54 protein-coding genes, 1 tRNA gene and 2 pseudogenes (2 of these 57 running past the window's edge) are annotated in these 57,671 nt (G+C 43.3%); 20 read left to right on the top strand and 37 right to left on the bottom strand.

Annotated elements, in window-relative coordinates; translation table 11 throughout:
- Positions 1-172, bottom strand: the beginning of a protein-coding gene (locus CYLST_RS21435; protein WP_015209838.1) for an RNA polymerase sigma factor. The gene continues 476 nt to the left of window position 1, outside the view; the window shows 172 of its 648 coding nt (coding positions 1-172); its start codon is at positions 170-172; its stop codon lies off the left edge, out of view.
- 961 nt (positions 173-1,133) lie between these two features.
- Complete coding sequence (locus tag CYLST_RS34755; RefSeq protein WP_015209837.1) at positions 1,134-1,283, bottom strand: hypothetical protein; 150 nt, start codon at positions 1,281-1,283, stop codon at positions 1,134-1,136.
- Between the two features lie 283 nt (positions 1,284-1,566).
- Between CYLST_RS34755 and CYLST_RS21430 the strand changes: the two genes are divergently transcribed.
- Positions 1,567-1,830 carry a DUF3146 family protein gene (locus CYLST_RS21430; RefSeq protein WP_015209836.1) on the top strand — a complete coding sequence of 88 codons (264 nt, stop codon included), beginning with the start codon at positions 1,567-1,569 and terminating at the stop codon, positions 1,828-1,830.
- A 144-nt stretch (positions 1,831-1,974) separates the two neighbouring features.
- Here the strand turns inward: CYLST_RS21430 and ruvX are convergent, their stop codons facing one another.
- From ruvX to ntcA, 3 genes are all read right to left on the bottom strand, one after another.
- Complete coding sequence (ruvX, locus tag CYLST_RS21425) at positions 1,975-2,421, bottom strand: Holliday junction resolvase RuvX (RefSeq protein ID WP_015209834.1); 447 nt, start codon at positions 2,419-2,421, stop codon at positions 1,975-1,977.
- Positions 2,422-2,460: 39 nt separating this feature from the next.
- Complete coding sequence (locus CYLST_RS21420; RefSeq protein WP_015209833.1) at positions 2,461-3,951, bottom strand: DUF3084 domain-containing protein; 1,491 nt, start codon at positions 3,949-3,951, stop codon at positions 2,461-2,463.
- A gap of 340 nt (positions 3,952-4,291) precedes the next feature.
- Positions 4,292-4,963: a global nitrogen regulator NtcA gene (gene ntcA, locus CYLST_RS21415; RefSeq protein ID WP_010998529.1), complete on the bottom strand. Its 672-nt coding sequence runs from the start codon at positions 4,961-4,963 to the stop codon at positions 4,292-4,294.
- A gap of 381 nt (positions 4,964-5,344) precedes the next feature.
- On the opposite strand from ntcA, the gene fabI reads away from it, so the two are divergent.
- The 3 genes from fabI (at position 5,345) to CYLST_RS21400 (ending at position 7,931) form a co-directional block, all read left to right on the top strand.
- Positions 5,345-6,121: an enoyl-ACP reductase FabI gene (fabI, locus tag CYLST_RS21410; protein ID WP_015209832.1), complete on the top strand. Its 777-nt coding sequence runs from the start codon at positions 5,345-5,347 to the stop codon at positions 6,119-6,121.
- A gap of 176 nt (positions 6,122-6,297) precedes the next feature.
- A complete protein-coding gene (gene hisB / locus CYLST_RS21405) occupies positions 6,298-6,879 on the top strand; it encodes an imidazoleglycerol-phosphate dehydratase HisB (protein ID WP_085960790.1) in 582 nt (193 codons plus the stop codon).
- Between the two features lie 71 nt (positions 6,880-6,950).
- Positions 6,951-7,931: an ABC transporter ATP-binding protein gene (locus CYLST_RS21400; protein ID WP_041233807.1), complete on the top strand. Its 981-nt coding sequence runs from the start codon at positions 6,951-6,953 to the stop codon at positions 7,929-7,931.
- Between the two features lie 246 nt (positions 7,932-8,177).
- On the opposite strand, the gene CYLST_RS21395 is transcribed toward CYLST_RS21400, so the two are convergent.
- A complete protein-coding gene (locus CYLST_RS21395; protein WP_015209829.1) occupies positions 8,178-8,417 on the bottom strand; it encodes a hypothetical protein in 240 nt (79 codons plus the stop codon).
- 199 nt (positions 8,418-8,616) lie between these two features.
- On the opposite strand from CYLST_RS21395, the gene CYLST_RS21390 reads away from it, so the two are divergent.
- Positions 8,617-10,089 carry a polysaccharide biosynthesis/export family protein gene (locus CYLST_RS21390; protein ID WP_015209828.1) on the top strand — a complete coding sequence of 491 codons (1,473 nt, stop codon included), beginning with the start codon at positions 8,617-8,619 and terminating at the stop codon, positions 10,087-10,089.
- A gap of 6 nt (positions 10,090-10,095) precedes the next feature.
- Here the strand turns inward: CYLST_RS21390 and CYLST_RS21385 are convergent, their stop codons facing one another.
- Together CYLST_RS21385 and CYLST_RS36390 are read right to left on the bottom strand one after the other, a co-directional pair.
- Positions 10,096-10,371 carry a hypothetical protein gene (locus CYLST_RS21385; protein WP_157162621.1) on the bottom strand — a complete coding sequence of 92 codons (276 nt, stop codon included), beginning with the start codon at positions 10,369-10,371 and terminating at the stop codon, positions 10,096-10,098.
- A 250-nt stretch (positions 10,372-10,621) separates the two neighbouring features.
- On the bottom strand, positions 10,622-10,750 hold the full coding sequence (locus tag CYLST_RS36390; RefSeq protein ID WP_281172790.1) for a hypothetical protein: 129 nt from the start codon (positions 10,748-10,750) through the stop codon (positions 10,622-10,624).
- 119 nt (positions 10,751-10,869) lie between these two features.
- Here CYLST_RS36390 and CYLST_RS21380 point away from each other — a divergent pair, with 119 nt between their 5' ends.
- On the top strand, positions 10,870-11,712 hold the full coding sequence (locus tag CYLST_RS21380; protein ID WP_015209827.1) for an SPFH domain-containing protein: 843 nt from the start codon (positions 10,870-10,872) through the stop codon (positions 11,710-11,712).
- On the opposite strand, the gene folP is transcribed toward CYLST_RS21380, so the two are convergent.
- Positions 11,709-12,569: a dihydropteroate synthase gene (gene folP, locus CYLST_RS21375; RefSeq protein WP_015209826.1), complete on the bottom strand. Its 861-nt coding sequence runs from the start codon at positions 12,567-12,569 to the stop codon at positions 11,709-11,711. The two genes, CYLST_RS21380 and folP, sit on opposite strands and share 4 nt — an antisense overlap.
- Positions 12,570-12,677: 108 nt before the next feature.
- Positions 12,678-13,403: a triose-phosphate isomerase gene (tpiA, locus tag CYLST_RS21370; protein WP_041233203.1), complete on the bottom strand. Its 726-nt coding sequence runs from the start codon at positions 13,401-13,403 to the stop codon at positions 12,678-12,680.
- 31 nt (positions 13,404-13,434) lie between these two features.
- On the opposite strand from tpiA, the gene CYLST_RS34750 reads away from it, so the two are divergent.
- A complete protein-coding gene (locus CYLST_RS34750; protein WP_157162620.1) occupies positions 13,435-13,602 on the top strand; it encodes a hypothetical protein in 168 nt (55 codons plus the stop codon).
- 128 nt (positions 13,603-13,730) lie between these two features.
- Entirely contained in the window at positions 13,731-16,256 is a 2,526-nt protein-coding gene (locus tag CYLST_RS21365) for a BsuBI/PstI family type II restriction endonuclease (protein WP_015209824.1), read from the top strand.
- Positions 16,257-16,318: 62 nt separating this feature from the next.
- Here CYLST_RS21365 and CYLST_RS21360 read toward each other — a convergent pair whose 3' ends face one another.
- Genes CYLST_RS21360 through CYLST_RS21355 form a run of 3 tightly spaced genes read right to left on the bottom strand, consistent with a single transcriptional unit; the run spans position 16,319 to position 17,654 of the window.
- Positions 16,319-17,140 (bottom strand): class I SAM-dependent methyltransferase, encoded by an 822-nt coding sequence (locus CYLST_RS21360; protein WP_015209823.1) that lies wholly within the window; start codon positions 17,138-17,140, stop codon positions 16,319-16,321.
- Positions 17,141-17,157: 17 nt separating this feature from the next.
- Complete coding sequence (locus tag CYLST_RS34745) at positions 17,158-17,355, bottom strand: hypothetical protein (RefSeq protein WP_157162619.1); 198 nt, start codon at positions 17,353-17,355, stop codon at positions 17,158-17,160.
- Between the two features lie 35 nt (positions 17,356-17,390).
- Positions 17,391-17,654 (bottom strand): hypothetical protein, encoded by a 264-nt coding sequence (locus tag CYLST_RS21355; RefSeq protein WP_015209822.1) that lies wholly within the window; start codon positions 17,652-17,654, stop codon positions 17,391-17,393.
- 315 nt (positions 17,655-17,969) lie between these two features.
- Between CYLST_RS21355 and CYLST_RS21350 the strand changes: the two genes are divergently transcribed.
- Positions 17,970-19,445 carry a GTP-binding protein gene (locus CYLST_RS21350; RefSeq protein WP_015209821.1) on the top strand — a complete coding sequence of 492 codons (1,476 nt, stop codon included), beginning with the start codon at positions 17,970-17,972 and terminating at the stop codon, positions 19,443-19,445.
- Between the two features lie 21 nt (positions 19,446-19,466).
- On the opposite strand, the gene CYLST_RS21345 is transcribed toward CYLST_RS21350, so the two are convergent.
- Together CYLST_RS21345 and CYLST_RS21340 are read right to left on the bottom strand one after the other, a co-directional pair.
- A complete protein-coding gene (locus CYLST_RS21345; protein ID WP_015209820.1) occupies positions 19,467-19,796 on the bottom strand; it encodes a 5-fold beta-flower protein in 330 nt (109 codons plus the stop codon).
- A 279-nt stretch (positions 19,797-20,075) separates the two neighbouring features.
- Positions 20,076-21,728 (bottom strand): mechanosensitive ion channel, encoded by a 1,653-nt coding sequence (locus CYLST_RS21340; protein ID WP_015209819.1) that lies wholly within the window; start codon positions 21,726-21,728, stop codon positions 20,076-20,078.
- Positions 21,729-22,050: 322 nt separating this feature from the next.
- On the opposite strand from CYLST_RS21340, the gene CYLST_RS21335 reads away from it, so the two are divergent.
- Entirely contained in the window at positions 22,051-22,503 is a 453-nt protein-coding gene (locus tag CYLST_RS21335) for an SRPBCC family protein (RefSeq protein ID WP_015209818.1), read from the top strand.
- Between the two features lie 85 nt (positions 22,504-22,588).
- On the opposite strand, the gene CYLST_RS21330 is transcribed toward CYLST_RS21335, so the two are convergent.
- Positions 22,589-23,413 carry a SirB1 family protein gene (locus tag CYLST_RS21330; RefSeq protein ID WP_015209817.1) on the bottom strand — a complete coding sequence of 275 codons (825 nt, stop codon included), beginning with the start codon at positions 23,411-23,413 and terminating at the stop codon, positions 22,589-22,591.
- A gap of 165 nt (positions 23,414-23,578) precedes the next feature.
- Between CYLST_RS21330 and atpD the strand changes: the two genes are divergently transcribed.
- Positions 23,579-25,027, top strand: a complete 1,449-nt coding sequence (gene atpD, locus CYLST_RS21325) for a F0F1 ATP synthase subunit beta (protein ID WP_015209816.1) — start codon at positions 23,579-23,581, stop codon at positions 25,025-25,027.
- Positions 25,028-25,116: 89 nt separating this feature from the next.
- Positions 25,117-25,530, top strand: coding sequence for an ATP synthase F1 subunit epsilon (atpC, locus tag CYLST_RS21320; RefSeq protein WP_015209815.1), 414 nt, complete (start codon positions 25,117-25,119; stop codon positions 25,528-25,530).
- 127 nt (positions 25,531-25,657) lie between these two features.
- Here atpC and CYLST_RS32790 read toward each other — a convergent pair whose 3' ends face one another.
- The 12 genes from CYLST_RS32790 to CYLST_RS21265 form a co-directional block, all read right to left on the bottom strand.
- Positions 25,658-27,499 (bottom strand): type III secretion system chaperone family protein, encoded by a 1,842-nt coding sequence (locus tag CYLST_RS32790; protein ID WP_015209814.1) that lies wholly within the window; start codon positions 27,497-27,499, stop codon positions 25,658-25,660.
- Positions 27,500-27,795: 296 nt separating this feature from the next.
- Positions 27,796-28,779, bottom strand: coding sequence for a hypothetical protein (locus tag CYLST_RS21310; protein WP_015209813.1), 984 nt, complete (start codon positions 28,777-28,779; stop codon positions 27,796-27,798).
- A gap of 9 nt (positions 28,780-28,788) precedes the next feature.
- Complete coding sequence (locus CYLST_RS21305; RefSeq protein WP_015209812.1) at positions 28,789-29,091, bottom strand: hypothetical protein; 303 nt, start codon at positions 29,089-29,091, stop codon at positions 28,789-28,791.
- A gap of 216 nt (positions 29,092-29,307) precedes the next feature.
- Complete coding sequence (locus CYLST_RS34740) at positions 29,308-29,535, bottom strand: hypothetical protein (protein ID WP_015209811.1); 228 nt, start codon at positions 29,533-29,535, stop codon at positions 29,308-29,310.
- Positions 29,536-29,634: 99 nt separating this feature from the next.
- Complete coding sequence (locus tag CYLST_RS21300) at positions 29,635-30,615, bottom strand: hypothetical protein (RefSeq protein ID WP_015209810.1); 981 nt, start codon at positions 30,613-30,615, stop codon at positions 29,635-29,637.
- 256 nt (positions 30,616-30,871) lie between these two features.
- The gene (locus CYLST_RS21295) at positions 30,872-31,261 is read right to left on the bottom strand and encodes a hypothetical protein (protein WP_015209809.1); all 390 of its coding nucleotides are present in this window, start codon (positions 31,259-31,261) and stop codon (positions 30,872-30,874) included.
- Positions 31,262-31,288: 27 nt separating this feature from the next.
- The gene (locus CYLST_RS32445; RefSeq protein WP_015209808.1) at positions 31,289-35,863 is read right to left on the bottom strand and encodes an eCIS core domain-containing protein; all 4,575 of its coding nucleotides are present in this window, start codon (positions 35,861-35,863) and stop codon (positions 31,289-31,291) included.
- 36 nt (positions 35,864-35,899) lie between these two features.
- A complete protein-coding gene (locus CYLST_RS21285) occupies positions 35,900-36,103 on the bottom strand; it encodes a hypothetical protein (protein ID WP_015209805.1) in 204 nt (67 codons plus the stop codon).
- A 465-nt stretch (positions 36,104-36,568) separates the two neighbouring features.
- Complete coding sequence (locus CYLST_RS36065; protein ID WP_245587415.1) at positions 36,569-36,793, bottom strand: hypothetical protein; 225 nt, start codon at positions 36,791-36,793, stop codon at positions 36,569-36,571.
- A gap of 363 nt (positions 36,794-37,156) precedes the next feature.
- The gene (locus CYLST_RS21275; RefSeq protein ID WP_015209807.1) at positions 37,157-37,456 is read right to left on the bottom strand and encodes a MafI2 family immunity protein; all 300 of its coding nucleotides are present in this window, start codon (positions 37,454-37,456) and stop codon (positions 37,157-37,159) included.
- Between the two features lie 2 nt (positions 37,457-37,458).
- Positions 37,459-38,751, bottom strand: coding sequence for a polymorphic toxin type 50 domain-containing protein (locus tag CYLST_RS32440; protein ID WP_015209806.1), 1,293 nt, complete (start codon positions 38,749-38,751; stop codon positions 37,459-37,461).
- A 36-nt stretch (positions 38,752-38,787) separates the two neighbouring features.
- A complete protein-coding gene (locus tag CYLST_RS21265; RefSeq protein WP_015209805.1) occupies positions 38,788-38,991 on the bottom strand; it encodes a hypothetical protein in 204 nt (67 codons plus the stop codon).
- Positions 38,992-39,603: 612 nt separating this feature from the next.
- On the opposite strand from CYLST_RS21265, the gene CYLST_RS21260 reads away from it, so the two are divergent.
- Positions 39,604-41,739 (top strand): SPFH domain-containing protein, encoded by a 2,136-nt coding sequence (locus CYLST_RS21260; protein ID WP_015209804.1) that lies wholly within the window; start codon positions 39,604-39,606, stop codon positions 41,737-41,739.
- 6 nt (positions 41,740-41,745) lie between these two features.
- Positions 41,746-42,201, top strand: a pseudogene (locus tag CYLST_RS33605) (WD40 repeat domain-containing protein); the annotation flags it as partial.
- 11 nt (positions 42,202-42,212) lie between these two features.
- On the opposite strand, the gene CYLST_RS21255 reads toward CYLST_RS33605, so the two are convergent.
- On the bottom strand, positions 42,213-42,512 hold the full coding sequence (locus CYLST_RS21255) for a 30S ribosomal protein PSRP-3 (protein WP_015209803.1): 300 nt from the start codon (positions 42,510-42,512) through the stop codon (positions 42,213-42,215).
- A gap of 235 nt (positions 42,513-42,747) precedes the next feature.
- On the opposite strand from CYLST_RS21255, the gene CYLST_RS21250 reads away from it, so the two are divergent.
- The gene (locus tag CYLST_RS21250; RefSeq protein WP_015209802.1) at positions 42,748-43,536 is read left to right on the top strand and encodes a TIGR01548 family HAD-type hydrolase; all 789 of its coding nucleotides are present in this window, start codon (positions 42,748-42,750) and stop codon (positions 43,534-43,536) included.
- A 211-nt stretch (positions 43,537-43,747) separates the two neighbouring features.
- Here CYLST_RS21250 and CYLST_RS21245 read toward each other — a convergent pair whose 3' ends face one another.
- Together CYLST_RS21245 and ruvB are read right to left on the bottom strand one after the other, a co-directional pair.
- Entirely contained in the window at positions 43,748-44,554 is an 807-nt protein-coding gene (locus CYLST_RS21245) for a tetratricopeptide repeat protein (RefSeq protein WP_015209801.1), read from the bottom strand.
- 131 nt (positions 44,555-44,685) lie between these two features.
- Positions 44,686-45,789 carry a Holliday junction branch migration DNA helicase RuvB gene (gene ruvB, locus CYLST_RS21240; RefSeq protein ID WP_015209800.1) on the bottom strand — a complete coding sequence of 368 codons (1,104 nt, stop codon included), beginning with the start codon at positions 45,787-45,789 and terminating at the stop codon, positions 44,686-44,688.
- 216 nt (positions 45,790-46,005) lie between these two features.
- On the opposite strand from ruvB, the gene hisF reads away from it, so the two are divergent.
- The 4 genes from hisF to CYLST_RS21220 all read left to right on the top strand — a co-directional run bounded on the left by hisF (position 46,006) and on the right by CYLST_RS21220 (position 48,073).
- On the top strand, positions 46,006-46,779 hold the full coding sequence (gene hisF, locus CYLST_RS21235; RefSeq protein WP_015209799.1) for an imidazole glycerol phosphate synthase subunit HisF: 774 nt from the start codon (positions 46,006-46,008) through the stop codon (positions 46,777-46,779).
- Between the two features lie 99 nt (positions 46,780-46,878).
- A complete protein-coding gene (locus tag CYLST_RS21230; RefSeq protein ID WP_015209798.1) occupies positions 46,879-47,070 on the top strand; it encodes a hypothetical protein in 192 nt (63 codons plus the stop codon).
- A gap of 109 nt (positions 47,071-47,179) precedes the next feature.
- Positions 47,180-47,252 (top strand) — tRNA-Ala (locus CYLST_RS21225).
- A 257-nt stretch (positions 47,253-47,509) separates the two neighbouring features.
- Positions 47,510-48,073: a Uma2 family endonuclease gene (locus CYLST_RS21220; RefSeq protein ID WP_015209797.1), complete on the top strand. Its 564-nt coding sequence runs from the start codon at positions 47,510-47,512 to the stop codon at positions 48,071-48,073.
- Positions 48,074-48,237: 164 nt separating this feature from the next.
- On the opposite strand, the gene CYLST_RS21215 is transcribed toward CYLST_RS21220, so the two are convergent.
- From CYLST_RS21215 to CYLST_RS36845, 3 genes and pseudogenes are all read right to left on the bottom strand, one after another.
- Positions 48,238-48,855 carry a PEP-CTERM sorting domain-containing protein gene (locus tag CYLST_RS21215; RefSeq protein ID WP_015209796.1) on the bottom strand — a complete coding sequence of 206 codons (618 nt, stop codon included), beginning with the start codon at positions 48,853-48,855 and terminating at the stop codon, positions 48,238-48,240.
- Positions 48,856-48,969: 114 nt separating this feature from the next.
- Positions 48,970-50,037 carry an FG-GAP-like repeat-containing protein gene (locus tag CYLST_RS35280; protein ID WP_051056141.1) on the bottom strand — a complete coding sequence of 356 codons (1,068 nt, stop codon included), beginning with the start codon at positions 50,035-50,037 and terminating at the stop codon, positions 48,970-48,972.
- Between the two features lie 26 nt (positions 50,038-50,063).
- Positions 50,064-50,303 (bottom strand): annotated as a pseudogene (locus CYLST_RS36845) (FG-GAP repeat domain-containing protein); the annotation flags it as partial.
- A gap of 572 nt (positions 50,304-50,875) precedes the next feature.
- Here CYLST_RS36845 and CYLST_RS32785 point away from each other — a divergent pair.
- A complete protein-coding gene (locus CYLST_RS32785) occupies positions 50,876-54,127 on the top strand; it encodes a TIGR03032 family protein (RefSeq protein ID WP_015209795.1) in 3,252 nt (1,083 codons plus the stop codon).
- Positions 54,128-54,387: 260 nt separating this feature from the next.
- Here the strand turns inward: CYLST_RS32785 and CYLST_RS32430 are convergent, their stop codons facing one another.
- From CYLST_RS32430 to CYLST_RS21185, 3 genes are all read right to left on the bottom strand, one after another.
- A complete protein-coding gene (locus CYLST_RS32430) occupies positions 54,388-56,508 on the bottom strand; it encodes a beta strand repeat-containing protein (protein ID WP_015209794.1) in 2,121 nt (706 codons plus the stop codon).
- Positions 56,509-56,684: 176 nt separating this feature from the next.
- Positions 56,685-57,233 (bottom strand): adenylyl-sulfate kinase, encoded by a 549-nt coding sequence (gene cysC, locus CYLST_RS21190; RefSeq protein WP_085960661.1) that lies wholly within the window; start codon positions 57,231-57,233, stop codon positions 56,685-56,687.
- Between the two features lie 279 nt (positions 57,234-57,512).
- Positions 57,513-57,671 carry the 3' portion of a hypothetical protein gene (locus CYLST_RS21185; RefSeq protein WP_015209792.1) on the bottom strand. The gene runs 57 nt beyond the window's last position, so the window shows 159 of its 216 coding nt (coding positions 58-216); its start codon lies beyond the right edge, outside the window — the gene reads right to left on this strand; it ends in the stop codon at positions 57,513-57,515.

Below are 57,671 nucleotides of genomic sequence, written 5' to 3'. Positions count from 1 at the left end.
TTCCAGCTTGAATAGTCTGGAAAAGTTTTAAATGAACTGCCTGAACAGCATCTTCCCAAGATAAGCTTGTGCCCCTAGTGTATTTACGAGCAATCTGCTCTAGTTTGTGGCAATAGTACGAGTCGCGGAGAATTTCCTGGTAATAACACGCTGATAGCTGTCTTGATATCATCTGACACGTCCTTCTAGCTTGGACATTGTGGGTCTTGGTGTAGTTTTTGCTTAAACCGCTGTGAAGTCAAACCCAATTATGTACCAATGGCAGCATGTCTAAAATTTGTTCTAATCCTTTGATCTTTCTGGTACAAGGGTTTGCTTGCTACCAGTAGACACTACAAACCTTACCGGAAGAACTGTGAAGTACTTTATGATAATTGGTGCTAACCTGCGTTCTAGGGCTAACTATAATGTAGGGAGGTTCGGGTTTAACCAAGCAGTTAAAAGTGCTTTAAATCCTTGAACTAGATGCTGACTATGCTTGCAGTCTTAGAACTACAACCAGTAGTATTCGATTACTTTCTTTGTTAGAATTACCCCTTGTTGAGATTTTTATAACAGCGATACTACACCTTTTTATAAAAAACAATTATCAGGATTTAGATGGAGGTAGTGCAGATAAAACATCATTCCAAAGTGATGATATTTTACTTCTTTAGGTACATGAGAATCAGACAAACATAACTGCTGAGTAAGCAATGTTCAGATGTTAAGATACCTTAGCTTACATTCTGTAGATTTGTAAAAGAACACTTATATTTATTGAGATTACCACCCTGTTATCCATTGGAAGCGGAGGCTACTATCTTCATTAACTGAGCCAAAATCAACGCCAAATTTAATACCCCTCATATCATGTCCAATTGAGTAGTTATAATCAAAATGGAATAGTTGCAGAGTATCTAATCTAGGTCTCTGATGGGAATACTTCAGACAAATGACTTTCAGTCTTCGGGTGACTCGACTGGAACATTGGGAAGCCGATCTGATTGAACAAAAAGACTGAAAAAAAACTCAATTTCAGGCTAATTAATTTGAATTTTATCTGTTTGTTTTTATCATTATAGCCTGCGAAAGCATGCTTTGTTCTAGTAGCTGCGACTTCAGTTGTTTGGCTTCCGAGTTAATATTTTGAATCAGGAATAAAGTTTAGCCTCCAACTTTTTCAAAATCTGCTTAGGAGCGTTCTTATTTCCTTTGATAAACTTCCAAGCAGCAAAACCTGCACCAAATGCAACAACAGCCGCCCCTCCAGTCATCACACCAACGCCAGCAAGAGCAGCCATAAGCGCTAGATGAACCTGCTTTTATTCTTTAGTGTTTACACTTATAAGCCTTCTCCCGTCAGGCTTGGTTTTGGTAGCCAAGCCACTGTGTTGGGGAGGCAGCACTCGACTAGGGTTAAGAGGTATAAAGCGACTGCCGTCGGCGGAGCCGACTTGAAGCAAGTGGTGCGTGAGTTCACTCGTCCACCTCTTCTTTGTCAGTTTGTCAATTTAAGATATCTTTGTTAAATAAAATAAGTAGCCTACATAGTTGGCTTTTATCCCATACTTGACATAAAGCATCGTGAGTGCCAAGCGTCTGCCAGAAACCATTGCCCATGTCAGAATTACTCGCCAATCTTGGCAACACGGCTTTCTTGAAGGTGAAGTGAGCGCGGGTAGCTTTGAGTGGCATTTCCAGTGGCATTTTCGTCGGGGAGAACTTTCTGTGAAGCCTTCCCAAGGTCGTGCATTAATTAAAGAACCCCTCGGCCGCTTTTTGGAACAACAAGATTACCAGCTAGAGCCGGGAGGAGATTATGCTTTTACTATTCGGGCTGAGTTATAAGTTGAAAATGTTGGGTTTCGTTCCTCAACCCAACCTACAGGAAGCCTTGTATGTAATTACGCCTGCCTAATTCACTGATTCAGTGAATGTTGGGTTTCGTTCCTCAACCCAACCTACAGGAAGCTATTCGGGCTGAATTATGAGTTAGTTGTTAACTGATTCGGTGAGGCGATTTAAGTATCTTTCGATCAAAAGGATAGCGACAATGTCATCTATCGGCCTTGGTGGCTGCCGCAAACCCTTTGGTAATAGCTTTGTTAGTCCTTGCGGTGGGTACATCTGCCAATAGCGATCGCGTGCTTCTAAGGTGCTATAGCGTTCATCCACTAAAATAATATTCAGCGGCTCTGCTAATTGCTGTTGCAGTTGCTGTTTCCACTGCTTGGCTGTAGTTTGGTTACCCATCACCAACAAGGAAATGGGATATTTTTGGCGTAGTGTCTCAATATTGGCGATCGCATCTGATGCCATCACCACCTCATGATAATATAGCTGCCGATCCAGTCCCATCACCGCAATACCACACTTATCTTTACCTGGATCAAAGCCTAAAATAACTGGTTGTGTTGGTGAAAATTCACGGTAAGTCATAAAAAATTCAAAATTCAAAATTCAAAATTCAAAATTTAATTAGGTGCTAAAAATAATTTGTCCGTTGATGATTGCGATTAGTCTCACTCTTAGTGGCCCGGCGGTAAAGGTGTCCTCTGCGGCGATCGCTTTGATCTCCAATGGCTGACCATACAACCTCAGTTGGGAAACAAAGCGCAGGAAAGTACCTTCTATTTGCACATTTTCGACAATGCCGGCATTTCGGGCGCGAAATTGCGAAGCGGAAATTAGCAGATCCAGTCGCTGCCGCAGCTGATAAGATGTCATCGTTTTCGGATCGGCGGTGGTTGTGGCTAGTAATTCACCTGCTGAAAAGACCCGTTGATTTCTTGCTGTATCGGCAAAAAATTCGATTTGTTTTTCTCCCCTGACATAATTGCCTGCGGAGAAAATTCGCACGACGTATTCTCGACCATCATCAATTTGCTTGATCAGTTGCTCAATTCTATCTTGGGTAACGTAGAGGATCTCTACATTTGAGGGATTTGTCCCCGGTTCAGTTAATTCGAGATTGGCATTTCGGTCGGCTTCCTGTAAAAGTTTGATCACCGCTTGACGGGCAGCGGGGGCTTTGTCAACGCGAACAACAGCAGCAGCTAGAACTTGACCGCGAATTATCGCCAACTTGCCCAGACGCAGGTCGCGGTAAGACTGGTAATATTTTTCCAGCCTTGCCACTTCCTGTTCTAGAGATTCCTGTTGTTTTTCCAGTTCTTTGAGGCGAGATTCCCGTTTGGCAATCACTTGCTCTCGTTCTGTAATTTCTAGATTGCGATTTTGAATTAGTTGATCTAGTTGAGCAATTTTGCGATCGCGTTGTTGAATGGTTTCTTGACGGTTAGCAAGTTCGCGATCGCGTTTGGCGATCGCTGTTTTAGCTTCGTCAATCGCTTTTTTTGCTTCGGCGTACAGTCGTTGGCGTTCTGTCTTTAGTTGTTCAACTGCCGCCTGTAGTGCCTTTCGCTGATCGTAAACGCTTTGCAGTTCGGCGATCGCTTGTTGATAGCGAATTACCACTTGACCCAGATGGCTTTGGGTGCGTTGGAGTTGAGCTTGAGTTTGAGCTTGTCGGCTGATGGTGCGGTTGAGTTGGGCTTCGGTTGCTTGTTGCTTGGCATTTGCCGCCTGCAACGACTGATTAATTTTCTGTAAATCTTGCTGTGCCTGAGCTTGTTCTTTCCTGGCTTGGTTTAGTTGACTTTCTACCTGGCTTTTCTGGGTTTCTGCGGTTTTTAGCAGTTCCCGCTTCTGCCTCAGGTCTTTTTGAATATCTTCTAACTCAAAGACTCCCTTGCGTAATCCTTCGTCAGCAGTAAATAAAATTGCTAGAGTTGATGCAGAAATCAACCCACCAGTAAAAATAGTTATCAGTACAGCCGTGTTTTTGGGACGCAGCTTGAATAGTGAGAGGCGTGCTTTGCCAACTCGTGTGCCAATGCGATCGCCCACGGTGGCGATCACGCCTCCCAAAATTAAAATTGCTGCGATGAGGATGTACCCGGTGGTCATCTTCAGCTACCGTTCACGTATTGTGCGGTCGGCATAATGCTTCCAGATACAGCCTACTACTTTCAACCATTTTCTGTTGGGGAGTAGAGATTGGCAAAAGCTGAAATTACTCAATTTTTAGATTTACCTCCAACTGTCCGTGTCACTCAATTTTAGATTTTGGATTGTTTTGAGTCCGTTGATCCAGTAGCTGGAGAATCAGGATACCTTGTTCTCTGTGTCTGTTTGCCGTCGATGCTGGGCGTTCTAGCAGATAGTTTTGGATTCCCGCTGATAAATTCTCAATCCAAAATCCAAAATCTAAAATCGCACCGTGCCACCTCTATACCCCCGGTTGTTTTTAAGTGAATTGCCTACTTAAAGTAACAGGTTTATGCACAGTAATCTTCTTTTTGTGGATTGAAATCATCTTCTTTTCACGCAAATCCCCAAGTAACCTGGTGACAGTCACGCGAGTAGAACCAATTGCTTCGGCGATCGCCTGATGAGATAGCTTTAGGTCAATTGTGATCCCATCAGCACAAGGAACGCCAAAATCCCGACAGAGAATTAACAGAAAACTCACCAATCTGGAACCCATATCTCGGTGAGCAAGGGTTTCAATCATCATCTCTGTTTGTAAAATCCGCGAAGATAGGCCCCGCAGCATTAACATTGATAATTCGGGATTTTCCTTGAGTGCTTGCTCCACTTGTTCAATTGGCGCTGACAGCAATTCTACAGGCGTAAAAGCCACCGCATGGTAAAACCTATCTGACTTATTTCCCGTCAGCAGTGATAACACACCAAAAACACTATTTTCCCGCAGCAGTGCTACCGTTATTTCTTCTCCTGCCTCGTACACCCTGGAAAGTTTCACAGCACCCTTGAGAAGAAAATAAACTCGTTCGGCAGGATCGCCGGGAAAAAAGATCGTTTTATTGCGTTCAAAAGTTTCCACAACCGGCGGAAACGCTCCGGTCGCCATCTGACGAAAAACATTTGCTAGGGCTTTATCTTGTGTCACGATCATCTCCCTTCCCCTACCCAATGCCGGAAAAACAAAAACTGATTACCTAAGAATACACCCGAAAAATCAAGAAGACACCGTCAACCTTTCTGTACTTTCCTATACTCAAACTCAATACTTCATAGCTATTTGTTTATAATGATACATAATTATTGTTTTTTTCAGCTATTTATTGTTGATCAGCAGTTCCTGTATCTGTAGATAAAAGGATTTTTACCGAAAAATTCCTAATATCTTGAGAATATCTTAAGGAATAACAGGTCGTTTTGTTGCTGCTTTCCAAAGATTGCCAATCATCATTTTTACAAATTCTGTGCTAAACAAAGACAAACTCGCCTCAGATTCTAGTATGCTCCTAAATGATTGATCGCATTTACAATTTTTATGCTTAATCTGTCCGGAAAAAACGCCCTTGTTACAGGTATTGCCAATAACCGCTCGATCGCCTGGGGGATCGCCCAACAATTGCACAAAGCAGGAGCTAACCTAGGCATTACCTACTTGCCAGATGAACGAGGCAAGATGGAGAAAAAAGTTGCAGAATTGGTAGAACCCCTGACCCCTAGCTTATTTCTTCCCTGCAATGTCCAAAACGATGAACAGATTCAATCTACCTTTGAGACTATCCGCGATAAATGGGGCAGAATAGACATCCTGATCCATTGTCTGGCCTTTGCTAACAAAGACGATTTGAGTGGAGATTTTAGCCAAACCTCTCGTTCTGGCTTCAACACAGCGCTAGAAATCAGCACCTACTCACTGGTGCAGTTAAGTGGTGCGGCTAAACCGCTGATGACAGAGGGAGGTAGTATTATTACCCTCACCTATTTAGGCGGCGTGAAGGTGATTCCTAACTATAATCTTATGGGCGTAGCCAAAGCAGGATTGGAAGCTAGTGTGCGTTATTTGGCCGCTGAACTAGGACCGCAAAATATTCGGGTGAATGCCATCTCCGCCGGGCCCATCCGCACTTTGGCATCTTCAGCGGTAGGTGGGATATTGGATATGATTCATCATGTAGAGCAAGTGGCCCCCCTCCGGCGCACTGTAACTCAGCAAGAAGTTGGTAATACTGCGGCTTTCTTGTCTAGTGATTTGTCTAGCGGAATTACTGGGCAAGTCCTGTATGTAGATGCTGGATATGAAATTATGGGTATGTAATAAGATTTGGGAATTAGGGAAGAGGTAATTGGATCAAACTATTAGCCCTTCCCCATTACCCCTTAGACATTAACCATTAGCAAATGACTATGCAAATCAGCGATACCTTCAGTAAGGACTCTGTCCAACGCCAAATTACTTCCTCACACCAAGACCAGCCAAGCTTTACTCCTCGGATGGCTTCAGTTCACCGCACCACAGGCGAAACTGATGTTCAAGTTACGATTAACTTAGATGGTAGAGGAATCTGTAAAGCAGCAACCGGCATTCCGTTTTTAGATCACATGTTGCAGCAAATTGCCTCCCACGGGCTGATTGACCTGGATGTTCAAGCCAAGGGAGACTTAGAAATTGATGACCACCACACCAACGAAGATGTGGGAATCACCTTAGGGCAAGCTTTGAGTCAAGCATTAGGTGACAGGAAAGGTATTGTCCGCTTTGGTAATTTTCTCGCACCTCTGGATGAAGCTTTAATTCAGGTGTCCCTAGACTTTTCCGGACGTCCCTACATCAGCTACGGGTTGCAAATTCCTACCCAGCGGGTGGGGACCTACGACACCCAACTAGTGCGCGAATTTTTTGTGGCGGTGGTGAACCATAGCCAAATGACGCTGCATATTCGCCAACTAGATGGCATTAATTCTCATCACATCATTGAAGCAACATTTAAGGCTTTTGCTAGAGCAATGCGAATGGCGGTGGAAATCGATCCCCGTCGTGGGGGGCTGATTCCCAGTTCTAAAGGCGTTTTATAAATTTGTTATACTTCGTGACGTGTTTCCTCCCCGGTATGAATGCACGGGGTTTCCCAATTTCTAAAAGTTTTATGAAGTCTGTTGCAGACAGATCTGATTCTCAACCGAATCCTACAAACAATCAACCAGTAGTCCTAACTTCTGAGTTGCGAAAAGTCTATCGCACTGGCTTTTGGCTGAATCAAAAAGTCGTATCTTTGAAAAGCTGTTCTTTACAAGTTTTTCAAGGAGAAACCTTTGGATTACTGGGGCCAAACGGTGCTGGTAAAACCACCTTGTTAAAACTATTGCTGGGAATTATCCGTCCCACCTCTGGTCGGGGATTATTGTTGGGTAAGCCACTAAGTGAGCGCAGTGTCAAACAACGTATTGGCTACCTACCAGAAAATCCTTATTTGTATGACTATCTCACAGGCTGGGAATTTTTGCAGTTAGCCGCCGGGCTGTTCCAAATTCCCCAGACTGTGCAACGTCAACGCATTCCCCAACTGCTGGAATTAGTGGGTTTATCCCAAGCTGATGCCCGCAAAAAGCTCCTTCGCCGCTACTCCAAAGGAATGCTACAGCGTGTTGGTATGGCCCAGGCACTAATTAACGAGCCAGATTTGGTGTTTTTAGATGAACCGATGTCTGGTCTTGATCCCCTAGGACGCTACCAAATGCGGGAAATTATTCTGGAACTCAAAGCCGCTGGCAAGACAATCTTTTTTAACAGCCATATTCTCAGTGAAGTGGAGCAAATTTGCGATCGCATTGCGATCCTCGCTCAAGGGGAATTAATTTGCTCTGGCTCCCTCAATGAACTTTTAGGCAGCGAAACCACATATCACGTTAAAGGTCAAGGTGGCAGCTCAGAAACTATCAAAAAATGGATACCTAGTCTAGAATTTGCGCCTGATGGTTCTTGGCAAGGCATACTACAAGACGATTACTATGATTTTCTTGCCAGTCTCCGTCTGATGGGGGGAAAAATCCTGACGATGAACTTATCCCGTCAATCTCTGGAAGAGTTTTTTATCCAACAGATCCAAAAACAACAGGAAGGAAATTAACTAGGATTATTTCTAAATTCACTAGGCAGGGCATAAATAAACGTAGACACTCGTTATCATTGTCAGTGGTAAGTTTTACTACTTACCACTATATAGCAGCAACCTAGAGAGTCGGACTGTTATCAAATTTGCTCTCTTTTTAGAAGTAGCAAAACATCAAAAATCTTACTTAAATTTCTATTTATCCTGCCTATCTTTTTGGGCTTTGTATAAAATATATTGTTATTTATGCTACTTTGTTTGGACTCAAAAATTACTCAGAATCAAATCATGAGCATCACTATATTTATCATTTGCCTGTATATAATTTATGCGGCGTGCCCGTAGACCAAAGCCCCGATTTCCAGCATAAATTTGGACATTGCAGTCCAGATAAAACTGCCTTTCTCTATGCCAAAGGCAGTTGCTACAAAGGGATTTTAGCCAATGCACTCTTTCTGTATCCTCTTGACTCTTGACATCTTTCACGATAAGTTTGCTATTCATTGATGATTGCTGTATTCAACATGGTTTAGCTTTAAATTAAGTTCATTAAAAATTCAAGTTCAATAAATAATTTACCTCCGGAAAGTCAAGCATTTCCTGGAAAATAAGAGTGTCGGGGAACTTGAATATTTAAGTATAGTCAACAATAAAATGTTTAGACAGTACTTCGCAGCTCGTAGTCTCAGAGTCTCAGGTAAATATGATTAATATAGGTTTACGGAAATTCCTCACCCAGTCATTTGCAGGTGCGGCTTTGTTCACGGCTGTCAATATCGCTTTGCCGTCTACCAGCCTAGCTCAGAGACAACCAGGATTACCAACTTTACAACCAGTATCACCAACTACAAAAGCAGTATTATCAACTTCACCGTTAGCTACAGATTACTCTTTAGGCGGCGGTGATCTCATACGTGTCAATGTATTTGAAGTACCAGAATATACAGGTGAATACCAAATTCCCCCAGGTGGTTCGATTAACCTACCTTTAATTGGCAGTGTACCCGTTCTTGGATTAACAACCGAACAGGCTGCTGACGAAATTGCCAAAAGATACGCTCGCTTTCTCAAACGTCCTCTGATCTCCGTCAATCTGTTATCACCTCGTCCCATAAATATTTTTGTTGCCGGAGAGGTGACACGACCAGGGGCTTACACTCTGAGTTTAAGCGGAGGCGCGGGAAACAATCCAGGGGTACAATACCCAACCGTGTTAGCCGCACTCACGACAGCGCAAGGGGTGACGTTGTCGGCAGATGTGACTCAAGTTGAATTACGACGCAAGATAGGACGCTCTTCAGAGCAAGTCGTCACTCTCAATTTGAAAGAACTCGTCCAAACAGGCAGGATATCCCAGGATATTACCTTACGGGATGGAGACACGATAGTTGTGCCAACTGCAACTAACTTCAACGTGGCAGAAGCACGCAATTTATTTGCAGCTAACTTTGCTGCCAGCCCAACCACACCCCGCACGGTAGCAATAATTGGTCAAGTTAACCGCCCCGGTTCCTATCTTGTCACCGCAGGTGCTACAGATGGAGGGGCTGGTGGCGCAGCTGGCAGTGGTCTGCCAACGGTGATGCGGACAATTCAACTAGCTGGGGGAATTACATCACAAGCTGATATTCGCAATCTTAAGTTACGCCGACCCACGAGAACGGGATCAGAGCAAACTATAGATATCAATCTTTGGCAACTATTGGAGAGTGGCGATATTAATCAAGACGTAGTTGTGCAAGATGGAGATACGATTATTATTCCTACGGCAACAGAGATTAGTTCAGCAGAAGCTACTCAATTAGCTACTACTACGTTGTCTCCTACAAGAATTCAAGTAGGTGTGGTGGGCGAAGTCAAAGCACCAGGGGTGACAGCGCTTCAGCCGAATAGCTCATTAAATCAAGCACTGCTTGCTGCTGGCGGATTCAACGATTCTAGAGCTAAAACAGCTACTGTAGATTTGATTCGTCTCAACCCTAATGGTACTGTCACGAAACGTGCAGTTAAAGTAGACTTCTCTCAAGGAATTAATGAGGAACGTAATCCTATACTTCGCAACAATGATGTCGTGGTGGTCAACCGTTCTGGCTTGGCCAGGGCTACTGATGGTCTCAACACTGTTGCCGGGCCTTTAGGTGTGATTTTTGGACTTTTGAGGGTTTTTGGACTCTAGTATGAACTACCCAAGCCTACCTTTGGTTGATGTCCGGGTTTCTACAACCAGAGCAGTAGGATTGGATTTTTGAAGCTTTATTTGTTTTAGTGGCTTCGTGCTAGCCGCAATTTTCCGGTTGTGTGAAGTAGAGCCAGCAACATCAAAGTCTACGTTAGCAAACCGGACTTCATCCCGGTTTGTTCCCAACCCTGGTAGAGTGCCTTTAGCTACTAGAAGCATAACTATGGCGCATTCGCGCCACGTTTGGCGAACAGCAACAGCAATATCTCTGTCCTGCACAGATCCACAAACACCACACTCATGCATCCTGACATTGAGTGTTTTTTTGTGTTGATGTCGACATTATGGACATGTTTGACAGGGTTTTAGGCAAATTTCCTCAAAAAAGCTAACAGATGTATGATATGGGTTGAAAACCCCACACATACAAGATTTTGAGGCGTTAGGTTATGCCTGCGACACTCGTTAGGGTTGGTGTTGGACTTGGCCTTGGCGTCAGCAGTCCTTGCCAGCGTGTGATCAACGTGCTTTAATTGCGATCGCCGACTGCACTGCGCTCCGCGCGATCGCCTACTCCACCAAGTGCGCTTTGCGCGATCGCATTTCGGTAAATTGTTCTGCTTGCAGAATAGGTGTCAGACTTGCAACGGCTGATCACCAAACATTGCCGCTGATGTTCATAAAATCACTTTCCTCAAAATATTAGACTTAAAGGTAGGACAAGCTAGTACCATGTGCTTTATGCTAAATTCTCCCAAAAGCTAAATAGGAGCATATATGGAGCCAATCATTTTTATAGTCTTAGTGCTGATAGGTTATGCATTAGGATCTGCAAAACTGATTAATCAAGGTAATGAAGCCTTAGTGGAACGCTTAGGGCGATTTCATCGCAAACTTAAACCTGGACTGAACTTCATTGTTCCCTTCGTCGATCAGATTGTGATGGAGGATACAACGCGAGAGCAGTTTGTTGACATCAAGCCTCAGAATGTGATCACTAAAGATAATATCTACTTGGAAGTTGATGCTGTCCTCTTCTGGCGGATCAGAGATATCGAGAAAAGCTTTTACGCTATTGACGATCTGCAAGGCGCACTGTCACAATTAGCTACAACTACACTCCGGGAAATCATCGCTCGGAACACAGTAGAGGAAACCAATCTCTCCCGATCTGATATGGACAAAGCCATCTTAGACCAGTTGAATGACACAACAGCAGATTGGGGAGTACATATTATCCGGTTAGATATTCAGAGAATTACACCGCCTGAGAGTGTGCGGAAGTCAATGGAAGAGGAGCGAGCTGCTGTAATTAAAAAACGGGCAGTAATTACAGAAGCAGAAGGGGATAATATAGCGGCGATTAAGAGAGCAGAATCAACTAGAACCTCAGTACAGATAATTGCCGAAGCTTTACGAACGCATCCGGAAACTAAGGATATTTTGCGGTATCTTGTTGCTCAAAATTACGTAGAGGCTAGCCAAAAACTTGGTGAGAGCAATAATGCCAAAATTGTCTTTGTAGACCCTGCCAACTCATCTGAAATGTTTCAGGAACTGATTGCGGAGTCTGTAAATGCTGAAGGTAATAGTAAAAACACCGAAAACGGTGCTAACTAAGTGTCAGGCGGTGCTGGTTGTCGGTATAGTGCATCAGCAACCAGCGACACATCGCGCATTTGCTGAACATCGTGAACTCGGAGGATATCAGCACCATTAAAAATGGCCGCACTACAGGCCGCTGCTGTTCCCCAGACTCGTGCTTTGGGGTCTGGTTGATTTAAAATGCGGCCTATGAAACTTTTGCGGGATGCTCCTACCAAGATCGGGCAGTTTAGCGATCGCAAAAATGACAAGCGGCGAAAAATTTCTAAATTTTGCTCATAGTTCTTCGCAAAGCCAATACCAGGGTCAATAATAATTTTTTCCTGGTCAATGCCCGCAGCAATGGCAGCGGTAATTTGCTGGGACAAAAAACTATAAATCTCCCCCATCAAATCCTGATAATCAGTATGTTGCTGCATTGTTTGGGGTTTTCCTCGGATATGCATTAATGCGATCGGCACACCAAGCTTGGCTACTACAGGCAACATTTCTGAGTCAAATGTGCCGCCAGAAATATCATTCACCATATCCGCCCCAGCTTCTACAGCTGCCTTGGCTACAGATGCCCTGGTTGTATCTACAGAAATCGGGACGGAAATTTTTGGTCGTAGCGAATGCAATACCGACAGCACTCGGTCAAGTTCTTCTTCAATAGTTATTTCTTTTGCCCCTGGCCGAGTTGATTGACCACCGACATCAATAATGTCAGCGCCCCTCTCTACCATCGCTTGGGCCTGTGCTACAGCCGCAGAGGTAGTGTTAAAATCGCCGCCATCACTAAAGCTATCGGGCGTCACATTTAAAATGCCCATCAAATAGGTGCGCTGTCCCCACTGGAAACAGCGTCCCCGAATGATTAAGTTGTTTGACATAAAGAAAGTGATTAAAACTTGTTACTGGGGGTTGGCGTTGCTAATCAATTGAAGCACCCCTCCCCGCCGGCGAGGAGGGCGACTTGATTAAAGGTTGTAAATCGTTTTTTAGTGAAAATTCACGATTCTGGCAAAACTATCAGGTTCTAAACTCGCTCCTCCCACTAGGGCACCATCAATTTCTGGTTGAGCCATGATCTCATCAATATTATTTGGCTTGACTGAGCCACCGTATTGAATCGACACATTGGGATTATTCAACTGGCTGCGAATTAAGCCAATTACCCGATTCGCTTCTTTTGATTCACAAGTGTCACCGGTGCCAATCGCCCAAATTGGTTCGTAAGCGATGACCAAGTTATACTGATCAACGTCTACTAAGTCTTTTTCTAATTGGGCGAAAATCAGCTTTTCTGTCTCCCCCGCATCTCGTTGTTGTTTAGTTTCGCCTACACAGAGAATCGGTGTCAGTCCATGCTTTTGAGCCGCTTTTAGGCGCAGATTAACGGTGGCGTCTGTTTCTCCAAAAAATTGCCGTCGTTCGCTATGACCGACAATCACAAAGCGCACACCAACTTCTGTCAGCATGGGAGCGGAAATTTCACCTGTGTAGGCTCCATATTCTTCCCAGTGGACGTTTTGCGCCCCTAATTGGATACGGCTACCATGCAAATACTTGGATATTACGCTTAAGTCAGTGAAGGGAGGGCACAGTACCACTTCTCGCTCTGAGGGCGTATCCTCCAAGTGGGGCAAAAATCCGCGTAAGAAGTCTTCGGATTCTGCCTGGGTTTTGAACATTTTCCAGTTACCGGCAATAACGATTTTCCGCACAGGTGATTTAGTCGAGTCCTAACGCTACTAGATGCATTTTTCACTGTACTACTTTTTATGTCACACCTTGTCTATCAAGGGGGTAAAGGGTGCTGAGGAGGTGCTTCTCGTTATCACTGGCTGGACTGAGTCAGGCGATCGCGATGGTCCTTTGGTGCAAATCGCTTTTCTTGAGTGCGATCAACAAGCTAACCCGTAAGGTTTTAGTGCGTGCATAAGCCGGAAATGCCTTTGAGAAAAGTGGTCAATGTAATTGAGTACATCAGATGCGATAGCGTAATATTCTCTGTGCAGTTTATGTACCACTTTTCATAAAGGAGTAAAGTAGTGAAACAAGTTGATTTTGAACAGACGCACCAACTTACACAACATACTCAGACATCACTTATTGAACGTGTAGATTTATTACGAGTAGAGGCAACGAGCCGGCTCAATTCTACACAGCAGATAACGATGGGGCAATTTCTGACTCCTGTACCAACTGCTTGCTTACTTGCTTTAATGTTTGATGTATCACTTTCTTCTATACGTCTTTTAGATGCTGGTGCTGGAATTGGCTCACTGTCGGCAGCTTTTGTGTGGCGAGTATGCCAGCTAGAAAAAAAACCTAAGTATTTATCTATTACTGCCTACGAAATTGACTCTAGTCTGATAAAGTATCTTCGTGACACTATCAAGATGTGTGAGTCTGAGTGTAAAAAGGCTGGTATTCATTTTACCGCAAATGTTCTTCAAGAGGATTTCATTGAAGTAGGGGTAAATATACTGGAATGTGGATTATTCTCCTCTCCTTTGCAGGAGTTTGATTGTGTAATCCTCAATCCCCCTTATCGAAAAATTCAAAGCAAATCAGAATATCGAAAAATATTGAGTCGAATCAAAATAGAAACATCTAACCTCTACACTGCATTTATCTGGCTTGCTAGTCGGTTACTGGCTCCAAATGGGCAATTAGTGGCTATTACGCCACGCAGTTTTTGTAATGGCTCCTACTTTAGGAATTTCAGAAAAACTTTTCTGGAGACTATGCACTTTCAAAAAATTCATATTTTTGAATCACGCAATCAGGCTTTTAAAGATAACAGTGTTCTCCAAGAAAACATTATATTTCATGTTGTAAAAGCGAAAAATGATGACGCAGAGGTAGAAATCATCTCCAGCGTGGGGCCTGAAGATAAAGTTCCAACTGTTCATCGAATTAATCATTCTCAGTTAGTTCAACCGAATGATCCAAATTTGTATATTCGCATTGTGACAAATAGCCTTGATCAGCAGATAGCTAAACGAATGATGACACTCACCTGCTCTCTGGAGGATCTTGGTTTAACAGTATCTACTGGTAAAGTTGTTGATTTTCGTACAACTAAATTTCTCAGAGATTTTCCAGAAAAAGATACAGTACCTCTACTTTACCCTGGTCATTTAGTCAATCGCTCTATTATTTGGCCAAAACTAAATTATAAAAAGCCAAACGCTATTGTTGCCTGTCCAGAAACAGAAAATTTACTGTTACCATCAGGTATTTATGTTCTGACAAAGCGATTCACGGCCAAAGAAGAACACAGAAGAATTCTAGCAGCAGTTTTTGACCCAAATCAGTATCCACAGCCGAAGATTGGCTTTGAAAATCATCTCAACTATTATCATTGCAATGGTGCTGGTTTGTCTAAAAAACTTGCTTGGGGACTAGCTGCATTTTTAAATTCTACCTTGTTTGACAAGTATTTTCGTCAATTCAATGGACATACTCAAGTTAACAGCACAGACTTAAGAAGTTTAAAGTATCCTAACAGTGCTCAATTAGAGGTTCTTGGCGAAAAATGTGCGTCAGGACTGATAGGTCAAGATAAAATTGATAGTTACATTGAAGAGCTTTTTAGTATGCCTATCAACTCAACTGAATTTGATCCTATAAAGACAACTAAGCGGATTGACGAAGCACTAGCAATCATTAAGGATTTAGGTCTACCTCGTGAGCAATATAATGAGCGGTCGGCTCTGGTACTGTTGTCCTTTTTAGACCTTAGAACTGCGGACTCATGGGCAGATGCAAAGGCTCCTATGCGAGGCATTACTCCGGTAATGAAATTTATTGCTGAAAATTATGGGCGAATCTATAAACCTAACACTCGTGAAACCATAAGAGACGAGACTGTAGCTGCTTTTGTAAATGCCGGAATTTTAGGCAAGAATCCAGACAAACCAGATAGACCGCCAAATAGTCCGAAGACAGTTTATCAGATTGAATCTGCAATTCTTGCTTTACTTCAAACTTATGAAACTGAGCAGTGGAATACGAATTTACGAGATTATCTCGTTTCTATTGAAACACTTAAGGCTCGTTATGCCCAGCATCGTGAGATGCAAATGATACCTATCAAAATCTCTAATAAACTTGATATTAAGATTACTGCTGGTGGACAAAATATATTAATTAAAAAAGTCATTGATGAGTTTTGTCCTAGATTTACGCCTGGGGGAGATATTTTGTATTTAGGTGATGCTGGTTCTAAATATGGGTATTGTGACACGAATGCATTGTTATCGCTAGGAATAACTCTAACTCAAGCTCAAAAAATTCCGGATATAATTATTCACTACACTGCAAAGAATTGGTTAGTAATTGTCGAGGCAGTATCTAGTAATGGCCCAATCAATGTACAACGTCAAAATGAATTGAAATCTCTTTTTGGTAATTCTACTGCTGGGCTAGTTTTTGTGACATCTTTTCCGGATCGCAGTATTTTGTTGAAATTTATACATCAAATAGCATGGGAAACGGAAGTTTGGATAGCTAGTGACCCCTCACACATGATTCATTTTAATGGTGAAAGATTTCTAGGACCCTACTAGCTTGTCCCAATCTTTTCCTATTGCCATCAGCGATTATCCACAGAACTGAAAAATCGACTTACTTAGACCTTTTTAGCAACCTGAAAAGCCGAGAGGTAGTTTATCTGAAGGCTTCCCCCGTAGTTTTGCTCAATCTTTTCCCGCAAATCTGCAAATAAAGCATCCCTAATCAGCGCATCTATTTTTAAGTATGGTGTGAGAGTGCTTAAAAGGAGCAAATAATTATCAGCACTATAAGTGAGTTGACAGGCAATTTGCTCAAAAGCTAAGTCTTTAAATCGTTCTGAGTCAATGGCTTTTTGTCCTAAAGATTTGGCTATCTCTGCTTGCTTTTTTATATCTTCATATGGCGCTAATGATGGAGCATGAATTTTATAAACTTCATGTAAATTTTCGTATACTTCATAATGAGGTTGTGGTGTCATATTCCACAGCAAAATCAATGAACCATTTGCCTGTAAAGCATCAGCAGCTTTTGCACAACCAATATCAGGATTTATCCAATGAAAGGAGGTTGCTGCTAAAACTGCGTTAAATCTTCCTGTTTCTAATTTCCATTCTTCAAAGGTGGTTTGCTGAATCTCTACTTTTGGATATGCTGCACAATTTTGTTTAGCTAAATTACAAGCTTCTTTGCTGGGTTCTAGACAGAGGATAGAAAAGCCTAATTGAGCGAATGGTACAGTTGCGATACCGGGTCCACAGCCTAACTCAAGAATGGCGGCTTCAGCAGGAATTTGGGCTACTTCTACAGCACGATTAATGAGTTCTTTTGGATATCGTGGTCTGACTTTATTATAGGCTTCTGCTACGTTTGAATACCAGTTTTTTCTCTGTTCTAAGTCTTGAGGAAGTAAGTTTTTTAGTTTATCTAATTCTTTCATAAGTGATTTTCAGCGATCTAAAAATCTTTTGAAATCATCTCAGTTTGGAAAAAAGCGATGGCGCGGAGCGCCCGCCGGAGGCGATCGCTTTTCTGAAGTGTTGAAAATGCGATGGCGCGGAGCACCCGCCGGAGGCGATCGCTTTTTACCTGAGTTAATTTTGAGTGAAAGTCGTGGCTCTTCTGATGGGTAGCTTTCAGATGCAAATACTGCACAATACAGTTACCCAGTCAAATTTTTGCGCCATTGCTTATTTCCTCCCTTCCCCGGCATCAATTAATTTAGCTAGGGACTTAGGATCGAAGTAATGCAAAGATTCAGCTAACTGCAAAAATTTGTTGTATTCCTTCTTAGTGTATTCAGTTGGTTCATAGCCTAAAACTTTACAGAACTTAAGATAATCAGACCTCCAGCGGAAGTCATTGATCGCAGTACTGAACCGCTTTGCTATGATCTTAGCTTCAGGCGATGTAGTTGGTCTATATATGTCGTAGCTCTCATCTATGTCGGTCATGCTGTTCACCCTGTTTGCTAAATCGTGGCTTAGAGATTAGGCGGAATACTGGGCAGTGCAATCACCTAACTATAAACCCGATAAAGTATATTCACTTAAAATTTTACCTCATTTCAGTACTGAGTGCTAAAAATTAATCCAACTTCATGTTTGGAGTGTTAAGAGAGCATTCTTGTAACGTGCGGTTAGCGAATCACCTCATTCATGAAGTTGTTATGTTAGTCATGAGTCAGTGGGTTTTTTCCCCATCGCCTCAATCCCCTGGTAAAAATAACTAGGATTATAAACGAGGTCAATCTACTCGTCAAAATTGATATGCCTTCAACATTGCCCGAACCCCATAAGAGCGATTCACCCAACACTGAAGCCGATTCTCTTAGCTGGGAAGAAGAACTGGATAGCGCCATTTTCACCTTTGAAGACATTCAGACAGAACTCAACTACAAACAGGCAAAAACGGCGCTGCGAAATTTGGTTAGCAATCTCGACCTCACCCCCCAGGAAAAATCCGGTTTGGAAGCGGAAATCGCTGATTTAGAATCTATGCTGGGAAAATTAGAATGCATGGTGGTGCAGATTGCAGCGTTTGGCATGGTGGGACGTGGTAAGTCTTCCCTACTCAATGCCTTAGTTGGACAATCGGTGTTTGAAACAGGGCCCTTGCATGGCGTCACCCGCGCTGAACAACGAGTTAATTGGAGTATTAGTGAAGAGGTGATTGGCAAAACTGAACGTGCTTTACGAGTCACCCTACCAGCCATTGGTAAATCGCAGGTGGAATTGATTGACACTCCTGGATTAGACGAGGTAGATGGTGAAACCCGTTCAGCATTAGCCCAACAGGTGGCAAAACAGGCAGATTTAATTTTGTTTGTGATTACTGGTGACATGACAAAGATAGAACACGAGGCCCTTGGACAGTTGCGGGAAGCGGGTAAACCGATCATCCTTGTGTTTAACAAAGTAGACCAATATCCAGAAGCTGACCGGATGGCAATTTATCACAAAATCCGGGATGACAGAGTGCGGGAGTTAGTCTCACCGGAAGAAATTGTGATGGCAGCTGCTTCCCCGCTGCTGAAGACTGCGGTTCGTCGTCCTGATGGTACCAGGGGTGTACAGTTGCGTTCAGGTAATGCCCAAGTTGACGAACTGAAGCTGAAAATCTTGGAGATTTTGCACCGTGAGGGTAAAGCTTTGGTTGCCCTGAATACGATGCTGTTTGCCGATAATGTAAATGAGCAATTGGTGCAGCGAAAACTGATGATTCGGGAACAGAATGCCAATCAGTTGATTTGGAAAGCTGTCATGACTAAAGCAGTGGCGATCGCACTCAATCCTGTAACTATAGTGGATATACTCAGCAGTATTGTCATTGATATTGCTCTAATTTTGGGTTTATCCCAACTCTACGGCATCCCCATGACAGAAGCCGGTGCTGTAAAATTGCTACAAAAAATCGCCCTGAGCATGGGCGGTATCGGTGCTAGTGAACTGTTAGCAAACTTAGGCTTGAGCGGACTAAAAACTTTACTTGGCATCTCTGCATCAGCAACAGCTGGTATTTCTCTAGGCCCCTATATCTCTGTGGCCCTAACTCAAGCAGGTGTAGCTGGTGTTTCTTCTTATGGTATTGGACAAGTAACCAAAGCTTACTTAGCTAATGGGGCGACTTGGGGCCCTGATGGGCCAAAAGCCGTGGTTAGTCGGATTTTAGCAACCCTTGATGAGACTTCTATTCTCAACCGAATCAAAGATGAATTACAACTGAAGCTAAAAGTTAGAAGGTAAGCTGATCAACAGTCGCCCTATTTAATCGTTTTCCAAAAGTTCACTGAAGAAGAAATAAATTATTGCCTCTTTTTTGCCGTTGACTCTATCAACTATATAGCCATCAGCATCACGTACAGTCCCATTTTCTTGGACATTACCAAGTATGTAGTCATTGTAATCACGGATTGTTCCATTTGAATGAATATTACCAACTATGGAGCCGTCGGCATCGCGTACAGTCCCATCTTGCTGGATATTACCAACTATGGAGCCGTTAGCATTACGTACAGTCCCGTCTTGTTGTAGATTGCCAATGATCGAGTCGTTATCGTTTCTGATAGTGCCATTCTGCTCAACTATCAGACTCATAAGTATTCCGCTGGTTTTAATTATTGGCGATTGAGTACGACCTATACTTGCACTGCTGATGACTAAGGACACAGCCAGTAAGGATAATGCTATAGGGTTTTTCACGGTGATGAAGCTTGGTAAATTTATAACATAAATTTAAAACAAACTCCATATTTATACAAGAAGTAATGAAAAAATTTTTACCCATTGCTCCCCAGATTTTTCAGGAAGCGATTGCCTGATAAAGGGCACTGCCTCTCCATGCTTAGAAGAGGAAGTTTCGCCATTGCTTTGCAACTATCGTTTACTTTTGAAAGAATCTAGCCACTCTCGGACTTGTTCTTGGGCAAGATCGCGACCACCTAGACCAAAGGCTAAAGCTATAGCAACAGCGATCGCACCGAGTAAGAGTCCAAAGGCTAAATGTACAATATCCGGGGCAATGCCAATGTGTTCCAGTGCCATCGCACAAATCAAAGCAATTATGGAAATCCGCGCTACCTGACCCAAAATCTTCCCTTGGGAATTGCCAGAACTACTAATAATGCTAAAAGCCAGGTTTGCCAAGAACAAACCAATCGCAAATATTACCAATCCCGATAAAATCCGCCCCGATACTATCAAAATGCCAGTTACCAGTGCTGTCAGCGCCGAAATATTCAGAATATTCACCGCCGCCACAGTTGCAAACAGCATGATGCCGACTAAGGCGATAATGCCAGCAATTTCCGACGGAGTGCGGATTGGTACCACAGATGAGGCGCCGTCTTCTGAAGAAACAGCTTTTGTCGTCGGTGATGGTAGACCCAGTACAGCGAAAATGTTATTAAAGCCTAAACTGGTAAAGATACTGGTGACTAGATCCGAGACAAATCGACCGAGGAAATAGGAAACTATCAAAATCCCCACTGCTGTGAAGATAGCCGGTAGGGTATTGAGAACCTGTTGCAGCATCGCAATAGCTGGATTTGAGATCGCCTCAATTTTGAGAGCATTCAATGCGGCGATCGCTACAGGAATCAAAATCAAAACATAGACAATTGTGCCGATAATCGTCGAGAGAGATTGCACCCGCGCTGCTGGAGAAATTCCCAACCGACTTCCCAAATAATCGATTCCAGTCGTAGCCAGTAAGTTGGTGACAATCCGCCGCACCACATTAGCAAAAAACCACCCAACAGTGGCGATTAATGTTGCTGCTAGGATATTGGGCAGAATTGAAAGAATCTCTGTAATTAAAGCTTTTACTGGTTGCAGTGCCTCCTTTAGTCCGAGAGTATCCAGCACCGACACCAGAAATAGTAAAAAGATGAACCAATACAAGCCACTACCAATTGTCTCACTCCAAGACAACTGATCGAGGCTAGGTGGATCATTTTGCGTTTCTTGATGCAAACGCTCATCCAGTCTTAACGCCTGTAATCCTCGTACCGTCACAATCTTCACGATAGTTGCTAATAGCCAGGACACAGCCAAAAGGATTCCCGCCCCAACTATCTCTGGTAAAAAACCAATCAGTTGTTCGAGAAAACTATTCAGCGGACGAGAAGCTACTTCCAACTGCAATATCTGTAAAACAGCTACTACCGTTAACAGAATAATGCTCCAAAAAACCAAGCTAGAGATTAATTTCTCCACCTGGGGCAGATCCTGACGTCCCGTCACCCCTGAGGCTATGCGGTTATCTATATTCGTGCGCTTGAGGATTTTCTGCGTCACAGATGCAATCACCGCAGCAAGCACCCAACCAACTAACAAAATGGCTGCCGCCCCCAGCAACCGGGGCGCAAACTGAATTAGCTGTTCGACAATTCCTTGCAAATCATTTATCCCCTGCTTCATTCCTAATGTCTCTGTTGACAAGCTGGGCGATTGTGCTAAAAATTGCTGCACCCTGTTTGACCAACTAACTTCTGTCAACTGGGTTATTCCTGTCCAAGTTATGTGCATAGTTTTTCGGAATTTAAGCTTGATTATTCACCGAAAAGACTGTCCATGTTTAAAAAATGGATTGGGCTAAACAATCCTACGCCTAGGCAGACTACTTGCGTTTTGGTCAATTTACCAGGAAAAATGTATCTGGTATTCATAAAAAGAGTATTTTTTTACAAAATATGGCGGTGTTGGGGATTGGGGAAAAAGGTAATGGGAGAAGAAACGAAAGAGCCGAATTTAATAATTGCCCCTTGTCTCCCTTCCAATTCCTAATCATCTGCTGGCAGTGCTTGATTTTGCGCTAATCTAAGTTCAGCAACAGCATCAAAGATGTAGAATGTCTCAAGTTTTGGAGCAATCGATTCAAATTAATGCCACAGCTACGGTAGTAGAGCGCTGTTTTACCGATCTAGCTCTCATGCACCGTTGGCTGAACCCCGTTCTCCGTTGTGAACCTGTGGGGGGAGTTTGGAGTACTGATATCGGCAGTCAAAGTCGCTTTGTGATTCAAATTCCTTTACTACAACCCACCTTGAACAGCGTTGTTATAGAACGACAGCCGGGTTTAGTCGTCTGGGAATTCCAGGGATTTTTTCAAGGATGCGATCGCTGGGAATGTCAACCCATAGAAAACGGCACACTCCTACTGAACCGCTTTGAGTTCAAGGTTCCCAACCCCTTAGTGAGTTGGGGTTTTCAAACCTTTGCGGCATCTTGGACAAAAGCAGATATGGAAGCTCAACTCCGCCGTCTCAAACGAGTTGCAGAGTCATTAGTCATTAGTCATTAGTCATTAGTCATTAGTCATTAGTCATTAGTCGTTAGTCATTAGTCATTTATCTCCTCTGTCCCTCTGCTCTTTTTGCTTTCGCTCCTCAACCATTTTTACCCAATTTGGCAAGCAATTGGCGAATCATAACCGCATCCTCAGCATTAGGAACCTTGGCTAGATAACGTTGGAAGTCTTCAATCGCTTGGGGGTAGCGATGTAGTTGATAGTAGAGAAGACCGCGATCGCGCAATTCTAGGGGTAAATCAGGAAACAGCAGCATAATTCGTTCAACCACTGCGAGACTTTTTGCTAAATTCTCCTGTTTGAGGTAAATATATTTTAAATTTGTCAGCATCCGCGCCAAAAATTGCCGATGGCTGACTACGGCAAAAAATTCTGGTCGTAGCGTCACTGGTTGGTGATAAATTTGCTCAAGCCTTTCCTGGCAATCTTGTGCAAATATTACTTCACCGCTATTGAAGGCATCAACAAAAATTTCTATACCTGGAATATCGGGGCGGATCAGGAAATGTCCTGGCATCCCCACCCCCACCATCGGGAAACCAATCCTGCGGGCAACTTCTAGATATACCAGCCCTAAGGTGATAGGTATCCCCTGACGGCGCTCAATGACATCATTTAAAAAGCTATTACGTGGATCATAATAGTCTGTTCTATTACCAGAAAATCCCAAGTCCTCGTAGAGATACTGATTAATACTTTGAATGATCCGCAGTGGGTACTGCGAGTCAGGCAAGCGTTCTTGTAACTCCACTGCCATTGTATCAAGAGCGTTTAAATATTCTTCTGGGTCAAGGTCAGGATATTCTTCCTGTGCAATGTACAAAGCTGCCTTGGCTAAATCGATATATTCGTCGGGCTGCTGAATCTCTTGGTAAAAATACTGTCGTGCTGAGGAGGCATTCATAAGCGATCGCGTGGTGGAAGGTTTTTACCCAATCTCGTATCTTAACTTTTAAGGAATTGCTAAGGGCGTTAGTCCTCCTCCAGTGGTAGAGTTAAAGTTGACATCGCTTGACTTTATGTCTTCTAAGACCCTTTCTGAAATATAGCTTCAATCAATAGGCGCAGCATGGTCACCACCGCAGAAAAAACAAACATTGGTTTCATTACCCAAATCATTGGTCCAGTTGTAGACGTTAAGTTTCCCGGCGGGAAATTGCCCCGAATCTACAATGCTTTGACCATCAAAGGCACTAACGAAGCTGGACAGACAATCAACCTTACCGTCGAAGTGCAACAACTGCTGGGCGATAACCAGGTGCGGGCTGTTGCTATGAGTACCACCGATGGCTTGGTGCGTGGTCTGGAAGTTGCCGATACTGGCGCTCCCATCAGCGTGCCAGTTGGTAAAGCCACCTTGGGCCGCATTCTCAACGTTCTTGGCGAACCTGTGGACAATCAGGGGCCTGTGAATGCTGACACTTCGTTACCCATCCACCGATCTGCTCCCAAATTCACTGAACTGGAAACCCAGCCTTCTGTGTTCGAGACCGGAATTAAAGTTGTTGACCTTTTAACTCCCTATCGACGCGGCGGAAAGATTGGTCTGTTCGGCGGTGCTGGTGTTGGTAAGACCGTGATCATGATGGAGTTGATTAACAACATCGCTACCCAGCACGGCGGCGTGTCCGTTTTTGCTGGTGTGGGCGAGCGCACCCGTGAGGGCAATGACCTTTACAACGAAATGATGGAATCTGGGGTAATCAACAAGGATAGCCTCAATGATTCAAAAATTGCCCTAGTTTACGGTCAGATGAACGAGCCACCCGGAGCAAGAATGCGGGTTGGTCTTTCAGGATTGACAATAGCTGAGTACTTCCGGGATGTTAGTAAGCAGGACGTACTGCTGTTTATTGACAACATCTTCCGGTTCGTGCAAGCAGGTTCTGAAGTGTCAGCACTGTTGGGTCGGATGCCTTCAGCGGTAGGATATCAGCCCACCTTGGGAACAGACGTAGGTGAACTGCAAGAGCGGATTACCTCAACCACAGAGGGTTCGATCACCTCAATTCAAGCTGTGTATGTGCCTGCGGATGACTTGACTGACCCAGCACCTGCAACCACATTTGCTCACTTGGATGGCACAACAGTGTTGTCTCGTGGTTTGGCATCTAAGGGAATTTATCCGGCGGTTGACCCCCTAGGCTCCACCTCTACGATGTTGCAACCCAACATTGTGGGTGATGACCACTACAATACTGCCCGTGCGGTGCAGTCAACTCTGCAACGTTATAAAGAACTCCAAGACATTATCGCTATTCTTGGTCTAGATGAATTGTCTGAAGAAGACCGTCTAATTGTGGCACGGGCGCGGAAGGTTGAGCGCTTCTTGTCTCAGCCGTTCTTTGTGGCGGAAGTGTTCACCGGCTCTCCTGGTAAGTATGTGAAGTTGGAAGACACGATCAAAGGGTTCAAGCAAATTCTGTCTGGTGAGTTGGATGCTTTGCCAGAACAGGCTTTCTACTTGGTGGGCGATATTAACGAAGCGATCGCTAAAGCCGAAAAAATCAAAGGTTAGTCATTAGTCATTAGTCATTAGTCATTAGTTATTGGTGCTAATGACTAATGGCAAATCACAAAGGACACAGGACAAAGGACAAAAGACAAATGACATTAACCGTTCGTGTAATTTCCCCAGATAAGACAGTTTGGGATGCCGTAGCTGAAGAAGTAGTTTTGCCTAGCACTACTGGTCAAGTAGGAATCCTCAGTGGACACGCGCCTCTGTTGACCGCCCTAGATACGGGTGTAATGCGAGTCCGTGCCAGCAAAAATCAAGATTGGCAAGCGATCGCACTTTTGGGTGGCTTTGCTGAAGTAGACCAAGATGAAGTCACAATTCTCGTTAACAGCGCTGAACGCGGCGACAAAATTAACCTCGAAGAAGCCCGTACCGCTTTTAACACAGCACAAACTCGCCTAAATCAAGTTGCAGCAGGCGATCGTCAAGCACAAATCCAGGCAACCCAAGCCTACAAACGTGCCCGCGCTCGCTTTCAAGCCGCTGGCGGTTTGGTGTAAATTATTACTTATTAAAGCCTCGGCTTCCCTCGGCTTTAACACTGAGCAAAGCCGAAGTATTAAAAATCGTATTTGTAGGGTCAGTTAATAGCTTGCCCTACTTTTTTTTGATCATGAAAAATGTTTATTAGGTAGAAGCCAACCCCGTCTCTAAATTTTTAGCTATTTTGCTGACATCTCTCTCATAAAAGGCTAATTTTTCTCTAAAATCCTCAATTTCAATTAACAATTCAACCTCTTTTCTCCCCTCGAATTTACCTGCTGGTAATTCCTGTAAACGCTGCTCAATAAGCCAAAATAGTTTGTCTAACTCTACTAGAGCTATTTCTTCTGGTGAATTAACTGGTAATTCCCCATGCTGCTCACTCCAATTATTGAGACGTTGTGACAGTAATCTTGCCCGTCCTGCTAGTCCTGAATAACGTTGAATTAACTTGAAATTTTTAGCCTCTAATTTGAATTCCAGGAAAAAGGTAGTGGCTCTGGTAAATGTTTCTTCTCCTAATTCCCCGATTCTACTAATAATTGCGCTTTTAAGTTTCTCTGTTATGTCTAGGACTTTTTTACGTTGATAGGGTGCTGCCATCTGAGACACTTGATGAAATTGAGCGATTTCTTCTGGTGTTAATGTTGATAATATATGGGATTCTTTTTCTCGTTTTATTTCTTGTTTCTGTATATCTGTTTGCCAGGATGGATTAAGTTTTAATTCTTCGTGCTTCTTTGCGGGTAGAACAACTGACAATTGTTCCTTTTCATCTGATGATTGGGGAATATCTGGAATTAGTTCGATTTGTTTAATCGCAGATGTAGATAAAACATCACCAGCAATTACAGACATAATTCCTGGTAGGTATTTATCCATCATGTTAACGTTGGCATAAACCAAATTGTTGATGCAAGCAAAGCTGAGTCTATCACCTTCAACATCAATACTTGTTTTATAGCGAATTTCTCCATCACGAAAGTCTAGTTCAAAGTTACCAATAATCATGTCATAATTTGCCATAGCAATAAATTCTGCTATAGCTTGGCGTTGAGATTTTGGCGCTGTCACAGGACAAACTGAGTAAAAAACGAATTGCTGCTGTTGTTCTCTGGCTTTAGCACAGCAATTCCATCTACCATTTTTACCTTGATAAGTTATGTATAAAACTGGCTCTTCTGCAAACTGACTGAAAAGCCAACCAGATTTTTTAAAAAAGTTGACTATAACTCCAAAGATAGTTTCGCTGGTGGTAACTTCATCTGTTGTTTCAAATATATCTTCAGTTAAATTTTCCAGGACATTATTTACTTCCTCCACGACTTCAGAAATCATGGTTTGAGCCATTTCTGAAATATTCTCAGCCAATTCTTCAAAAGAATGGTTCATTTCTTCTAAAGTTTGAGCCATATCTTTAGCAAAAGTTTCTGAGGAATTGCTATTAGTCCATTCGTTAGTAAAATCGTTCATTGCCTGAGCAATTTTTTCGCTAGAAATACCTTCTTGATTGATTACAGAAGGTTGCAAATACAGCCACAAAGTACGATAGCCTGTTTCACCTATTACTTGTTTCTGTTTAACTTCCAAGCCATACCAACTATAGGTAGAAAGTAGGGGATTTTCAGGTTGTTCTTGACTCAGTTTTTGCAGGTAAGCTGCTGCTTGATTTGCATCTGTGGCGTATTCTGCTAATTTGGATAGTAAATTAGGGTCTAAACTGGCTTCGATTTGGATGTCGATTGAGGGATCAAATGCTCCAGCAGAAAAGGGACTACGGATTTCCGGTTTGAGGTTGAATAAGGCTTGGGTATCGATGCGTTGGTATATTTCTGGAGTGATGCAGAAAGTGAGACGGCATTCGGTAAGCGTGTTGTTTTGAGTAGTTAAAGATAGAGAAACTGTGTGAACTGTTAGGAGCAAGTCTGAACTTTCGCTTAATGTCAGATCACCATTCAAATTAGAGTGTTCAGTTTGATTACTCATCTTGGTAAGAGAAATCACAGTAAAAGTTTTTAGTCAACATCATCTTCACTTTGATGATAGGTACAGGAGCCAGCACAATCATCACACCAAAATCCTAAAAGGATGCTATTAAATCCCAACTTACCAAAAGGAGTTATTCCACTATCAATTGGAAACGGCTCTATCTGGTAGTGAACTCAGCTTTTCGGTTGTCTTTACAACTTTTTCGTCAACAGCCACCGAGGAATTATCCAGATTTTCTGTGATTTTAGTAGAGAGCATTTTTTTAATAACAACCGAATTTGTTAGAGTAATTTCTAACTAGAACTTCTCAAATCACACAAAGCTAGTGCCCAATTCCAACCAAGTTCGCTGTATATCTTTTTCAGGGCGGTGAAGGAAATATTATTATAGTTACCAAGGTAATGGCACAAGTCACAAAGTCTTTTGGCTCCTTCTACTAATTGTCCATCCTTATATGGTTGTCCAGTAAACAAAACCCGTTCCTTATCGTCAATTATATTCAGAAAGCTTCTGGCTTCCTCTGGAAAAGCTTCGGGTAGAAGCTGAAGTAGAGAGCGACTCATTGCATAGTAATCCTCTAAATCTGTGCTGTAGGCTGTATGATGAAAGCACTTAAGAGAGTTGACTAACATCTGTGCTGCTCGCGCATAATCTTCAAGTTTGTAGTATAATTTGGCAGCGTCAGTGTATAGTACCATGCACCCTGGTTCTGCTGTTATTCCTTCTTGCAGAATCTCAAATTTCTTCTGAATATCATCTTCAAATAAAGCTGTTTCATGATACAAGAAAGGAGATTTACCAAAAATTTTACTGGCAACTTCGTCAGCTTCTTCTCCAATAAAATTACCGTAGCTTCCTGGTTGATAGAAGTCTTTACCAAATATACGGTTTGCTAACGAAACAGATGCTTCAAAAGATGGTAATGGGTCTCCTTCATTGATATACCCTTCATAAGTTGCTAAACATCTAAAGATGTAATGACGTAGCGATAATCCAACTTCTATCATCGCACCTTCATCCAAGGCTCGAATGATAGCAAAACGCCTAGAAGCTATATCTGATGGGCGTAGGTGAATGCCAATTTCAAAACCAGACTCACTTCCAATAGGAAAGAAATATATGGGCATCCAGGGCTGAATATGCGCTACACAATCTTCAAAATCACTGTAGAAGATAGCATTTCCAAACTCTTCACCACCTAATTGATCTATTGCCTGTAAATCATCGGAGTCAGATTCCAAGCAAATTTGATTACGAAGAAATTCACTTATATACATAAGTATACCTCAATTATCAAGGTGTTCTTCAGAAATTGTTTTTCCATCAGGGGTACGTTCCCGAATTATGCTGATTTCTCCAGAAGCGTCATACTCATATTCTATTGTTCCATAAGGGTTTCGTTCCGCATTCATCCGAACTTCCATTGTGATGCCACATTGAAAATTGAAATGTTGTTCGGAAATTCCTTGAAGTTGACCACTACTGTTACAGAAAAAGATATCGCGGATTTTATTCCCATCAATTTCTTTGTATGATGAGACGATTTCAATGGGACATTCTTTGTAATGAGATAAGTGTGCTTTTAACAAATCTTCATCTGGCTATTCACGGTTATAATAAATTACTCTGTCAACTTTACCATGTCCTATCAACTCAGCAAAGTCAGGGGTTTTATCGACAAAATGACAAGCCACATACCAACTTCTTTCTAACGCTTCTGAGTATGATATTTTTTCTTCTTCGTTGAAGACTTGAGACTCAAAATACTTGATATTAGCTATAGTAAATACAAAAGTATACCGACATTACATATCATTCGTAGCCTTAACCCCCCAAGATACATTCTCTAAATTACTTATTAAACAAGATATTAAACGAGAGTAACCAATAACATTTAATAACCATTTGACATCTGAACATTTTCTACCATAAGCTAGGGATGCCCCGCCATTTACCTCTTTCATCATTTTTCCAAAATTAGAATTAGGTACGTAGAATTCATTTTCTATGTTCAATAAGCTGTTAAGTTCCACAAGCTCTAATCTACAAGTTTTCAAAACATTATAATCAGAAGATATCTTCTCTCCATATACAGGAACAGCTAAACCCCCCCGCCCATATTTGATCGGATATTATTCTAGCCTCAAGGCTAATTCTCCAGGAATGAGGTCAGTTCCTACTTGTCCATCAGTCATTGGAGTCATTAATCCTTTGAGTCCATGTTCTGTAAATTGCACATAAATGTAGGATGGTGAATAGCCACTGTCATACCAGAAAAAGCTGGGGTTATAGCCACTTTTTAGACCTAAGTTTAATTGAGATACATCTAATGTCAGAATCCGAGTGGCTGGTTTATCTGTAACTGGACATTTGGGAACTGGATAAGGAAAACTTCCTCCCATATGATGTGGACTTTCATTGCGTGATACTACAAAACCGCGATAATTTTCAAATTCAACGGCAGCTAGTCGCGTATCTGGAAAAACACCAGAATTTTCTATATATGCATATATTTTTACTAACTCTTCTTCTGGAACTAGGGGAATCAACTCTATTAGTGCATCTAGTGCTTTATCTGTACGAATATATGCCAATTTCTGCAAACATTCCGAGTCCTGTTCTTCTAAATATTTGGCTACTAAGTCATTTACCATAATATCAGGACTCCCTGGTAAAATTGATTCTTGAATCAGGTCATCTTCAATTTGAGAGGAAATTTTGTGAAATTTCTCAGGAAAAAACTGTGCTAATTCATAAATAACATTATACAAATCTGGATCTGACGTATCCTGAAGATAATGATTAATTAACTTTTCTACAACATCATCCGGCAGATGTTTAATCAGGCTAGTGGTAGCTTCTCTTATGTCTGGTTTATGATTAAATATATATTCAACTAATTGTGCTTTTTCGTGTTGAATTTTAGGAAATAAAGCCAAATAGTTACTTAAATAAGTAGCAGTGTTGATCTCATTGGTTTCCCTAATAAGTTGAAGACATTCTCCAACTCCCCTATCTGGGTATGAAACCAATTGTTCTGTAACTTTTTCTTCTTTCTCTTCAACTGTGAGGGATGAATTGTCAAGAATATCCGCAATTGTATCAGTAAGCATTGATAGAAGCCTCAATTTTAGCTATGGCGATCTCCAGGACTTACACAAAACAGAACGAAAGTAGCGCTAATTCATGAATTACCACTACGCAAGAATAAGCTTTTCAGCTACATCTTGCGTAAGTCCTAATCTCCTTTAATTTAAACATAATTCTATCCTGAGAAGTCATGCTTTTAAGCAATCAATGTTCTTTGTAGTAATTTTTACCAAAGTACTACAATTGACTCACATATCTCTCACAATAACCTTGTTTACACTATGGACGGAAGTTACCCTTTTGTCTTATTCGCCATTCATCCAATCGCATATCAACAAGCCTAACATTTGAAGAATCACTACTGGGTATTGCTTCTGTATCTGAACGAATTGTTTTCAAAGCAAAGTCAATTATTGACCTCGCATCTTCCTCCTCATACTCAATGCTTGACTCTACAAAATCCAAAATATTAATTTCTGGATGAATTAATATGTATTCAAATGCAAGTAGCAGAGCTTCTATATCTCCAAAAAAAGTTGCATTTGTTTTCATATTTTCAATGTCTTTTTTATACTCTTCTAAACTGCCAGGTGCTTCTTCATATCTATCATCGTAAATCCCAAAAACATAACGTAAGTGTTCACGAATCATTTGCTTGCTAATATCCATATTTCAATCCCTTAAACTCAAAAGAACCTATGGTACTACATAGTCAATAGTTACAGTTTTAGGTATAAGTGTCCATGAACCAGATACTTGTTGGAATTCTACTTTAGAGTCTGGAAAGTGACTAATATATTTCCAGCGATGACCATCCCACTCAATAACTGTACTGGTAATGTCAGTCTTTCCACTGAATTGTGTCTGATTAAATAAATTAAACTTATCCTTTCCACCAGTAGCTTCTCTTAAATTTGAGCCTTTATACGAAGGTTCAAATAATTTATAATGTTTATTAACTGCACCTGGAGTTCCCGGACTGACTTGACGAACAGTACCAGAACTGGGACTTCTAAGAATGTGAGACCTGTATTTAGAATTTGGATGTCCTAAGTGTCCTACTCCAACTGCATCTTTATGTTTTACCGTGAGTCTAATTGGATTGGGAACCCCTGGAGGAGGGGGTGTATTTCCTCTTGGGTCAAATCCGTATTTCGCCTTAACTGCATCAAATACATTCTCTCGTGTTTGAAGCCAATCTTTAAAGCTCGTAAACTTAGAAGAACCTCCAGTAGGCGACCATCTTCTAGGCTGTTCCCATCCTTCTGGTGCCCAACCTGTTTTAAGACGCTCCTTCATCTTTGGATGAGATACCTGTGGCCCATGACTAAAAAGACTATGACCACTATCTAGTTTTTCAAGTTGTACGGCTTTGAAGGCCGCTAATACCTCATCATCGGTTTTATTTGCTAAGTATTTTAGGCCCTTTGAACCCAGAAAATCATACAAATCTGGAATCTGACTTCTTGGTATTCCATTACCGTCTACTATTGTTTGCAGTGTTGGAAGGTATCTATTTAGTTCCTCAACAGAACTACTTAATTTCTTGCTACTACCAACAACAATTCCTGTGTCCCCTCCCCTTGTAGTAAATTTCTCACCTAATTGATATTTTCCTTTCCCAGTTCCACTGCGTGTCAAGTCTTTTGCGTCATAGTACTGGAGTTCCCCAGTCGCTAAAAGTACCCAAGGATTAATCTCCCCTTCCAGTTTAAACCGCCGATTTTCAACCCGAATTCTCAACTTTTTAAAACGCATCCGCTCCAATAGCGCCGCGCCAAGTTCCTTCAACCGCTTGAACCCCTTCCCAAGAGCCGTTCCCGCAATTCCCTTAAATAAAACCTTCCCTTTTTCAATAATAAATTTTGCACCCTTGGTAACTAAATTCATTGCACCCTTAGCAAGTTTCACACCACCCTTCGCCGCAGCTTTCGCACCCTTGAGTGCAGCGCCTCCAGCCTTAAAGGTCAAGTAAGAAACAAGCTCAATTGCTCCCGCAGCCAGTCCCTTCGCTAAACTCTTACCACCACCTTGAATATCACCTGCCCAACCTTTGGCGAGATAATCGCGGATATGACCACCAATTTGGGCAATGGTCACCCCAGCAAACAGAGGCCCGACTACACTCATAATTGCCGGTAAAGCTGCGGTAATTGCCCCACCAGTAGCGACATTCAGGGCGATAAAACCACCTATAGCTGCTGTTGTTCCCAGTAACACAGTGGGCCAGTTATTTGACCACCACTGAGAAATCCCTGTTTTCATTAAGTTCCAGCGAACTTCTGCCCGTTGTTTGGGTGAGAGTCCATCATCAGGATTTTTCTGTTCCTGAACTTCTCCTTCCTGAACTTCTCCTTCCTTACCCCCTGTAGCTTCCGACATTATCGCTTCCATCGTGCGGCTGGTATCATTGGAAGCACCAAGTTCCACCTCACCTTCACCCTTTGTCTGCTGCATTAATTCCGCCATTAGCTCTGGCGAAAGTTGCATATTATTCTCTACCGCATCAACTCCTACATTGTCTTGAGTCCAAGGCGCTTGGGGCAATTCTGCGTTTGTTCCACCCTCACCCATAGCGCCACCGTTGGCTCCTGGTGCTGCTATACCAGCCTGAGCTAATTCTGCGGGAGATAGGGGTTCATCCAGGTTCCCACCCAGCAATTCTTCCAAACCTGCGGTTTCAAACTGGGGAGGGGCGGCGGCGGCGGCTTCTACTAAGTTGGTCAAGTTCTTGATTAATTCCCCAAATTCACCGCGAATAATCATCCCAATCACAGTGAAAATGCCGTTGTAGATGTCTTGAACAAGTTTTAACAACGAATCCAAGGTATTCGCCAAGAAATCTAAAGCCGCAGCCACACCTTTCTTTAACAAGTCTGCGGCAGTATTTACCGCTTGCACCGCAGTGTTCACCGCTTGGTCAATTTTGTTGTTAATTCTCTTGGCTATTTCTGGGAAGGCAGCAAAAACAAGATTAACTATCCCCTTGAGAATTTCTCCATAAGCTTGGATTAAGGTAGTAATTGCCTTTTGTGCCAGTTCAATTGCAGCTATTGCTAATTTCTTCGCTGCTTCAAAGATAAATTTAATGCCTTCCCGTAACTTATCGTAAATAAAGCTAACTGCTTGTTTAATTCCATCAATCAATGCTGCTGCCTGATCAGCTAGCCAGCCTAAGAACCCACCAGATTTCTTTTGACCTTCATCTTTTTTCTGTTGAGCCTCATTTTCTGCTGTTTGCTTCTTTTGCTCGGCTTCTTTTTCAGCGTCAGCTAGATGTTTAGAAGCTTCTGCATCACCTTTGAGTTTTTCGGCATCAATCTTGCCTTTTTGCTCAGTAGTGGCTTTACCTGCTTTGTCTTGATAATCTTTATCTGCATTATCTAACTCAGTTTGCCACTCTAATTTGGCGGCGGTGACTTGAGATTGTGCTTGCTTTTGGGACTCTAATTGTTGTTGACTGGTGTCTTGATTTAGCTTGGCAATTTCTGTGTCTGCATCGGTTCGAGATTTAGCGGTATCTTGGTCAAACTTATTTTTACCAACAATATATTTTTCCTGTTCTCCACCAATGCGTTGTTGAAACTGTGGTGCTAAAGATTGATCCAAGTTAGCAGCAATTTCTGGGGGAATGGTGGGTTGTTTGCCACCCTTAGCCCCTGGAAATTCTGCCAAAGTTAGCTGCTTATTAGCTTTGATTGTTTCATCACTTGATTTAGGGAAAATATCATTCTCCCCATAATCTTTATTAATCTCTTGAGCAGATTTGGCTTTCTGTTGTTGTACCTGTTGATTAGCTGTTTGTTGCTCACTATCTAATTGTGCCGGATTGATAGCTGCATCAGTCAAGTTAACTGTGGGGGCAGTTCCGGCTTGGGTGCTAATTTGACTGGAGTCGAGGTTAACGCTATTGAGTGCATTTTGAGCGCTAGCTGCAACTTGAGCATCTGGTTTACTATCTGCTGTTTCGCCCGTTTTAGCAGTATTTCCCCCTGCTATTTGTGTAGGAGTGATGGGACGAGGTGGCGCAATTTGGACATTAGCATCTGACTGTGATGTTCGGTTTGGTGCAACTGGTACTTTCTCCCCTTTTGGTAGCAATGGTTCTTTATTGTTATCTGCTTTAACTGCTGTTTGGGGAGGTTGTTTTACAAGAGAGTTTTTAGCTGGTAATCCTGTGGGGGCGGGAATTTGCGGGATAGATGCTTCTAGTTCTTGCTTTTGCTCTGACCATGCGGTTGCTGAATTGGCTTGTGCTGTGTCGTAAGCTGTGGAAGCGTTGCTGGGAGGGGTATTTTTTAATTGTTCTAAAATTTGACCAGGGTCAGTTTTCCGTTGAATTCGTGGCTGTATGTCGGTGGTTAATTTATTTTGAATTGTGTGAGGATTTTTCTGCGACAGCCTGGGTTGTTTATTGTCTTTTTCTGGTTGACGACGTAGCTGCACCCCACCTGTCTGCTGGATAGTGTGGGTTAATTCGTGGGCTGTTAGGGCATTCTGACCTGGTGTTTTACCAGCACCATAAAATATATCATTACCATGAGTGAATGCCTGTGCGCCCAACTCCTTGTTCATCTGTACGGCTGTAGAGTTTGTATGCACACGTACTTGGCTCAAATCGGAGCCAAAACGTGGTTCCATGAAGGAGCGTGTTTCTTTATCTAAGGGGGTTCCCCCACCTTTTTGACTTGTCAGCCGACTTTCTAAGTCTGGTGTTGCTCTTGATGCACCACCTTCACCTTTTGTTTGCACTGCTGCTTTGGCTTGAAGTTTTTCTTCTGTGAGGCGTTGAATAACTTCAGTAAAGCGCTGAACAAGTGGAGTAATAGATGTTGCTATTGGTTGTCTCTGGATGGACTCTTCCTGTTCCTCACCTTGGTGCCCAATTGGTTGCTGTTGAACAGTCGGTGTGTCCATTGACATCACCTGTTCTGCCATTGAGTCGGCTTCTTGCTCGTATTTATCCCCTGGTGCGCCTATGGTGAGTTTCGTTTGGAGGAGTGATTTTTCCGAATCGCATAGAGAGCAGGCACGTTGAATAGTTCCCCCATTCGGCGAGTTGGCATCATCATCACCATTATCTCCTGACTCACTCAACCGCTGAATTTCAACAGCTTCATTTGATACTTCGTCAGCTTTCTCGAATGGCTCCAATGTTGTATTTTGGGCTGGGGATAAATCTGTGTTGGCTTGAGGCTGAATAGCAACAGGATTTGATGAGACTGGCTCTTGCTGATACATATCCCCAGGCTGAAGACGGGTAAGCTTCATCTGAATTCTTGGTGTCCTAGCTGGAGGGCCAGGTCTCTATTTTGAGCTATCTATAAAGCCACTTTTATACTGATTTGGCTCTTCCTTTTGAGTCTGTTCTTCTGGCGTTTGGTCTTGTTGGGGCGCTACTTCTTCAGTTTTTGGCTGAACGACAAAGCCGCGCGGTGCAAACTGACTAGGTACTGCTTTGTCAGAGGAATTGGCAGATTTCTTGGAAGTTCTGTGTTGCCCGCTATACATTTACCCAATCCTCGAAGTCCAAGTTTTTACAAGTTATTGCCAGATATCAGTTTTGATGATTTCCGCCTTTCACCCAACTTACTAGCACCAACAACTACAAGCTAACTACAACGGCAGCAAGTGTTTAAACTTATAGTTCTCTGCTGCTGACTCACTCAGTTGCTTCAACAGCTTTATAGAAAATATTTTTTAGTCTTGTCGCTCAGTATATACTCTATGTTGTTTTTTTATATTTTTCTCTGAGTAAAAGAAAAAAAGCTTGATTTTGTAAGTCAATAATCAATGTGATTTTTATAGAGACAGCTGCCCCTCTGGGGTAGCTTGTATGCATTCTTATGTTGAAACAACGGCTTGTGGATTCAAATAATTATCCATCTGCATATCGTGTTGCTTCCAGGTTTCATCCTCAGACGCTGGTTCTGGCGTCAGGGTTAGCGCATCTCAAAACCAATTGACAGGTGGATTCTAGCAGAGTGTTGAGTGTGGAAGAGCCGCCGCCAAAACAGAAACCATATACAGATCATTCATCGCGGCTCGCCGAGACTTTTGGCGAATACTGCGGTGGAAAGATGATTCTCGCTCTAAGGCATTGAGGGCAATGCGTTGACTTTCAGTGACCTGTTGATAATCTTCAATAAAACCTAAGTAATCTTCTATCTGTAGATTATCCCAATACTGGACCTCGATCATACCTGCTAAAATATCGTATAGATACCCTATATTAACTTTCATTTTTACCTCTTTTCCAAGTTTAAACTCAGTAGGGTATATTAGGAATGTAATGAAACATTTGTACCTTTTCAGGTGCGTTACTAAGACCAATAAGATATGTTAGGTTTTGTACCTCAAGCCAACCTATATAAAGACGGTAATTGCCGTTATCTGTAATGAAAACAATGCTTAAAAATCAATTAAGTTGTTTCTAGAAAATAAGCAGAGTTTTTGGTTTATAATTTACATTTTTATTTAAAACTATTATCATAATTAGTCTGCAAAAACTTATTAGTTTACCTTATTATTTTCTATTGAGTTAAAGATGATTGCTTTGTTAAATTACTCTTTCCTTCGATAAACCCATGCAGATAATGTATATGGGTTTAATGATTCAGGTTCATCCAATTTTTTACACTCAATCCCAACTTCATGCTCAGGAAAGTCTGCCATTACCTCAGTAGCTACACACTCCATTGATTCTTCAATATACTCGCTTATATCACCTTGTAAATAACAAACAATTGTAATTTTAGATGTGTCCCAACTACAGGTTATTCCTCTAACATTAGAAGTGATTTCCCCTAGTAAGGCGCGTTGAAGAGAAAGTAAAACCTGATTTCTTAGTTCAATACTGGTCATAGTTATGTTTTTGAAGGAACAATATGAACACCATTTTTACTATAATGTATTATGCCTTTACTGGTGGGTAACATTTTACCTGTAGTTGGATCAGAGTATGTGCCAATAACTTCACCAAAATCTACACGCTCTCTATACCCAGGCTGTAATTTTTGATAATTATTAGCTGGTTGCCCTTTACCTGCAAATTTATTAACTAATTGCTGTGGGTTTGGGTGAGTAAAGGCGCTACGCCCTGGTATAAAATTATTGTGTCCTGCTTGGTGCTTACCTTGCTTCGCTGATTCTATCTTCAAATGAGACTGCGAAACTTTGACAGGCTTTTTCACAGGATTCTGAAGAGTTGGTTCCAAAACTCTCTTCATTTGCTGAGTAACTGCATCTCCTGTCTTGCCAGATGCTCTCCTCGCCTCAGGACTAAGTTTTTCAATTATCTGTATTAATTCAGCAATTTCCTTCCTGAGTTTCAGAATTCTTTTGCCATTACGAGCAGCTTTTATCGGTTTGCCAGCTGCATCACCCAGATAAGGAACCATCGAGATGAGAGATAATCCAGCACCAACATAATCACCTCTGGCGATGCTGATTGCTGCACCCACGCCATCAGAAATCGGTGTTGGGTCAGCTAAACCAGCTAAATCGGCTGCTGTTTGCGCTAATTCTAAACCCAGTTCGCCGTTAAGTCTTTTTAGAGCTTGTTGTGCCTCCTGTAATGTCATGCTGCCCGGTTTGGGCTTGGGCATCATTTGGACTATTTGAGGATTTTGACTGGAAATTTCTTTAGCTGGAAGCGGGGTAGGTGATTGCTTTGTCAGTGAAAATTCATTCTGATTGTTATTGTTTAATGCAGATTTTGGACTTTGCTCTTCAAGGGTTTTAGCTTGAAGGGTATGAGTTGGTTGATTTAAAAGTGATGGCTTAAATAGGTTTTTATTGAAACCAGCTATTTGTGCTTTAGCCTGAATTATTCCTGTATCTTTTTTCTCTTCTTTTTCGGCTTCACACTCTGAGCAAGCACGCTGAATACCTATCTCTGCATTGGTAGGGTTTGTTGTCTCCGTTTGAGGCTCGATATCTTGTTGCGGCTCAACTGTATCACCATTATCTCCCGGCTCGCTCAGACGCTGGATTTCAACAGCTTCATTTGATACTTCGTCAGCTTTCTCGAATGGCTCCAATGTTGTATTTTGGGCTGGGGATAAATCTGTGTTGGCTTGAGGCTGAATAGCAACAGGATTTGATGAGACTGGCTCTTGCTGATACATATCCCCAGGCTGAAGACGGGTAAGCTTCATCTGAATTCTTGGTGTCCTAGCTGGAGGGCCAGGTCTCTATTTTGAGCTATCTATAAAGCCACTTTTATACTGATTTGGCTCTTCCTTTTGAGTCTGTTCTTCTGGCGTTTGGTCTTGTTGGGGCGCTACTTCTTCAGTTTTTGGCTGAACGACAAAGCCGCGCGGTGCAAACTGACTAGGTACTGCTTTGTCAGAGGAATTGGCAGATTTCTTGGAAGTTCTGTGTTGCCCGCTATACATTTACCCAATCCTCGAAGTCCAAGTTTTTACAAGTTATTGCCAGATATCAGTTTTGATGATTTCCGCCTTTCACCCAACTTACTAGCACCAACAACTACAAGCTAACTACAACGGCAGCAAGTGTTTAAACTTATAGTTCTCTGCTGCTGACTCACTCAGTTGCTTCAACAGCTTTATAGAAAATATTTTTTAGTCTTGTCGCTCAGTATATACTCTATGTTGTTTTTTTATATTTTTCTCTGAGTAAAAGAAAAAAAGCTTGATTTTGTAAGTCAATAATCAATGTGATTTTTATAGAGACAGCTGCCCCTCTGGGGTAGCTTGTATGCATTCTTATGTTGAAACAACGGCTTGTGGATTCAAATAATTATCCATCTGCATATCGTGTTGCTTCCAGATTTCATCCTCAGACGCTGGTACTGGTTTTGGTTCAAGATTTACAGACTTTGAATGCTCCTTGGCAATGCGATCTGCACCAAAGCACTCTGCGCTGCTGTTAGGCTGACTGCTGATAGCTGAGTGCTAAAAAGAATTACGCCAAGTTTAAGAAAACAAGCTCGACCCTTGTGAAGTGATAACGTGGGTAATTAGTTGCCCTGAAGGGCACATATTATGAAAAGTTTTTCATCTTCCCTTGGTAAGAGTAAACAAAATAAAGTAGCTCGTTTGGCGGCCTCTGTGGTAGCGACATTAGCACTAGCCGGCGGTATTAATTCGGCAGTTGCTACTGTAAAAATACCTACTGTAAAAGAAGTTTCTGCGGCATCAGTCCAACCGGCTCAAATCAAACCCACCACTACCCAGTTAGCCAGCAGCCGGACTCAATATCAAGCAATGGGAATCGAGCCGTTTACGCTAATTCCTATTGTGTTAGTAGGTGGTTTCGTCATCTTTGTCCCCCTGTTCTTTGGTGGACTGGTGGTTATCAGTGAACGTGAAGTCGGCATTGTGGTGAGAAAATTCACCCTTTCCGGGCGCGGACTCCCTGCCGGAAGGTTAATTGCCCTCGACGGTGAGGCAGGCTTGCAGGCAGATACTCTAGCACCTGGTTGGCATTGGGGTTATTGGCCTTGGCAGTATTCGGTGCGAAAAGAGCAGGTAGTTGTTGTCCCCCAAGGTGAAATTGCTTTGATTGTGGCAGCAGATGGCGCATCCAACCCACCGGAGCGCATTTTAGGTAAAGTCGTTGATTGTGACAACTTCCAAGATGCCCGGAAATTCCTCACCCACGGCGGGGAAAAAGGTCGGCAAATGGGTTTTCTCACAGCAGGTACATACCGCATCAACACCGCCCTGTTTAAAGTCATCCTGGCGTCAAATGCCTCCACTCAGGGGATGAATCCAGAACAGTTGCGGGTGTACAATTTGGCATCTGACAAAGTAGGCATCGTCACCACCCTGGATGGTTTACCCATTACCGCTGGTGAACTCGCAGGGCCAATAATTGAGAAACACGATAACTTTCAGAATGGTCAGAAATTTATTAACGGTGGTGGAAGACGGGGTTTGCAAGAGCAGACTTTACTTTCTGGTTCTTGGAACTTGAATCCTTGGTTTGTCCAGGTTGAACAAGTGCCGATGACAGAAATTCCGATTGGGTATGTGGGTGTGGTGATTTCCTTCGTTGGTAAGGCTAATCAAGATGTCAGCGGTGCAGCTTTCACCCACGGTAATTTGGTGAATCAGGGACATAAGGGTGTGTGGGTAGAACCTCTGTATCCTGGTAAGCATCCGATTAATTCCCGGATTATGAAGATTGAATTGGTGCCAACGACCAACATCGTTTTAAACTGGTCTGGTCGCACCGAACGCCACAGCTATGATGCTAAATTAGCATCCCTAACTGTGCGATCGCGCGATGGGTTCGCTTTCGATTTGGAAGTGGCGCAAATTATCCACGTTGGCGCTTTAGATGCCCCGAAGGTAATTTCCCGCGTTGGTGTGATGCAAAATTTGGTAGACCATGTATTAGAACCGACCATCGGCAACTATTTCCGCAACTCCGCTCAAGACTATACTGTATTAGACTTTCTCACTGCCCGGAGTGAGCGACAAGCTGAAGCGGCTGATTATATTAAAACAGCACTGCGGGCTTATGACGTGCAAGCGATTGATACCCTCATCGGTGATATTCAGCCGCCAGCGACGCTAATGCAAACACAGACAGACCGGAAAATTGCCGAAGAAGAACGCAAAACTTATGAAGTCCAGCAGATGGCGCAGACTCAACGCCAGCAACTTGTCCGGGAGACAGCCCTGGCTAATATTCAGCAAGAAATGGTGAAATCTGAGCAGAGTGTGCAGATTGCTGACTTGAAAGCCCAAGCGCAAATTAAGCAAGCAAACGGGGAAGCAGAATCAACAAAAATGCGGGCAATTGCCGAAGCTGAAGGTATTCGCGCCACAGGTAACGCCAAAGCCGAAACCTACCGTACTGGTGTGGAAGCTTTGGGAACTCAAGGTTACACAGCAATGCAGTTGATGCAAATTATCGGTGATGGTCATGTCCGCTTAATTCCCGATATCCTTGTTGGTGGCAGCAACGGCAGCACTAACGGCTTGGTGGATGGGCTGCTGTCGATGATTTTGTGGAATCAAAATCAAACGGGTAAGCCGAGTGAAGGCACACCCACGCCTTTGCACCCAGAACCTGTAGTTAATAAAATACAAGCGATGGCTTCGCCCGCCAAAGGCATCGCCCAAAATGGTAATCCGCCGATAGTGCTGGAATTACCTAACGATAAGTAACATCCAATTAGGCTCTGGCAGCTAAACGACTGGGAAAATACTGAAGAAACACGACAAAACCGCCCATGTTATAGCTTTTAAGCACCCTTTCAGGTCACGCATGGGCGGTTTTGACGGTCGCTTTTAGTCCCGACGGGAAAATTTTGGCAACGGGTAGCGACGATAACACAATTAAATTCTGGAACGTCAACACCCGTCAGCTAATTAGCACACTCTTAGTCCATTCCTGGTCGGTGGTGGCGGTGGCTTTTACCGCTGATGGTGAAACGCTGATCAGTACGAGTTGGGATCAGACAGTTAAACTTTGGAGGGTCAGCAAAGCCGAAGAAATTACTACTCTAAGGCGGTCATCTAGACTCAGTTTCTGCCGTTGCTGTTAGCCCTGTTGCACAATTGATTGCAAGTGGCAGCAGGGACAAGACCATCAAACTATGGCAACTTGTGGAACAGCAGGGGAGTTAATTAGACAAGAATCAAGCGCTACCTGTAAAGGCAACTTCTGGAAATTTGGATTGTGCTTCGGCCATCGGACGGTTTCTGCCTTCCTCTTGCCAGTAGTTAATCACTTCTGTTGCTTTGTTAAGCAACTCGACGCGATCGAGGTCAGTAATCCAGTGTTTTGACTCTAGCTCTTTTTTTAGCTCTTCCCAGGCATCATTTCTGGGCCAGAAAAAGTACTTTGTCAAAGGACTGGTGCCTTTGCCGACAACTTGATCAACTGCTAGGGCGACGTTTTCGTCTAACCAAAGAATTTTTAAAATGAACTTGGTCAATTACACCTCCGGGAAATATCCGGGCATTACTTAGTAATTTTGCGATCGGCACAAGCGGGGATGGCGACAAATGTGCCTTTTCCGTACACGCTTTGCGATGCCTAGGTTGGGCTATGCCATCGCTTATTTTAACCCAATACTCACCAGATGACGAAATAGTCATTGGGAATTGGTCAATAGTTGACAGTCTACAGCCAAAAAAAGAAAAATAAGCAATCTTAAATTTAACTAATCCATGACTGGACAAACAAGAGCAATCGTTGTTTTCGATATTGATGGCGTTGTGCGTGATGTCAGCGGCTCCTATCGCCGTGCGATCGCCGATACTGTAGAGCATTTTACCGCCCAAGCCCATCGTCCGTCACAGTTAGATATTGATCAACTGAAATCTGAAGGCATTTGGAATAACGATTGGGAAGCCTCCCAAGAATTAATTTACCGCTACTTTCAAACTCAAGGGCAAACCCGCGAACAACTACAACTAGACTACAAAACAATCGTGGCCTTTTTCCAGTCCCGTTACCGAGGCACAGACCCTAACAATTTTACAGGGTATATCTGTGATGAACCCTTACTGCTACAGCCTAGCTATTTAGATCAACTTACCCAAGCTGGGATTTTTTGGGGATTTTTCAGTGGTGCTACTCGTGCTTCTGCTAGATATGTTTTAGAAAAACGCCTCGGCTTGCAGTCTCCAGTATTAATTGCAATGGAAGATGCACCGGGTAAACCTGACCCCACTGGACTCTTCGCCACCATTCGCCAGTTGGAAACTGAACTTGACAAAATCCAAACTATATTCTACGTGGGAGATACTGTAGCAGATATGTACACCGTAGAAAAAGCCAGGGTTTTGGATGATTCTCGTACTTGGATTGGTGTTGGGGTGTTACCACCCCACGTCCAGGAAACAGCCGCACGTCGTGATGCCTATGAATCGTCACTAATCGCAGCTGGAGCAGCGGTGGTTTTTAGCAACGTCCAGGAATTGACTCCTCGGCAAATTCAGGCACTAGAAAGCTGAAACGCCCCATTAATATTTTCTGGGAAATAACCTGTTTCAATAACGACATTTTCACCACAAGTGAAAGAGCCAGTTGAGCTAATGGGTTTTCATTCAGAGCCGGGTACAGTACTGGCTATTTCCATGTAGAACCACAGCAGTTTAGACCAGAACGCTTTCTAGAGCGGCAATTCTCGACCTATGAATTTATGCCTTTTGGCTGTAAAAGTCACTACTGGAGTTTCAAGAACTTATCCAAAGCTGCTACCATGCTGGGAGGCCAACGGCGGATATTTTTCACCCAGTCCATATCTTTATAGCGGCTATCAAGTCCATAGGCGGCTACCCAGTTGCTTTCGGCTTCGCCTTTTTGTCCAGTTACCCAGTAGGCAGCTGTCAAGGCGGCACGCATATCGGCAAACTTGGGATATCTGCGGACGATATTCCGCATCTCGCGGAGAGCTTGGTCTATTTGACCTGTTTCATACAAGGCTAGGGCGTAGTTGGCACGGGCAAAAGCAAAATTTGGGGCGATTTCCGTTGCTTTTTTGTAGTCAGCGATCGCATCCAGCCATTCTCCTAAACCTGCTTTGGCATTGCCGCGATTGTTATAAGCCATTGCATCGTTGGCATCGAGTTCTAAAACATGATTATAATCGGCGATCGCATCAACCCATTTTCCTAAACCCTCCAACGCTGTACCACGGTTTAAATAAGGGTCGGTAACATTGGGAGCTAATTCTATAGCTTTGTTGTAATCCGTCAGTGCTGCTTGCAACTTGTTCTGACTAACACGGGAATTTCCCCGATTACTCCAAGCCCCAGCATTAGCAGGAAATTGCTCAATAATTTCTGTCCAATAGCGTTCGGCTGTGGCAAAGTCCCCCTGATTAGTGGCTGCAAAAGCTCGATTTGCCAACTCATCCCCTTGTTGTAACTGCTCTTGAGAAATACTGGAAGGTTGGGATTGTGCCATAACTGGTCTACCCCAGCCAAACACAAGTAACAGACTGAGAAAAATACCAATTAACTTAATCATTTAGATTTCTGTGGTGTGCAGTCCACAATTAATCATAGGGCATTGGTAATGGGTCATTGGTCATTGATGATGAGAAAAGAGCCATAACCCATAACCCATAACCCATAACCCATAACCCATAACCCAGTTTTTCACAGCAAAGATAATTGCTCATTCGGTGGCTTGAATCCCAAATGCTTATACGCAGCGGTTGTTGCCAACCTACCACGGTGAGTCCGGTTTAAATAACCAATCTGCATCAGGTAAGGTTCATATACTTCTTCAATTGTTTGGGTATCTTCACCTGTGGCGGCGGCGATTGTTTCTAAGCCTACTGGTCCACCATTAAATTGTTCAATCATCACACTCAACATCCGGCGGTCTGTCCAATCTAAACCGCAGGGATCTACTTGAAATAGTTGCAGTGCTTCGGCGGCGACGATTTCGGTAATCTCTCCTAAGCTTTTTACCTCTGCATAATCACGGACTCGCTTTAGTAAGCGATTAGCAATACGTGGCGTGCCTCTAGCACGTCGGGCAATTTCGGCGGCACCATCTTTGCTAACGGGGGTTTGGAGCAATTGAGCGCTTCGCAGTACGATTTGGCTGAGTTCATCAACTTCATAAAATCGCAGTTTTTGAATTAAGCCGAAGCGATCGCGCAATGGTGAACTCAGGGCACCTGCACGAGTTGTGGCACCCACTAAGGTAAACTTGACCAAGGGTATACTTCTGATCCGAGCACTGGAACCCTTGCCGACAGTAATGTCTAAGCGGTAATCCTCCATCGCTGGATAGAGAATTTCTTCAGTCATTCGCGAGAGGCGATGAATTTCATCAACAAATAAAATATCTCCAGCTTTGAGGTTTACCAATAGCCCGACTATATCCCGTGGACGTTCTAGGGCTGGCGCACTAGTTATTTTGTAATTTACCCCCATCTCCGAGGCTAAAATCATCGCCATTGTGGTTTTACCCAACCCTGGCGGGCCATACAACAGCAAATGATCCAGTACTTCACTCCTAGACTTAGCCGCTTTGATGGCAATATCTAGCACATCCTTTAAGTCTTTTTGGCCAATGTAATCGGCAAATCGCTGGGGACGAATACTCTCTTCCTGCTTACCTTGTTCATCTTCTTTAGCTTCGGGCCGCAGCATATCTTCCTGGGGTGCTGCTGTCACCGCAGCACGTCGCTGCTTTGGTTGTCTGTCGTCGGGTTCTGGAGGCTGTTTTTTCGAGGAGATGATCGCCATAACTCAGCTATTGGGGTTTGGGGTTTGGGGTTTGGGTGTTGGGGTTTGGATATTGGGGTTTGGGTATTGGAAAATTTTTCCCCAGTCCCCAGTAAAGAATCCCCATTTACGCCGCAATCACGAGAATAAGCAAGGATGAGAAAATTTTCGGCTGGAAACACGCCAGGCAATTTAGAATTTAAATTCCAGACAATTACCAGGAGTGCAAAATTTATTATGTTATCTAAAAGAATCTTACCGTGCTTGGATGTCAAGGCGGGCAGGGTTGTCAAAGGAGTTAATTTTGTCAACCTGAAAGATGCAGGCGATCCGGTAGAACTAGCTAAGGTCTATAACGAAGCCGGTGCTGATGAGTTAGTGTTTCTAGATATTACGGCGACTCATGAAGACCGGGACACGATTATTGATGTGGTGTACCGCACAGCAGAACAGGTCTTTATTCCGTTAACTGTGGGTGGCGGCATCCAATCCTTAGAAAATGTTAAAGGTTTGTTACGAGCGGGTGCAGACAAGGTTAGTATTAACTCTGCGGCAGTACGCGAACCAGACTTGATTAATCGGGCAAGCGATCGCTTTGGTAATCAGTGCATAGTGATTGCAATTGATGCTAGACGAAGAGTTGATCCTAGTAACCCTGGTTGGGATGTGTATGTGCGTGGCGGCAGAGAGAATACTGGCATTGATGCCTTACTGTGGGCGCAAGAAATGGAGAAGCGGGGAGCTGGAGAACTGTTAGTTACGAGTATGGATGCTGATGGTACTCAAGCAGGTTATGACCTGGAGTTGACAAAGGCGATCGCTGAATTGGTAGAAATTCCTGTTATTGCTTCTGGTGGCGCAGGCAATTGTGAACATATCCACGCTGCTTTGACAGAAGGCAAAGCCGAAGCCGCATTACTCGCATCCTTGTTACATTATGGACAACTCAGCGTAGCGCAGATCAAGAACTTTTTGCGCGATCGCTCTGTACCAGTAAGATTGCCCTGTTGAGCGGAGATGTGTCAACCTCCTACATATATCTCAGGTTAGACACAGTTTTCCAAAAGGGTGTTAATATAAGTTCAAAAGTATGAAGTAATATTAAGAAATATGTTGATTCCTATTTTAGTTTTTGATGTGGCACTAGTGGCCTGGTCGTTGCACCTAATGGAAAAAGCCTACCAGTATAAAGAATTTTCTTTGATGTTGGCTGGTACACTGGTAGCCCTAGCCGCTGCGGCGATGTTGGTAGTATATTTCCTCATGGGGCACTGTATGACTTATTTGTTGCAAGTTTCTTAAGGAAGTGAGCAACTGCACAGGAGCAAAAAAATATAGTTCAGATTTAATTAATAATGACTTGACAAACTAGCACTAATTAAGTAAAAATTAAAGTAGTATTGAACTGTAAGGGGTTATAGCGCAGTTGGTAGCGCACCTCAATGGCATTGAGGGGGTCAGCGGTTCGAATCCGCTTAGCTCCATTTAAAAAATTAAGAATTGTGAGCGGGAGTTTAACTCTACCGTTACAGAAAGCTGTAGTCACATTGCTAGAAGCGATGAAAGTCTGACACAGAAAGTATTTTGATAATTCGCAAGGATATGGGCTGTGCGACATCGCCCCCATAGCATAAGTTGATCATTGGCAACGGTTGACAGTCGGTGGTTTCGGTCGTGAATTTATGCCGAGACACAGAAACCTGGTGAATAATAGAGAAATAAAGCAACAGCGGAGTTAGCTATGTCTGTGCAATTACTAAGACGGAAATTCACAGTTGAGCAATATCACAAAATGGTTGATTCTGGTATTTTCTCAGAAAATGACCGAGTGGAATTAATCAGGGGGGAAATTATTGATATGGCTGCTATTGGTAGAAGACACGCAGGCTGTGTAAATCGACTAGTCAACACCTTGATTCAGCGCTTGGGACAACGCATAATACTAGCTCCCCAAAATCCTGTAGAATTAGACGATACCTCAGAACCCCAGCCAGATGTAGCCTTGTTGCGTCCTCGTGAAGATTTTTATGAAACAGCACATCCCCAAGCAGAAGATATATTTTTGTTAATAGAAGTGGCAGATAGCACAGTTAAATATGACCGAGAAGTGAAAATTTCTCTGTATGCTGAAAACAACATTATTGAAGTTTGGTTAGTCGATGTTAATCAGCAAATTGTAGAAGTTTATCGAGAACCGACAAGCGCGGGATATCAGGATATTCAAAATTTTATTCAAAATCAAACTTTATCAATCAAAGCTTTTCCTGACGTGAATATTACCGTTAATGAAATATTTGGGTTGTGAACTTAATTTTAGCTCGACTTTATCCAAATTAAAGAACCGGATTTCATGTAAATAGAGCACGTGGTAAAAGCACAGAATTGCTGTGCCCTGACTGTACCCTTACGAGAAATGTGGTTCAATATAGATGAAAACTGCTGTAAGTTAATGCCCCCTACAAGGCAGCATTATAATGAAAATTGTTTACGGAAGCGACGTCTCATAGCTGCGCCAAACCCCAGCCCCGTAAATAAACCCAGCATAGTTGTGGGTTCGGGAACTGATTGGATATCGGCGTTCGTTACTACCAAGGTTGATTGGCCAATAGAGTCATCCACATCAACAACGCCAATGCCGATATTGTAATTACCCGCATTGGTGAAGCTGTAGCTGAAAGGAGAGCTTGCTGTTAAAGTAGTGATAATGTTGTTAATCGTCACAAAGGCAACATCAGAGTCAGTTGTCGAGAAATTATAGTTGAAGCTGAAAACATCACCACTATTTACAGCATAGGTTTGCTGGATGGCAGAACCAAAAACTGCATTTGGAATGGCGTTAACTATGGCATTATTCGGAATACTTAAAAACTCTTCGAGAGAACCTGTACCACCACCAGTATCCACGGTTTCAGTGCCTGAATTGATTGTTGCTTGAGTTGGAGAATTAAGAGTGGCATCACCAATTGTGTTCCAAGTAGTTAGGTCAAGAGTGACGGCGTAGCTTGGGTTAGCAAGGGTCAAAGTACCGAGACTTAATAAACTGGCAGTACCGATGGTAAAAAATGAGTGTTTGATGTTAGTAAACATGAAATCCTGATTATTTAAGAATGAAGGTGAATATGTGATGTTTCCGACAACGCACCATCCTAGATTTTTGGTACGTTAGGTAATGTCGATAACGCAGCCTACAACTACAAAGTTCTAGGGCTGGATGTTATTACCGAACACAAAGTTGTTGGGGTCATTCATTTGAGTTGGGGTAACGTTATCCAACTGAAGAAAGTTCTTGAAAATTGCCGTACCAAATGCACCATCGCGGTCAATCTGGAGAACGGTACTGTTAGCTGTACTTCCTTGTACGAACTGCACATAGCCATCAGCAATGGGGTCTGTGCCTTCATAACCAATGCTAGTCAGTAATTGACTGAGGTCAATTTTGTCATCACCAACGCCAAAGTCAGCAATGCGTTGACCTACATCTTTGAGATTGGTGAAAACAAATACATCATTTCCTCTATTGCCTGTGAGAGTTTTAGCACCGGGGCCACCAATAATGATATCGTCCCCAGTAGTACCTGTTAGCGGGTTACGACCGTTGCCTGTGATGGGGGCTTGGTTAGCAGGAACATCGGTAATTGTCAATGTGGCGGCGGGGTCAGCATTCAGCAGCACTGAGACATTGTCGCTGCTAGAGTTCGCCACAGCCAAGTCAGATTTGCCGTCGCCGTTGAAGTCGCCTACGGTGACGGAACCCGGACCAGACCCGACGCTAAAGTTGGTGGCAGGATCAAAACTTGTATTCGCGGCATTGCGTAACAGCACAGAAACGTTGTTGCTGCTAGAGTTCGCCACAACCAAGTCAGATTTGCCGTCGCCGTTGAAGTCGCCTACGGTGACTGAATAGGGATTAGTCCCGACGCTAAAGTTGGTGGCAGGATCAAAACCTGTATTCGCGGCATTGCGTAGCAGCACTGAGACGCTGCCGTTATAGTTCGCCGTCGCTAAGTCAAGCTTGCGGTCGCCGTTGAAGTCGCCTACGGTAATGGAAAAGGGAATATACCCGATGCTAAAGCTGGTGGCAGCATAAAAATCTGTATTCGTGGCATTGCGTAGCCGCACTGAGATGTTGTAGCTGCCAGGGTTGGCCACAGCCAAGTCAAGCTTGCCGTCGCGGTTGAAGTCGCCTGCGATGACAGAACGGGGACTATCACCGATGCTAAAGCTGGTGGCAGCATCAAAACCTGTATTCGCGGCATTGCGTAACAGCACTGAGACGTCTTGGCAGCCAAGTCAGATTTGCCGTCGTCGTTGAAGTCGCCTACGGTGACGGAAATGGGTCTATCCCCGACGCTAAAGTTGGTAGCAGGATCAAAACCTGTATTCGCGGCATTGCGTAGCAGCACTGAGACGTTGTCGCCGTTAAAGTTCGCCACAGCCAAGTCAGATTTGCCGTCGCCGTTGAAGTCGCCTACGGTGACGGAATGAGGATTAGACCCGACGCTCAAGTTGGTTTGGGTTGCAAAACTCACGCTCATAGCGGCTTTTCCTGTTGATTTTTATTAAACATAATAAATACAGTAGCTCTTGGTGCTTACACTCTAATCAAGTAAGTTTTTTGCTACTGTGACGATGATACACCTAAAAAACAGCAAACCTTTTATTTTATGTATGAATGTATTCAATAAATTTACCCTGATAAAGTTACCATGAAATAATGTTTTAAAATTATGCTAATTACACTTATATAAGTATCCTATTGGATTCATGAACTGAAGGAGTAAAGACAGGCAAGAGGCAAGCTGCAAGCGGGTTAAATTCACTTATAGAGTCATTTACTTTTAAATCAAACAGGAATTTTATATCCCTTTTTTCACTCTCGGAAAAGAATAATCAAAGCCAGCTTTTGCAACTCTGATTTGATAAATGCTGGAAGATTTTTTCTCTCAGAAAAAATATAGCCAAAACGTGAAAACTAAAGCCACGTGAACCTTTCATGCGTTACATGATCCCAAAGTGACAAAAGAGGAATATTAGAATCTACAGATTAATAAATCTACTTTTCTAAGTAAACAGAAAACTTAATTTATACTAAGCTTAGGAGTTACTGATGAATAACACTGCGGAAATGGATATTTATAGCGATGGGCAAAGCCCCGCCTTCTCTGCGAGACCCTTCGCGAACGGCGATCGCGAAACGCTGCTGCTTTCAGCAGATCGCACTTTTACCGATTGGTTGGCAAAAGAACAAATCAGCATCGCCTATACTACCTATCAAACGAGTCGGTTAATGTTAATCGGCGTCAATCCCGAAAATGGGAGAATCTCCGGTTTTGAGCGCCTTTTTGAGCGGGCAATGGGACTTTACACCACGGCTGAACGCATATATCTCAGTTCCAAATACCAGCTATGGCAAATGGATAATGTCCTAGAATTAGGGCAAACCCACGATGGTTATGATAAACTCTACATCCCTCGCATCGGCTACACTACAGGCGATATCGATGTTCATGATGTTGCCGTTGATGGCACAGGAAAATTAATTTTTATTAGTAGTTTGTTAAACTGTTTGGCAACGGTTAGCGATCGCCATAGTTGCATTCCTTTATGGAAACCGCCATTTATCTCCAAAATCGTCAACGAAGATCGCTGTCATCTCAACGGACTGGGGATGGTAGAAGGACAACCCCGCTACGTGACTGTGTGTAGCCGTTCTGACGTGGTGGATGGCTGGCGCGATCGCCGTCAAGATGGCGGCTGTGTGGTTGATATCCCCTCGAATGAGATAATTTGTACAGGATTATCCATGCCCCACTCACCGCGCTGGTATCGGGACAAACTGTGGTTGCTCAACTCTGGTAAAGGGGAATTTGGTTACGTAGATTTACGGAAAGGTAAATTTGAATCGGTAGCTTTCTGTCCAGGATTTATGCGCGGGTTAGCTTTTTGGGGAAATTATGCGATTGTCGGACTCTCCAAACCCAGAGGAGATAAAACCTTTACCGGCTTGGATTTAGATGAAGAATTGCGGAAACGAGATGCCGAACCCCGTTGTGGGTTGATGGTGATAGACTTGAGGACTGGTGCGATCGCACATTGGGTTCGCATCGAAGGCATTGTAACGGAACTCTACGACGTGCAGATATTACCCGGAGTCAAGCGGCCGATGGCTCTGGGATTCCAGAATGAGGAAATTCAGCAGATAATTACCCTAGATCCCCAATCTTCCCTTGTTGGGGTAAATTTGCCATCTGTCACCAGAGAATCGGCTGAAAACAGAAATGGCGATAACCTTCCCTTGATGAACGCCACCGAGAATCAAAACCTGTTCAATCCAGAAGCAAGGCTTTATCAGCAAGGGTTAGCATGGCAAAACTCCGGACAATATCATGATGCGATCGCTCAATATCAACAACTAATAACCCAATACCCCGAATATGCTCCTGCTTGGTATCAGCTAGGGGTGATTGTGGATAATCTGGGACAAAGAGACGAAGCAGCACTAGCTTACCAAAAAGCCTTGACAATTAACCCTAATTATGCAGAAGCACATAATAATTTAGGGATTGTGCGGGTGGCTGAGAAAAACTTGGCAGCAGCGATTAGCTGTTTTACCGCAGCGATTAAAAGTAAACCTGACTATGCTTTTGCTCATAATAATCTAGGTTTAGTCTGGCAAATGCAAACTAAATTTGCAGAGGCAGCGGCTAAGTTTCGGGAGGCTTTGCAGATAAATCCAGAGTATGCAGAAGCTTATCTTAATCTGGGTATGGTTTTGGAAGCGCAGGGCAATTTACAGGATGCGATCGCTTGTTATCGGTCAGCAGTTCGCCACAAAACAGATTATATCAAAGCTGATAACAGATTAGGGCTAGCTCTCATCAAACTAGCGATGGTGAGTAAAGGTGATGTAGAAGAAGCCAGAGGAATATTTGAGCAGGTTTTAAAACTCCAGCCAGACTCAGCAGAAGCCTTCACCCATCTAGTTTACCTCAAAGAAATGTCCTGTGATTGGCGCGATCGTCAGTCTGATTTAACTCGCATCGGTGAACAAACTCAGCGGGAACTACAGACAGGACAATCCACCACCATCGCTGCCTTTGATACACTATACAAGCCTTGGGAGCGGACTTTGCTGTTGCAAGTAGCGCAGACTCATGGAACAGCAATGGAGACGCAATGGACGCAGATGCGGCAGGCTCTCAATTTTACTCATTCTCGTTCCTTAACTGGAAGGCTAAAAATTGGCTATTTATCCAGTGACTTTCGCAATCATGCCATGAGTCACTTGATCAGAGGTTTATTTAGATGCCATAATCGGGATAATTTTGAGATATTTGCTTACTCTACTGGACCAGATGACAATAGTGAATATCGCCGCTACATAGCTTCCCAGAGCGAACACTTTCAAGACATTGCGACTCTATCCACAGAAGAAAGCGCCCGCCTGATTTTTGCTCATGGAATTCATATTTTAATCGATCTCAATGCTTACACAGCCGGCTCTCGTAGCCAAATTTTTGCCTTAAAACCAGCGCCGATTCAAGTGAATCATGTCGGCTTTCCGGGGACAATGGGTGCAGACTTCATCGATTATATAATTGGAGATGCGATCGTCACACCGCCGGAATTTGCCGAAGCTTTCAGTGAAAAAATAGTAACTTTACCTCATAGCTACTATTTTACCGACAACCAACAAGCGATATCTTCCACCCCCATCACCCGTTCTCAATATGGTTTACCAGAGTCGGGTTTTGTCTTTTGCTGTTTCAACAACAACTATAAAATCGAACCGCTGATTTTTGATGCGTGGATGAGAATTCTCGCAGATGTTCCTGAAGGTGTCCTCTGGCTATTACCCAGATTTCCCGTTGCTAAAGAGAACCTGCGAAGGGAAGCCGAGATGCGGGGTATTAGCGAAGAACGTCTAATTTTTGCTGACGTCGAACCAAAACCAGAACACTTAGCCCGACACCGATTAGCAGACTTATTTTTGGATACCCTATACTACAACGCTCACACAAGTGCTACCGATGCTTTATGGGCGGGTTTACCAGTTATTACCTGTCCGGGGACAACTTTTGCCTCTCGTGTGGCTGCTAGTTTGCTAACAGCAGTTGGTTTACCAGAGTTAGTTACTGCCAATTTGCAAGAGTATGAGCAATTGGCAATAAATTTAGCGAAGTCTCCTGGAGAATTGCTGCAACTCAAACAGAAATTAGCCCAAAATCGTACCACCCACCCACTTTTTGATACATCGCGTTTTACCCGCAATCTAGAGCAAGCTTACAGCAAGATGTGGGAGGTTTACGCTGCTGGTAAATCTCCCCAATCAATTCAAGTAAGCGATATTCAGGCGTAGGGTGCTGCCCAGCACGGATTAAGATTTTCAACGAATAAAACCAGCCCACATATAGCAGATTGCAATTTGGTGAGGTACAGATTATCGTCAGGGCACAACGATGTTGTCTACCCGTATACTTCATTTACCTGAAAAATGCAGTATTTAGCACTGTTTGTCAATGCAGAAGTCCAGCCACCTATTTAATTTTTACTAGATGTCTACTTAATCAGGGCTTGAGTCTTCGTGTTATTGACGACTGAAGTCCTGACCACGAACTTTTACACGAAGTTGTTGAGGTTATTCATTTGGGTTGGGGTAACGTTGTCCAACTGAAGGAAGTTCTTGAAAATTGCCGCACCAAATACGCCATCGCGGTCTATCTGGAGAACGGTACTGTTAGCTGTACTTCCTTGTACGAACTTCACAAAGCCATCAGCAATGAAGTTGGCGTTTGTGCCGCCATAATAACCAATGCTAAGAAGTAGTTGCTTGATGTCAATTTTGTCGTTACCAATGCCAAAGTCGGTGATGCGTTGACCCACATCTTTGAGATTGGTGAAAACAAAAATGTCATTTCCACCATTGCCTGTAAGGGTTTTAGCACCGGGTCCACCAACAATGTTATCGTTCCCAGTAGTACCTGTTAGGGGGTCACGACCGTTGCCTGTGATGGGGGTAGGAGGAACATCGGTAATTGTTAATGTGGCGGTGGGGTCAGCATTCAGCAGTACAAAGACTCTGTTGTGGGTAACGCTCGCCGTCGCTAAGTCAGATTTGCCGTCGCCGTTGAAGTCTCCTACAGCGACGGAAACGGTATTAGGGCCGGCGTTAAAGTTGGTAGCAGGATCAAAACTTGTATTGGCGGCATTACGTAACAGCACTGAGACATTGTTGCTGCCCATGTTCGCCACAGCTAAGTCAGATTTGCCATCGTTGTTGAAGTCTCCTACGGCGATGGAACTAGCCAAACCATCGATAACAAAGTAGGTGGCATCATCAAAACCTGTATTCGCGGTATTGCGTAACAGCACGGTGACAACCGTGTTGCTCGCCGTAGCCAAGTCAGATTTGCCGTCGCCGTTGAAGTCTCCTACGGCAACAAAATTAGACCCGGCGTTAAGGTTGGTGGCAGGATCAAAACCTGTATTCGCGGCATTGCGTAGCAGCACGCTAACGCCCGTATTTCTCGCCACAGCCAAGTCAAATTTGCCGTCGCCGTTGAAGTCGCCTACGGTCACGGAACGAGGATTAGACCCGACGCTGAAATCGGTGGCATCATTAAAACCTGTATTAGCGGCATTACGTAGCAGCACTGAGACGCTGTTGCTGTTATAGTTCGCTACAGCCAAGTCAGATTTGCCGTCGCCGTTGAAGTCGCCTACGGTCACGGAACGAGGATTAGACCCGACGCTGAAATCGGTGGCAGCATCAAAATATCTATTCGTGTCATCACGTAGCAGCACTGAGACGCTGTTGCTGTTAATGTTCGCTACAGCCAAGTCAGATTTGCCGTCGCCGTTGAAGTCGCCTACGGCGACGGAAAAGGAACTAGACGCGTAGGTAAAGTTTTGGACATCAAAATCTGTATTCGCGGCATTACGTAACAGCACTGAGACGTAGCTGCCTTTAGAGTTCACTGCAACCAAGTCAATTTTGCCGTCGCCGTTGAAGTCGCCTACGGCGACGGAACGGGGATTAGACCCCACGATGTAGTCGGTGGGGGGGCGAAAAAGGCCAGTAGTGTTTATTAAAAATGTCTCCTCAGTGCCGATACGGCTGTTGACACCGAGGATGTAGTCAGCACCAGCGGTGAGGTTGACAGTGACGGTTTCTTTGGGGTCTGTGACGGCATCAGCTTCAGCGACGACGTTTAAGGTGGCGCTGGTGGCTCCTCCGGCAATGGTGAAGGTGTTAGCAGTCACCGCAGTAATATTTTCTCCTGCTGTGAGGCTATAGTCGCTGGTAGGGGTGGCGGTAGAGCCTGTGTTGTTGAAGTTGACGACTAACCCACCATCTGGGGCGGCTGTGTCTAGGGTAATAGTAAATGTGCCTGTGGTTCCCCCTTCCACGGGTGCTATGTCGGCGGTAATAGTGATTTTGGGTGTGTTATTTAGCAGCACTGAGACGTTGTCGCTGTCACGGTTCACCACAGCCAAGTCAGATTTGCCGTCGCCGTTGAAGTCCCCTACGGTCACGGAAGTGGGTTGAGACCCCACGGTAAAGTTGATGGCAGGATCAAAACCTGTATTCGCGGCATTGCGTAGCACTGAAACGTTGTTGCTGCCTTGGTTTGCCGTCGCTAAGTCCAGCTTGCCGTCGCCGTTGAAGTCGCCTACGGTGACGTAATTGGGAGTATTCCCGACGCTGAAGTTGGTTTGGGTTGCAAAACTCACGCTCATAGCGGCTTTTCCTCTTGATTTTTCTTAAAAAAATTAATACAGTTGCTTTTGGTGCTTACACATAAAAACGTAGTTTTTGCTACCATATTATATTCTCTAACAGTAATGACAAAATCTACCTGAGCAAATACTTTAAAAATATTCTTTTTAGAGAAAATATAGACAGCCAAAATAAATTAGCAAATATATCCTTTGTGTTCTAGTTTGAGAATTACTTTGCTTACACTTTCGGCAACTGTTTCTAAGTCTGTAAAGCAGACAATTTCCGGATTTAGTGGTGCTTCATAAGGGTCGTTAATTCCTGTGAAATTTTGAATTTTACCTGCTCTGGCTTGAGCATATAAACCTTTAACATCACGAGCTTCGCAGATTGCCAAAGGTGATTTAACATAGACTTCAAAAAAGTTAGTCGTATTCTGGCGAATTTCTTGGCGAATTTGCCGATAGGGACTGATAGCAGCGACTATGGCAATGATACCATTTCGACTCAGCAAGCCAGCAACAAACCCCAGTCTGCGAATATTAGTGTCTCTATCTTCTTTGCTAAAGCCTAAGCCTTTTGATAAATGGGTGCGGACTTGATCACCATCTAGCATTTCTACCCGACAATTTCTGCTTTGGAGTATAGACATAACGCCTGAGGCAATTGTGGTTTTGCCTGCTCCACTTAACCCTGTAAACCACAGTGTCACACCTGAATGATTCAATTTTTTCAATCTCCTTATGTTCTGTTTTTTATAAACATGCGTTAGCTATGGCGTCTCGTATCGCCAGAGGCGAGGCTGCGCCAACGCGGTAGCGTTGCGAAGCAAGATAAGTTGACATACTCCCCGTCCTAGAAGGGCGGAGATTCTGGGGTCAAACAGCAATTTACTCAAAATCAAACTTTATCAATCAAAGCTTTTCCTGATGTGAATATTACCATTAATGAAATATTCGGGTTGTGATATCAAAAGCCTCAGAACCCCGACTTCTCTAAGAAATCGGGGTTCTTGTTATTTAATTCACTTAGTTTTTTGACTTCCAGGATGCACTAAAGTTTTGACTAAACCCGTAATTGCTAGAATCACAGAAGCAATTCCCGCCATTGAAAAAGAAGTGAGAATTGCTGCTGCGAGGATGATTTCTGTAGGGCTGTAGCCGTCACGCATCCAAGCGGAGGG

Origin of the sequence: Cylindrospermum stagnale PCC 7417 (assembly GCF_000317535.1) — a bacterium.
Classification (GTDB): Bacteria; Cyanobacteriota; Cyanobacteriia; order Cyanobacteriales; family Nostocaceae; genus Cylindrospermum; species Cylindrospermum stagnale.
The sequence above is the reverse complement of the archived record's forward strand: the minus strand, read 5'-3'. Positions and strand labels throughout refer to the sequence as shown.

What these genes read in the sequence shown, in the direction of transcription:
- CYLST_RS34755 (WP_015209837.1), bottom strand. Translation starts at nt 1,283, where the DNA reads ATGGCTGCTCTTGCTGGCGTTGGTGTGATGACTGGAGGGGCGGCTGTT.
- ruvX (WP_015209834.1), bottom strand. Translation starts at nt 2,421, where the DNA reads ATGACTTACCGTGAATTTTCACCAACACAACCAGTTATTTTAGGCTTT.
- CYLST_RS21420 (WP_015209833.1), bottom strand. Translation starts at nt 3,951, where the DNA reads ATGACCACCGGGTACATCCTCATCGCAGCAATTTTAATTTTGGGAGGC.
- ntcA (WP_010998529.1), bottom strand. Translation starts at nt 4,963, where the DNA reads ATGATCGTGACACAAGATAAAGCCCTAGCAAATGTTTTTCGTCAGATG.
- fabI (WP_015209832.1), top strand. Translation starts at nt 5,345, where the DNA reads ATGCTTAATCTGTCCGGAAAAAACGCCCTTGTTACAGGTATTGCCAAT.
- hisB (WP_085960790.1), top strand. Translation starts at nt 6,298, where the DNA reads ATGGCTTCAGTTCACCGCACCACAGGCGAAACTGATGTTCAAGTTACG.
- CYLST_RS21400 (WP_041233807.1), top strand. Translation starts at nt 6,951, where the DNA reads ATGAAGTCTGTTGCAGACAGATCTGATTCTCAACCGAATCCTACAAAC.
- CYLST_RS21395 (WP_015209829.1), bottom strand. Translation starts at nt 8,417, where the DNA reads ATGAATAGCAAACTTATCGTGAAAGATGTCAAGAGTCAAGAGGATACA.
- CYLST_RS21390 (WP_015209828.1), top strand. Translation starts at nt 8,617, where the DNA reads ATGATTAATATAGGTTTACGGAAATTCCTCACCCAGTCATTTGCAGGT.
- CYLST_RS21380 (WP_015209827.1), top strand. Translation starts at nt 10,870, where the DNA reads ATGGAGCCAATCATTTTTATAGTCTTAGTGCTGATAGGTTATGCATTA.
- folP (WP_015209826.1), bottom strand. Translation starts at nt 12,569, where the DNA reads ATGTCAAACAACTTAATCATTCGGGGACGCTGTTTCCAGTGGGGACAG.
- CYLST_RS34750 (WP_157162620.1), top strand. Translation starts at nt 13,435, where the DNA reads ATGCATTTTTCACTGTACTACTTTTTATGTCACACCTTGTCTATCAAG.
- CYLST_RS21360 (WP_015209823.1), bottom strand. Translation starts at nt 17,140, where the DNA reads ATGAAAGAATTAGATAAACTAAAAAACTTACTTCCTCAAGACTTAGAA.
- CYLST_RS21355 (WP_015209822.1), bottom strand. Translation starts at nt 17,654, where the DNA reads ATGACCGACATAGATGAGAGCTACGACATATATAGACCAACTACATCG.
- CYLST_RS21350 (WP_015209821.1), top strand. Translation starts at nt 17,970, where the DNA reads ATGCCTTCAACATTGCCCGAACCCCATAAGAGCGATTCACCCAACACT.
- CYLST_RS21345 (WP_015209820.1), bottom strand. Translation starts at nt 19,796, where the DNA reads ATGAGTCTGATAGTTGAGCAGAATGGCACTATCAGAAACGATAACGAC.
- CYLST_RS21340 (WP_015209819.1), bottom strand. Translation starts at nt 21,728, where the DNA reads ATGCACATAACTTGGACAGGAATAACCCAGTTGACAGAAGTTAGTTGG.
- CYLST_RS21335 (WP_015209818.1), top strand. Translation starts at nt 22,051, where the DNA reads ATGTCTCAAGTTTTGGAGCAATCGATTCAAATTAATGCCACAGCTACG.
- CYLST_RS21330 (WP_015209817.1), bottom strand. Translation starts at nt 23,413, where the DNA reads ATGAATGCCTCCTCAGCACGACAGTATTTTTACCAAGAGATTCAGCAG.
- atpD (WP_015209816.1), top strand. Translation starts at nt 23,579, where the DNA reads ATGGTCACCACCGCAGAAAAAACAAACATTGGTTTCATTACCCAAATC.
- atpC (WP_015209815.1), top strand. Translation starts at nt 25,117, where the DNA reads ATGACATTAACCGTTCGTGTAATTTCCCCAGATAAGACAGTTTGGGAT.
- CYLST_RS32790 (WP_015209814.1), bottom strand. Translation starts at nt 27,499, where the DNA reads ATGAGTAATCAAACTGAACACTCTAATTTGAATGGTGATCTGACATTA.
- CYLST_RS21310 (WP_015209813.1), bottom strand. Translation starts at nt 28,779, where the DNA reads ATGTATATAAGTGAATTTCTTCGTAATCAAATTTGCTTGGAATCTGAC.
- CYLST_RS21300 (WP_015209810.1), bottom strand. Translation starts at nt 30,615, where the DNA reads ATGCTTACTGATACAATTGCGGATATTCTTGACAATTCATCCCTCACA.
- CYLST_RS21295 (WP_015209809.1), bottom strand. Translation starts at nt 31,261, where the DNA reads ATGGATATTAGCAAGCAAATGATTCGTGAACACTTACGTTATGTTTTT.
- CYLST_RS32445 (WP_015209808.1), bottom strand. Translation starts at nt 35,863, where the DNA reads ATGAAGCTTACCCGTCTTCAGCCTGGGGATATGTATCAGCAAGAGCCA.
- CYLST_RS21285 (WP_015209805.1), bottom strand. Translation starts at nt 36,103, where the DNA reads ATGTATAGCGGGCAACACAGAACTTCCAAGAAATCTGCCAATTCCTCT.
- CYLST_RS36065 (WP_245587415.1), bottom strand. Translation starts at nt 36,793, where the DNA reads ATGATCGAGGTCCAGTATTGGGATAATCTACAGATAGAAGATTACTTA.
- CYLST_RS21275 (WP_015209807.1), bottom strand. Translation starts at nt 37,456, where the DNA reads ATGACCAGTATTGAACTAAGAAATCAGGTTTTACTTTCTCTTCAACGC.
- CYLST_RS32440 (WP_015209806.1), bottom strand. Translation starts at nt 38,751, where the DNA reads ATGAAGCTTACCCGTCTTCAGCCTGGGGATATGTATCAGCAAGAGCCA.
- CYLST_RS21265 (WP_015209805.1), bottom strand. Translation starts at nt 38,991, where the DNA reads ATGTATAGCGGGCAACACAGAACTTCCAAGAAATCTGCCAATTCCTCT.
- CYLST_RS21260 (WP_015209804.1), top strand. Translation starts at nt 39,604, where the DNA reads ATGAAAAGTTTTTCATCTTCCCTTGGTAAGAGTAAACAAAATAAAGTA.
- CYLST_RS21250 (WP_015209802.1), top strand. Translation starts at nt 42,748, where the DNA reads ATGACTGGACAAACAAGAGCAATCGTTGTTTTCGATATTGATGGCGTT.
- CYLST_RS21245 (WP_015209801.1), bottom strand. Translation starts at nt 44,554, where the DNA reads ATGATTAAGTTAATTGGTATTTTTCTCAGTCTGTTACTTGTGTTTGGC.
- ruvB (WP_015209800.1), bottom strand. Translation starts at nt 45,789, where the DNA reads ATGGCGATCATCTCCTCGAAAAAACAGCCTCCAGAACCCGACGACAGA.
- hisF (WP_015209799.1), top strand. Translation starts at nt 46,006, where the DNA reads ATGTTATCTAAAAGAATCTTACCGTGCTTGGATGTCAAGGCGGGCAGG.
- CYLST_RS21230 (WP_015209798.1), top strand. Translation starts at nt 46,879, where the DNA reads ATGTTGATTCCTATTTTAGTTTTTGATGTGGCACTAGTGGCCTGGTCG.
- CYLST_RS21220 (WP_015209797.1), top strand. Translation starts at nt 47,510, where the DNA reads ATGTCTGTGCAATTACTAAGACGGAAATTCACAGTTGAGCAATATCAC.
- CYLST_RS21215 (WP_015209796.1), bottom strand. Translation starts at nt 48,855, where the DNA reads ATGTTTACTAACATCAAACACTCATTTTTTACCATCGGTACTGCCAGT.
- CYLST_RS32785 (WP_015209795.1), top strand. Translation starts at nt 50,876, where the DNA reads ATGAATAACACTGCGGAAATGGATATTTATAGCGATGGGCAAAGCCCC.
- CYLST_RS32430 (WP_015209794.1), bottom strand. Translation starts at nt 56,508, where the DNA reads ATGAGCGTGAGTTTTGCAACCCAAACCAACTTCAGCGTCGGGAATACT.